The 55821-nt window shown below is 63.0% G+C and carries 56 protein-coding genes (2 of these 56 running past the window's edge); 26 read left to right on the top strand and 30 right to left on the bottom strand.

All coding sequences use genetic code 11. The features are described 5' to 3' along the window. The 3 genes in view from VSR68_RS12870 to VSR68_RS12860 are tightly spaced (at most 51 nt apart) and all read right to left on the bottom strand, a layout consistent with a single transcriptional unit that may run on beyond the window. Positions 1-327, bottom strand: partial view of an SRPBCC family protein gene (locus tag VSR68_RS12870; RefSeq protein WP_342940212.1) — the 5' portion only. The gene continues 210 nt to the left of window position 1, outside the view; 327 of the gene's 537 nt are visible here — the first part of the coding sequence; it begins with the start codon at positions 325-327; its stop codon lies beyond the left edge, outside the window. Positions 328-353: 26 nt separating this feature from the next. Continuing rightward, positions 354-674: a metalloregulator ArsR/SmtB family transcription factor gene (locus VSR68_RS12865; RefSeq protein WP_342940211.1), complete on the bottom strand. Its 321-nt coding sequence runs from the start codon at positions 672-674 to the stop codon at positions 354-356. Positions 675-725: 51 nt separating this feature from the next. Continuing rightward, on the bottom strand, positions 726-2216 hold the full coding sequence (locus VSR68_RS12860; protein ID WP_342940210.1) for a PLP-dependent aminotransferase family protein: 1491 nt from the start codon (positions 2214-2216) through the stop codon (positions 726-728). A 99-nt stretch (positions 2217-2315) separates the two neighbouring features. Between VSR68_RS12860 and VSR68_RS12855 the strand changes: the two genes are divergently transcribed. Beyond that, entirely contained in the window at positions 2316-2780 is a 465-nt protein-coding gene (locus VSR68_RS12855; RefSeq protein ID WP_342940209.1) for a GNAT family N-acetyltransferase, read from the top strand. Here VSR68_RS12855 and VSR68_RS12850 read toward each other — a convergent pair. From VSR68_RS12850 to VSR68_RS12840, 3 genes are all read right to left on the bottom strand, one after another. Then, positions 2777-3358 carry a DUF3501 family protein gene (locus VSR68_RS12850; protein ID WP_342940208.1) on the bottom strand — a complete coding sequence of 194 codons (582 nt, stop codon included), beginning with the start codon at positions 3356-3358 and terminating at the stop codon, positions 2777-2779. The genes VSR68_RS12855 and VSR68_RS12850 overlap by 4 nt on opposite strands. Before the next feature lie 22 nt (positions 3359-3380). After that, positions 3381-4718, bottom strand: a complete 1338-nt coding sequence (locus VSR68_RS12845) for a heterodisulfide reductase-related iron-sulfur binding cluster (protein WP_342940207.1) — start codon at positions 4716-4718, stop codon at positions 3381-3383. A 291-nt stretch (positions 4719-5009) separates the two neighbouring features. After that, complete coding sequence (locus VSR68_RS12840; RefSeq protein WP_342940206.1) at positions 5010-5432, bottom strand: rubrerythrin family protein; 423 nt, start codon at positions 5430-5432, stop codon at positions 5010-5012. Positions 5433-5662: 230 nt separating this feature from the next. On the opposite strand from VSR68_RS12840, the gene VSR68_RS12835 reads away from it, so the two are divergent. The 3 genes from VSR68_RS12835 (at position 5663) to VSR68_RS12825 (ending at position 7297) form a co-directional block, all read left to right on the top strand. Then, complete coding sequence (locus VSR68_RS12835) at positions 5663-6022, top strand: DUF3564 domain-containing protein (RefSeq protein WP_342940205.1); 360 nt, start codon at positions 5663-5665, stop codon at positions 6020-6022. A gap of 275 nt (positions 6023-6297) precedes the next feature. Next, positions 6298-7047, top strand: coding sequence for a DNA/RNA non-specific endonuclease (locus VSR68_RS12830; RefSeq protein ID WP_342940204.1), 750 nt, complete (start codon positions 6298-6300; stop codon positions 7045-7047). Next, positions 7040-7297 (top strand): hypothetical protein, encoded by a 258-nt coding sequence (locus VSR68_RS12825; protein ID WP_342940203.1) that lies wholly within the window; start codon positions 7040-7042, stop codon positions 7295-7297. The genes VSR68_RS12830 and VSR68_RS12825 overlap by 8 nt, the downstream gene beginning before the upstream one ends. On the opposite strand, the gene VSR68_RS12820 is transcribed toward VSR68_RS12825, so the two are convergent. Together VSR68_RS12820 and VSR68_RS12815 are read right to left on the bottom strand one after the other, a co-directional pair. After that, the gene (locus tag VSR68_RS12820; RefSeq protein WP_342940202.1) at positions 7294-9024 is read right to left on the bottom strand and encodes a tetratricopeptide repeat protein; all 1731 of its coding nucleotides are present in this window, start codon (positions 9022-9024) and stop codon (positions 7294-7296) included. The genes VSR68_RS12825 and VSR68_RS12820 overlap by 4 nt on opposite strands. A gap of 197 nt (positions 9025-9221) precedes the next feature. After that, positions 9222-9950 (bottom strand): Crp/Fnr family transcriptional regulator, encoded by a 729-nt coding sequence (locus VSR68_RS12815; protein WP_342940201.1) that lies wholly within the window; start codon positions 9948-9950, stop codon positions 9222-9224. A gap of 126 nt (positions 9951-10076) precedes the next feature. On the opposite strand from VSR68_RS12815, the gene VSR68_RS12810 reads away from it, so the two are divergent. Next, on the top strand, positions 10077-10610 hold the full coding sequence (locus tag VSR68_RS12810; RefSeq protein ID WP_342940200.1) for a DUF962 domain-containing protein: 534 nt from the start codon (positions 10077-10079) through the stop codon (positions 10608-10610). Between the two features lie 69 nt (positions 10611-10679). On the opposite strand, the gene rarD is transcribed toward VSR68_RS12810, so the two are convergent. Beyond that, a complete protein-coding gene (gene rarD / locus VSR68_RS12805) occupies positions 10680-11570 on the bottom strand; it encodes an EamA family transporter RarD (RefSeq protein WP_342940199.1) in 891 nt (296 codons plus the stop codon). 532 nt (positions 11571-12102) lie between these two features. Between rarD and egtD the strand changes: the two genes are divergently transcribed. Next, positions 12103-13083, top strand: a complete 981-nt coding sequence (gene egtD / locus VSR68_RS12800; protein ID WP_342940198.1) for an L-histidine N(alpha)-methyltransferase — start codon at positions 12103-12105, stop codon at positions 13081-13083. 82 nt (positions 13084-13165) lie between these two features. Here egtD and VSR68_RS12795 read toward each other — a convergent pair whose 3' ends face one another. Next, complete coding sequence (locus VSR68_RS12795) at positions 13166-13462, bottom strand: acylphosphatase (RefSeq protein ID WP_342940197.1); 297 nt, start codon at positions 13460-13462, stop codon at positions 13166-13168. Positions 13463-13668: 206 nt separating this feature from the next. Between VSR68_RS12795 and hpnA the strand changes: the two genes are divergently transcribed. Continuing rightward, positions 13669-14679 carry a hopanoid-associated sugar epimerase gene (gene hpnA / locus VSR68_RS12790; RefSeq protein ID WP_342940196.1) on the top strand — a complete coding sequence of 337 codons (1011 nt, stop codon included), beginning with the start codon at positions 13669-13671 and terminating at the stop codon, positions 14677-14679. A 108-nt stretch (positions 14680-14787) separates the two neighbouring features. Then, positions 14788-15318 carry a hypothetical protein gene (locus VSR68_RS12785; protein ID WP_342940195.1) on the top strand — a complete coding sequence of 177 codons (531 nt, stop codon included), beginning with the start codon at positions 14788-14790 and terminating at the stop codon, positions 15316-15318. Positions 15319-15375: 57 nt separating this feature from the next. Here VSR68_RS12785 and VSR68_RS12780 read toward each other — a convergent pair whose 3' ends face one another. Next, positions 15376-16047, bottom strand: a complete 672-nt coding sequence (locus VSR68_RS12780) for a lytic transglycosylase domain-containing protein (RefSeq protein WP_342940194.1) — start codon at positions 16045-16047, stop codon at positions 15376-15378. Further along, positions 16044-17222 carry a glycosyltransferase gene (locus tag VSR68_RS12775; RefSeq protein ID WP_342940193.1) on the bottom strand — a complete coding sequence of 393 codons (1179 nt, stop codon included), beginning with the start codon at positions 17220-17222 and terminating at the stop codon, positions 16044-16046. Before VSR68_RS12775 ends, VSR68_RS12780 begins: the two co-directional genes overlap by 4 nt. 456 nt (positions 17223-17678) lie before the next feature. Here VSR68_RS12775 and ispH point away from each other — a divergent pair, with 456 nt between their 5' ends. Beyond that, complete coding sequence (gene ispH / locus VSR68_RS12770; protein WP_342940192.1) at positions 17679-18623, top strand: 4-hydroxy-3-methylbut-2-enyl diphosphate reductase; 945 nt, start codon at positions 17679-17681, stop codon at positions 18621-18623. A gap of 10 nt (positions 18624-18633) precedes the next feature. Further along, positions 18634-19791 (top strand): adenosyl-hopene transferase HpnH, encoded by a 1158-nt coding sequence (gene hpnH, locus VSR68_RS12765; RefSeq protein ID WP_342940191.1) that lies wholly within the window; start codon positions 18634-18636, stop codon positions 19789-19791. 135 nt (positions 19792-19926) lie between these two features. Here the strand turns inward: hpnH and VSR68_RS12760 are convergent, their stop codons facing one another. Next, positions 19927-20532 (bottom strand): ABC transporter substrate-binding protein, encoded by a 606-nt coding sequence (locus VSR68_RS12760; protein WP_342940190.1) that lies wholly within the window; start codon positions 20530-20532, stop codon positions 19927-19929. Positions 20533-20716: 184 nt separating this feature from the next. On the opposite strand from VSR68_RS12760, the gene VSR68_RS12755 reads away from it, so the two are divergent. Together VSR68_RS12755 and VSR68_RS12750 are read left to right on the top strand one after the other, a co-directional pair. Next, complete coding sequence (locus VSR68_RS12755) at positions 20717-23335, top strand: MMPL family transporter (RefSeq protein ID WP_342940189.1); 2619 nt, start codon at positions 20717-20719, stop codon at positions 23333-23335. A gap of 4 nt (positions 23336-23339) precedes the next feature. Next, positions 23340-24434 carry an MlaA family lipoprotein gene (locus tag VSR68_RS12750; protein WP_342940188.1) on the top strand — a complete coding sequence of 365 codons (1095 nt, stop codon included), beginning with the start codon at positions 23340-23342 and terminating at the stop codon, positions 24432-24434. Positions 24435-24557: 123 nt separating this feature from the next. On the opposite strand, the gene VSR68_RS12745 is transcribed toward VSR68_RS12750, so the two are convergent. The 5 genes from VSR68_RS12745 to hpnD form a co-directional block, all read right to left on the bottom strand. Next, positions 24558-25052 (bottom strand): acyl-CoA thioesterase, encoded by a 495-nt coding sequence (locus VSR68_RS12745; RefSeq protein ID WP_342940187.1) that lies wholly within the window; start codon positions 25050-25052, stop codon positions 24558-24560. Positions 25053-25281: 229 nt separating this feature from the next. After that, a complete protein-coding gene (locus VSR68_RS12740) occupies positions 25282-25995 on the bottom strand; it encodes a phosphorylase (RefSeq protein ID WP_342940186.1) in 714 nt (237 codons plus the stop codon). Continuing rightward, positions 25995-28028, bottom strand: coding sequence for a squalene--hopene cyclase (gene shc, locus VSR68_RS12735; RefSeq protein WP_342940185.1), 2034 nt, complete (start codon positions 28026-28028; stop codon positions 25995-25997). Before shc ends, VSR68_RS12740 begins: the two co-directional genes overlap by 1 nt. Further along, positions 28025-29296, bottom strand: coding sequence for a hydroxysqualene dehydroxylase HpnE (gene hpnE / locus VSR68_RS12730; RefSeq protein ID WP_342940184.1), 1272 nt, complete (start codon positions 29294-29296; stop codon positions 28025-28027). Before hpnE ends, shc begins: the two co-directional genes overlap by 4 nt. After that, positions 29296-30144 carry a presqualene diphosphate synthase HpnD gene (gene hpnD, locus VSR68_RS12725; protein ID WP_342940183.1) on the bottom strand — a complete coding sequence of 283 codons (849 nt, stop codon included), beginning with the start codon at positions 30142-30144 and terminating at the stop codon, positions 29296-29298. Before hpnD ends, hpnE begins: the two co-directional genes overlap by 1 nt. 563 nt (positions 30145-30707) lie before the next feature. Between hpnD and VSR68_RS12720 the strand changes: the two genes are divergently transcribed. Continuing rightward, positions 30708-31130 carry a nuclear transport factor 2 family protein gene (locus tag VSR68_RS12720; protein WP_342940182.1) on the top strand — a complete coding sequence of 141 codons (423 nt, stop codon included), beginning with the start codon at positions 30708-30710 and terminating at the stop codon, positions 31128-31130. 73 nt (positions 31131-31203) lie between these two features. Here VSR68_RS12720 and VSR68_RS12715 read toward each other — a convergent pair whose 3' ends face one another. The 3 genes from VSR68_RS12715 to VSR68_RS12705 are packed head-to-tail and all read right to left on the bottom strand — an operon-like array spanning position 31204 to position 33123. Further along, on the bottom strand, positions 31204-32142 hold the full coding sequence (locus VSR68_RS12715; protein ID WP_342940181.1) for a diguanylate cyclase: 939 nt from the start codon (positions 32140-32142) through the stop codon (positions 31204-31206). Beyond that, the gene (locus VSR68_RS12710) at positions 32139-32762 is read right to left on the bottom strand and encodes a chemotaxis protein CheC (RefSeq protein ID WP_342940180.1); all 624 of its coding nucleotides are present in this window, start codon (positions 32760-32762) and stop codon (positions 32139-32141) included. Before VSR68_RS12710 ends, VSR68_RS12715 begins: the two co-directional genes overlap by 4 nt. Next, positions 32755-33123, bottom strand: a complete 369-nt coding sequence (locus VSR68_RS12705) for a response regulator (RefSeq protein WP_090863753.1) — start codon at positions 33121-33123, stop codon at positions 32755-32757. Before VSR68_RS12705 ends, VSR68_RS12710 begins: the two co-directional genes overlap by 8 nt. Positions 33124-33360: 237 nt before the next feature. Between VSR68_RS12705 and VSR68_RS12700 the strand changes: the two genes are divergently transcribed. The 3 genes from VSR68_RS12700 to VSR68_RS12690 all read left to right on the top strand — a co-directional run bounded on the left by VSR68_RS12700 (position 33361) and on the right by VSR68_RS12690 (position 37483). Next, positions 33361-33852 (top strand): hypothetical protein, encoded by a 492-nt coding sequence (locus VSR68_RS12700; RefSeq protein ID WP_342940179.1) that lies wholly within the window; start codon positions 33361-33363, stop codon positions 33850-33852. Continuing rightward, positions 33849-36161, top strand: coding sequence for a hybrid sensor histidine kinase/response regulator (locus VSR68_RS12695; protein ID WP_342940178.1), 2313 nt, complete (start codon positions 33849-33851; stop codon positions 36159-36161). The genes VSR68_RS12700 and VSR68_RS12695 overlap by 4 nt, the downstream gene beginning before the upstream one ends. Before the next feature lie 203 nt (positions 36162-36364). Then, entirely contained in the window at positions 36365-37483 is a 1119-nt protein-coding gene (locus tag VSR68_RS12690) for a hypothetical protein (protein ID WP_342940177.1), read from the top strand. Between the two features lie 92 nt (positions 37484-37575). On the opposite strand, the gene VSR68_RS12685 is transcribed toward VSR68_RS12690, so the two are convergent. Next, a complete protein-coding gene (locus VSR68_RS12685; RefSeq protein WP_342940176.1) occupies positions 37576-38127 on the bottom strand; it encodes an NAD(P)H-dependent oxidoreductase in 552 nt (183 codons plus the stop codon). Between the two features lie 389 nt (positions 38128-38516). Between VSR68_RS12685 and VSR68_RS12680 the strand changes: the two genes are divergently transcribed. Continuing rightward, a complete protein-coding gene (locus VSR68_RS12680; protein WP_342940175.1) occupies positions 38517-38723 on the top strand; it encodes a hypothetical protein in 207 nt (68 codons plus the stop codon). An 88-nt stretch (positions 38724-38811) separates the two neighbouring features. On the opposite strand, the gene VSR68_RS12675 is transcribed toward VSR68_RS12680, so the two are convergent. Both VSR68_RS12675 and arsC read right to left on the bottom strand, forming a co-directional pair. Further along, positions 38812-39102, bottom strand: a complete 291-nt coding sequence (locus VSR68_RS12675; protein ID WP_342940174.1) for a DUF1272 domain-containing protein — start codon at positions 39100-39102, stop codon at positions 38812-38814. A gap of 297 nt (positions 39103-39399) precedes the next feature. Continuing rightward, positions 39400-39771, bottom strand: coding sequence for an arsenate reductase (glutaredoxin) (gene arsC, locus VSR68_RS12670; RefSeq protein ID WP_342940173.1), 372 nt, complete (start codon positions 39769-39771; stop codon positions 39400-39402). A 973-nt stretch (positions 39772-40744) separates the two neighbouring features. Here arsC and parA point away from each other — a divergent pair. Together parA and VSR68_RS12660 are read left to right on the top strand one after the other, a co-directional pair. After that, positions 40745-41407, top strand: coding sequence for a ParA family partition ATPase (gene parA / locus VSR68_RS12665; protein ID WP_342931636.1), 663 nt, complete (start codon positions 40745-40747; stop codon positions 41405-41407). 24 nt (positions 41408-41431) lie between these two features. Then, positions 41432-42493, top strand: coding sequence for a ParB/RepB/Spo0J family partition protein (locus VSR68_RS12660; RefSeq protein WP_342940172.1), 1062 nt, complete (start codon positions 41432-41434; stop codon positions 42491-42493). Positions 42494-42534: 41 nt separating this feature from the next. Here the strand turns inward: VSR68_RS12660 and VSR68_RS12655 are convergent, their stop codons facing one another. Further along, a complete protein-coding gene (locus VSR68_RS12655) occupies positions 42535-43884 on the bottom strand; it encodes a replication initiation protein (RefSeq protein ID WP_342940171.1) in 1350 nt (449 codons plus the stop codon). Positions 43885-45882: 1998 nt separating this feature from the next. On the opposite strand from VSR68_RS12655, the gene VSR68_RS12650 reads away from it, so the two are divergent. Next, positions 45883-47088 (top strand): DNA-binding protein, encoded by a 1206-nt coding sequence (locus VSR68_RS12650; RefSeq protein WP_342940170.1) that lies wholly within the window; start codon positions 45883-45885, stop codon positions 47086-47088. A gap of 79 nt (positions 47089-47167) precedes the next feature. Here the strand turns inward: VSR68_RS12650 and VSR68_RS12645 are convergent, their stop codons facing one another. The 3 genes from VSR68_RS12645 to VSR68_RS12635 all read right to left on the bottom strand — a co-directional run bounded on the left by VSR68_RS12645 (position 47168) and on the right by VSR68_RS12635 (position 49429). Next, positions 47168-48226: a tyrosine-type recombinase/integrase gene (locus VSR68_RS12645; RefSeq protein ID WP_342940169.1), complete on the bottom strand. Its 1059-nt coding sequence runs from the start codon at positions 48224-48226 to the stop codon at positions 47168-47170. Positions 48227-48337: 111 nt separating this feature from the next. Beyond that, the gene (locus VSR68_RS12640) at positions 48338-48727 is read right to left on the bottom strand and encodes a DUF2471 family protein (RefSeq protein WP_342940168.1); all 390 of its coding nucleotides are present in this window, start codon (positions 48725-48727) and stop codon (positions 48338-48340) included. Between the two features lie 87 nt (positions 48728-48814). Further along, complete coding sequence (locus VSR68_RS12635) at positions 48815-49429, bottom strand: XRE family transcriptional regulator (protein ID WP_342940167.1); 615 nt, start codon at positions 49427-49429, stop codon at positions 48815-48817. Between the two features lie 161 nt (positions 49430-49590). Between VSR68_RS12635 and VSR68_RS12630 the strand changes: the two genes are divergently transcribed. Together VSR68_RS12630 and tdh are read left to right on the top strand one after the other, a co-directional pair. Then, positions 49591-50790 carry a glycine C-acetyltransferase gene (locus tag VSR68_RS12630; protein ID WP_342940166.1) on the top strand — a complete coding sequence of 400 codons (1200 nt, stop codon included), beginning with the start codon at positions 49591-49593 and terminating at the stop codon, positions 50788-50790. 18 nt (positions 50791-50808) lie between these two features. Continuing rightward, positions 50809-51837 (top strand): L-threonine 3-dehydrogenase, encoded by a 1029-nt coding sequence (gene tdh / locus VSR68_RS12625; protein ID WP_342940165.1) that lies wholly within the window; start codon positions 50809-50811, stop codon positions 51835-51837. Between the two features lie 13 nt (positions 51838-51850). Here tdh and VSR68_RS12620 read toward each other — a convergent pair whose 3' ends face one another. Then, positions 51851-52522, bottom strand: a complete 672-nt coding sequence (locus tag VSR68_RS12620; protein ID WP_342940164.1) for a YceI family protein — start codon at positions 52520-52522, stop codon at positions 51851-51853. Positions 52523-52650: 128 nt separating this feature from the next. On the opposite strand from VSR68_RS12620, the gene VSR68_RS12615 reads away from it, so the two are divergent. The 4 genes from VSR68_RS12615 to VSR68_RS12600 all read left to right on the top strand — a co-directional run bounded on the left by VSR68_RS12615 (position 52651) and on the right by VSR68_RS12600 (position 55748). Beyond that, positions 52651-53283 (top strand): TetR/AcrR family transcriptional regulator, encoded by a 633-nt coding sequence (locus tag VSR68_RS12615; protein WP_342940163.1) that lies wholly within the window; start codon positions 52651-52653, stop codon positions 53281-53283. 22 nt (positions 53284-53305) lie between these two features. Next, positions 53306-53782, top strand: a complete 477-nt coding sequence (locus VSR68_RS12610; RefSeq protein WP_342940162.1) for a nuclear transport factor 2 family protein — start codon at positions 53306-53308, stop codon at positions 53780-53782. 215 nt (positions 53783-53997) lie between these two features. Next, positions 53998-54525, top strand: coding sequence for a hypothetical protein (locus tag VSR68_RS12605; protein WP_342940161.1), 528 nt, complete (start codon positions 53998-54000; stop codon positions 54523-54525). A 353-nt stretch (positions 54526-54878) separates the two neighbouring features. Then, positions 54879-55748, top strand: coding sequence for a LysR family transcriptional regulator (locus tag VSR68_RS12600; RefSeq protein ID WP_342940160.1), 870 nt, complete (start codon positions 54879-54881; stop codon positions 55746-55748). 27 nt (positions 55749-55775) lie between these two features. Here the strand turns inward: VSR68_RS12600 and VSR68_RS12595 are convergent, their stop codons facing one another. After that, positions 55776-55821 carry the end of a zinc-dependent alcohol dehydrogenase family protein gene (locus VSR68_RS12595; protein WP_342940159.1) on the bottom strand. The gene runs 935 nt beyond the window's last position, so only the last 46 of its 981 coding nucleotides appear in the window; its start codon lies off the right edge, out of view; the stop codon is at positions 55776-55778.

Here is a 55821-nt window from a genome sequence, read left to right as displayed (position 1 = left end):
GAGATTGTCCTGAATGCTGCCCCACGTGAACGCGAGCACATGAGGCGGCTCGAAGCGCAGCAGCCGGTGATACGAATCGTGCCCGCCTGCGTACTGGCGATACGGTTCGGGCGGCAGTTCCGGCGTCGCGGCCAGCAGCGAGTGATCGAAGCGCATCACGAAGTCGCCGCCGGGCTGCGCCGGCATGGCGCCCGACGCGAGCCACTGGCTGCGCTTGTCGGACTCGGTCAGATACGCCCAGACGCGCTCGATCGGCCCGGGCAGCAGACGTTCGAAGCGCACGATCTGCGTGCCGTCGAAAGCGCCGAGTGGTTCGTTCAGGTTCATCGCTTGTCCCCCTGTCGACAAGATGCTTACGGTGGATTGCGCAGCAGGTCTTCGAGCGCGTCGAGCCGGCTGCTCCAGAAGCGTTCATAGAAGCGCAGCCACGCATCGGCAGCGGCGAGCGGCGCCGGTTCGATCCGGCAGATATGCGAGCGCCCCTCCACGCGGCGCTGGACCAGCCCTGCGCCCTCCAGCACCTTCACATGCTTCGATGCCGCCGCGAACGACATCGCGAACGGCGCAGCCAGTTCGCCGATATTGCGTTCGCCGACGGCAAGCTGCGCGAGCATTGCGCGCCGGGTGGGATCGGACAGCGCGTGGAACACGCCGTCGAGTGCGGACTCGTTCATGGACCCGAGTATAGACGTGGCATCGGCGTTATTCAACCATTTGGTTGAATATCAGTTACCGAGGGCCAGCGAGCGGATCGCCGTGCCGAGTTCGGCGACGAGCCTGTCGGCCTTGTCCGGATGCACGCCCGCATAGCCGAGCATGAAGCCGTTGTATCGCGCGGCGTCTTCGCCCTGATGGCAGTACGCGCTCAGCGGCGAGACGGCGATACCTTTCTCGCGCAACGCGATGCTCACGTCGCGGTCCTGCAACGGCGCGTCGAGGCGCATCGTCAGATGCATGCCGCTGCCATCGGACGAGACAGTCACGAGATCGCGCATGTGCCGATGAATCGCGCTGACCATCGCCTCGCGCCGCTGCTGGTAGATGCGCCGCATCCGTCGCAAATGGCGCGCGTACTTGCCGCTTTCGATGAAGTCCGCGAGCGCGATCTGATCCGCGATGCGCCCCTGGCGCGACATCTCGCCGATCACGCCGCCGATCTCCGGTGCGAGGTTGGCCGGCACGATCATGAAGCCGATGCGCAGCGCCGGGAACATCGTCTTGCTGAACGTGCCGAGATAGACGACGGGCGTCGCGGGCCGCAGCCCTTGCACCGACGGCAGCGGCGGGCCGCTGTGGCGCAGTTCGCTGTCGTAGTCGTCCTCGATGATCCAGGCGCCGCGCTCGACGACGTTGTCGATGATCGACCAGCGCCGCTCCAGGCCCAGCACGCTGCCGAGCGGATATTGATGCGATGGCGTGATGTAGACGAGGCGCGGCGGCGTGCGCCGCCAGTGCTCGTCGTTGGGCGCGATGCCGGCGGCGTCGACGGGAATCGGCACGACGTCCAGGCCCGCCGACTGAAACGCGATTCGCGCGCCGTGATAGCCGGGGTTCTCGAGCCACGCGGTGTCGCCCGGATCGGCGAGCATGCGCGCGCACAGGTCGAGACTCGTGTGCGTGCCCGACGTGATGAACACCTGATCGGCCGCGCAGCGCACGCTGCGCGACACACGCACGTATTCGGCAACGGCACGCCTGAGCGACGGATGACCCGCGTAGTAGCCGTAGCCGAGATCGCGTGTATCGACCGAGCGCCACGCGCGCTCCATCGATGCACGCCATTGCGCGACGGGAAACTCGTCGAGCGCGGGCACGCCCGCCTGAAACGGCGCATGCATGCCGGTCGCGCCGCCCGCGCCACGCGTGCTGCCACGATCGGCCGGCAGTGCCGCGACGCGCCGCGACAGCCGGCTGACAGGCGAAGCATCGAGTGCCTCCGCATTGGCCCCAGGAAGCGCGACGCAACTGACGATCGACCCGTGGCGGCTCGCCGCGATAAAGCCTTCTTCGGCAAGCCGTTCGTAGGCGTACAGCACGGAGTTGCGTGCGATGCCGAGCTGCTCGGCGAGTGAGCGCGTCGGCACGAGCTGGGTGCCGTGGCGGATGTCGCCGTTCAGGATTGCGTGACGCAGGCTTTCGTACAGCAGCATCTGCTGCGTGAGCTTGCGCCCGGCCGCCTCGCTCGCGAAGCTCGACATCAACAGACCGTAGTCCAATTGCGTGGCTCCAGATATTGTGTTCGACGTGGAGCTAACAATGGTGCCACAGAAACCCTATGCTTCGACGATACCTGCCGATTACAAGGAGCGCCGCCCGTGACGCAAGCCGTGAAGATCCGCCCTGTCGTTCCCGCCGATTACGAAGCATGGCTGCCGTTGTGGGACGGCTATAACCGCTTCTATGGACGCTTCGGCGAAACGGCGTTGCCTCGTGAAATCACGCAGCTGACATGGGCGCGCTTTTTCGACGGACTCGAACCGATGCACGCGATGGTCGCCGAGCGCGACGACGGCACGCTGGTCGGCCTCGTGCATTACCTGTATCACCGCAGCACGTTGATGGCGGGACCGACGTGCTATCTGCACGACCTGTTCACGCTCGATTCGGAGCGCGGCAAAGGCGTCGGGCGCGCGCTGATCGAAGCTGTCTACGCCGCCGCGAAGGCCGCGCGCGCCGAGCGCGTGTACTGGCTCACGCACGAGACGAACCGCACCGCGATGCAGCTCTACGACAAGGTCGCGGAGCTGTCGGGCTTCGTCGTCTATCGCAAGCCGCTCTAGGCGAGATCGCTGACGAGCGACGCTCGCACTTCGTCGGGGACCGTCTGCACGTCCACCGGATAGTTCGGATGATCGCAACCGATGTGCAGGCCCGCGCCGTCGCGCAGGCGCGCCTTCATCGACGGCGTCAGCTCGAAGCGCACGAAATGGACGGCTGAAGTCTTCTCGTTGGTCTCGCGTTCGAGGTCTTCGTCGGCGATCGCATAGACGGGCTCTTCGCCGTCCACCTTCAGGAACACGTGGTCCTCGATGCCGATCAGGCGTGCCAGCGCCGCGCGCCGTTCGACTTCGTTTACGTACTCGATCTGCATCGTCGCCTTGAAGTTGCTGCCGTCGGGCACGAGCGGCAGATACACTTCGAGTTCGCCCTGAATGCCGTCCTCGTCGAAGATCTTCTCGATGTGCAGCATCTCCTGGATCTGATAGCGGATCGTCAGTTCGTCTTCGAACAGGAACGTCACGTGATTGCCGAGCCTGACGAGGCGAAGCTTCTTGTGCTCGATGATCTGCTCGCGCATCGCCTTGCGCGCCTTCGCATAGTTTTCGAGCGACAACAGGGAGTTCCTTGCGATGCTCATCGATATCCTCGCTGATTGAAGATCAAAGGCCGTACGCCTTGCGCAGCAGTGTCAACGGGTGCGCGAGCTGCGTCTTCGGCAAGCCGTTTTCGTCGAAGCCCTGTTCGATGTGGTGGCCCGCAAGCTGGCAATCGGACGAGATAAAATCGGGCTGCGCCTGCGCCATCGCCTTGAAGACGGGCGTGCCGATCTTCATCGCCATCGCGTGAAATTCCTTCTTCACGCCGAACGTGCCCGCATGGCCCGAGCAGCGCTCGACGACCGTCACCTGCGTACCCGGCACGAGCGCGAAAGTCTCCGATGTCTTGCGTCCGATGTTCTGCACGCGCGCGTGGCACGGCACGTGATACGACACCTTGCCGAGCGGCGTGTTGAAGTCGGTCTTCAGCAGCCCATCGCGATGACGCGACACGAAGTATTCGAACGGGTCCCAGAATGCTTCGCTGACGGCGCGCACGTCGGGGTCGTCGGGAAACATCAGCGGCAGTTCGTGCTTGTACATCAGCACGCAGCTCGGAATCGCGCCGATGATCGCGTAGCCGTCGCGCGCATAACGCGCGAGCACGGGCATGTTCTTTTCCTTTTTCTCCGCGACGCCTTTGAGATTGCCCTGCTCGAGCAACGGCATGCCGCAGCACGCTTCGCTCGATACGAGTTCGTACGGAATGTCGTTGTGCGCGAGCACCGCCAGCAGGTCGTGACCGATGCCGGGCTCGTTGAAATTCACATAGCAGGTCGAGTAGATCGCCACCTTGCCGGGCGTCCGCTCGCCGTCCTTCACCTGCACCTGCGGCGATTTCCTCGCCGCGCTGCGGAATTTGCGCGACGCGAAATCGGGCAGCCATGCTGTCTTGTCGACGCCGAGTGCCTTTTCCATCAGGCCGCGCGCAGCGCCCGTGTGATTCACCGCGTTGACCGTCTGCGTGACGATGGGAATGCCCGCGAACGTGCCGAGCGCATCCGTGTTCGACAGAAACTTGTCGCGCAACTCGACCTCGCCGCGCTTGTATCTCGCTGCCTTCGCGCGCAGCATCAGATGCGGAAAATCGACGTTCCAGCTGTGCGGCGGCACATAAGGGCATTTCGTCATGTAGCACAGGTCGCACAGATAGCACTGGTCGACGACGGCGCCGAATTTCTTCTTGTCGACGTCGTGCGCTTCGCCCATGTCCGTTTCGTCGACGAGATCGAACAGCGTCGGGAACGTGCCGCACAACGACACGCAACGGCGGCATCCCGCGCAGATGTCGAACACGCGGGTCAGTTCCTGGTCGATCGCATCCTGATCGTAGAAAGCATCCGATTGCCAGTCGAGCGGATAGCGGATCGGCGCTTCGAGACTGCCTTCCTTGTGAGGCATCGCCTGCGTCTCCTTTGTCGACCGGAGTTGGCGCTTTAGAGCCTTACTCCGGTCCCATGCGTTCGTTCTTCTACTCGCAATCGATGGATGCGCAACCGCACGCGCAAGATCGCGATCGTCTCGCTTTCTCTTGCTTCATCCCGCGTCGGTGTTGTTGCGCCGCTTCGCGTTGCGCTTCGGCCCGCTGTCCTGCCGCCCGATTGCGTTCAGCCTGCCGTCCGCCAGCAAGGCGTTCGCACGCAAACGGGCCGCAATGGAGCGCGCCGGCCACGAATGCCGGCGCCTGCGGCGTCAGTCGACCAGTGCGTCCAGTGCCTTCGTATAGCGATTCGCGTGACTGCGCTCGGCCTTGGCGAGCGTTTCGAACCAGTTCGCGATTTCGTCGAAGCCTTCCTCGCGCGCGGTCTTCGCCATGCCCGGATACATGTCGGTGTATTCGTGTGTTTCGCCCGCGATCGCCGATTGCAGGTTCTGGCGCGACGAACCGAACGGCAGCCCCGTAGCCGGATCGCCGACGACTTCGAGGTATTCGAGGTGGCCATGCGCGTGGCCGGTTTCGCCTTCGGCTGTCGAGCGGAATAGCGCGGCGACGTCGTTCTGTCCCTCGACGTCCGCTTTCGCTGCAAAGTACAGATAGCGGCGATTAGCCTGCGATTCGCCGGCAAATGCGAACTTCAGATTCTCTTCAGTTTTCGAACCCTTGAGTTGCGACATCTGAGCCTCCATGCAAAGCCTGTATTGTGGGAGCGCGCGTACTTTTTCATGGTCGACCACCGGCCAGACGCGCGCACCTGTGCCGTTCATTTAATCTAGGTGCTCAGCGATGCGTTCCCAATTGGGTTTTTCAATCTTCGCGATAGCTGTTTGTCTTGCATAACGTTCGGCCCGGCATAGACTGAGAAACGCATCACCTGCATCACCTTTTTTCACCGGGGGACTGTCTAATGCGGCTGACGATACTGATCAACGGTTCGGACCCCACCGTCAATCACGATTACGCCGTGCTATGGCTCGACACCGACGAGCGTCGCTGGTCGAGAGAAGCACACGATGGGATCGACCTGCCCCCATGGGGCGAACTTCATGACGAAGACGGCGTCACCAAGCTCTGCGCGCCCAGCGCAGACGCACCCTTATGCACGTTGAACGGCCTGCACGTGGACCGGCGGCAGCAGGTCAGTTCAGCGCAAGGCAGCGCGGCGTGGTCGTGCGACCGCACGCGTTCGCCGATGAATGGCTTCTGGCGTCTGCAGGCCGTCGACCGCCTGCCTGTTCACGCCGAGCACAGCGTGTTCGGACGCTGAGTCCAGCTCGAACCGCTTCGCTCTTACCGCTTCCGATTCGCTTCCATCATGCGAGCACCGCCCCGCCGTCTCTCGGCGGGCGCGGATTTTCATTCGCTCTGCATTCTTTCTCCACGCGTTTCGCCTAGGCGAAATGAGCACAAATTGCCGCCTGTTGACGCGGTTGTTACGCTTTTGCCGATTGCATCGGCGCTGCGGTGCGAATCGCATGCAGTTGTTGCCTCGCACATAGCGCACGCGGCTATACTTGCGGCCCCTCATTCGCTTTCACATCCATGAAGAAGTGGTTAGTCAGTCTGTTGATCGTGGCCGCGAGCCATGTATCGGCGGCAGCGTCCTGCACGGATTTCACACCCGACGCCCAATGGCCCGTGCTGACGAACGCAAAGATGGCGCCGAAGACGCGCATGCTGTGCTATTCGGATTTCGCCGTCCTGCATTCCGGCATCACGCACGGCCCGTTGTGGTCCGCCGAGCATCTGACGCGCGACCATATCGAGGCCGCGAAGGACATGGTCCGCACGAACAGGTTTTTCGAAGACTCGCGCCTGCCCTATGGCGAAGGCGCGACGCTCGCCGACTACAAGCGCAGCGGCTTCGATCGCGGCCACATGAGTCCGGCGGGCAACCGCTGGAACGCGGAGGCGATGGCACAATCGTTTTCGCTCGCGAACGTCGTGCCGCAGAATCGTGTCAATAACCAGCACTTGTGGTCGCACATCGAGACGGCCGTGCGCACGCTGTCGAAGAAGTACGACGACACGTATGTCGTCACTGGGCCGCTGTTCACGGGCTCGCAGTTGCAGACCATCGGGCCGACGCGCGTATTCGTGCCGACACAACTGTTCAAGGTCGTCTACGTGCCATCGAGGAAGCTCGCGTTCGCGATCGTCGCGGACAACGTGGCGACCGACCGCTACGACGTGAAGACCGTTCACGAGCTCGAAGCGATGAGCGGCATCCGTTTTCCGGGCATTCCGGAAAAACTCAAGGACCAGCGTCCGGGAGGGCTGAAAGGTGTTTAAAGCGTATTCGAACGACGACGATGTGCTCAACATCCAGGGCGACGCGCTGACGGTGTCGAACGGCACCACGCGCGTCGTCGTGAACGGCACGCTCGACATCACGAAGGACAAGCGCGGCTTGAAGGCGGCGCTGGCGCTCAAGGAAGCGCTCGACAGCGTCGTCGCCGCGTTGCAGGCGGACGCGCACCTGCCCGAGCAGGTCAAGGATGAGCCCGACGCGAAGCCGGGCGTGATCGACAATCCGTTCTAGTGTTCGGCGTCGGCTAACGAGGTGGGCTTCGGCAGTTTCGCGAGCGCCTGCGCCGCACGGGCGACGACGCTTTCCCAGTCGCCCGGCGCCGTCTGCCGGAACAGCCGCGCGGTCGGATACCATGGCGAGTCGTCGCGGCCGCGCAACCAGCGCCAGCACGCGTCGTAGCGCGACAGAATCCAGACGGGCCGATTGAGCGCGCCGACCAGATGCGCCATCGACGTATCCACGGTAATCACGAGGTCCAGGTTCTCGACGATGGCTGCCGTATCGGCGAAATCGTGCACGTCGTCCATCGGGTCGAGCGGACGCAGCGCGGCAGGCAGACCGTCAAGCTGCGGGCGCGTCGCCGCGCCCTTCTGCAGGCTCACGAATGTCACACCCGGCACGCGCAGTAAAGGCTCGAACGATAGCGCATTCATCGACCGTCGCTGATCGATCGCATTCGAACTCGGGTCATGCGGACGCGGATCACCCGCCCACACGAGCCCGACCTTGAAGCCACCTTCGGGCAGTCTGCTGCGCCATTGCTCCGCGAGCGCGGCGGGCGCGCGCAGGTAGGGCATTGGCGCGGGAATTGTCGCAACGGTCGTGCCGAACAGCTCGGGCAGACTCAGCATGAAGCACCAGTAGTCATGCGCGGGTATTGCCGTTTTGCCGTCGAGCGCGTAGACGGCGTCCACAGCCGCGAGGCTCTCGAAAAGCCGCTGCAACGGCGGCTGGCAAGCGACGCTCACCCGAGCCGCACCACGCCCCTTGAGCATCGACACATAGCGGCAGAACTGCAGGCAGTCGCCAAAGCCCTGCTCAGGCCAGACGAGCAGCGAATGGCCGTCGAGCGGCTCGCCCTTCCACTGCGGATACGGCACGGGCGGCGGGACTACGCTACGCATGGTGATAGCGTCGTGATAGCGCGACTCATAGAGCGCCCAGCCCTGCTCGTATTCGCCGACGCACAACAGCGGCAGCGCGAGATTCGCTTTTGCACCTGCATAATCCGGCCGCAGCGCCAGCGCCTGCCGGTATGCGGCGATGGCTTCCTCGATACGGCCTTGCTGCCACAGCACGTTGCCAAGATTGTTGTGCGCCTCGGGCACGTTGGAATCGAGCACGAGCGCATCGCGGCACGCCGCTTCCGCTTCGGGCAGACGGTTCAGTTCCAGCAGCAGAAGCCCGAGATTGTTGTGCGCGCTGACGTTGCCCGGCTGACGGCTGACGACGTCGCGATAGGCCGCTTCCGCCTCTGCCAGGCGCTTGAGTTGCCATAGCAGCACGCCGAGGTTGTTGCGCGCCGTCACGTAGTCCGGCGCAATGGCGAGCGCATGCAGAAACGCGGCCTCCGCCTCGGACTCACGCTTCAGGTCGCGTAGCACGAGACCGAGATTGTTGAGCGCCTTCGTCAGATCGGGGCTGATCGAGAGCGCCCGACGATACGCATGTTCCGCCTGCGTCAGCTGCCTGCGGCCAAAGAACCAGCTACCCAGATCGTTGTGCGCCTCGGCCAGATCGATGTGATTCGGGACTGGCTTGCCCGCTTTCGCGTCCGCTTCGTCATAGAGGCCGCTCAAGCAGACGGCGGCGAGCTTCAGCGCGTCTGCATGCGCGGGATCAGCCTGCAATATCCGATCGAGCAATGCGAGCGCTTCCGCAAGACGCCCTGTCGAATGAAGGGAAACGCACGCCTGATAGCGCTCGGCAGGCGACAGCACAGGATCTGACGGATTCATTGCGATGTTGTGAAATTCTGAGGAGTGCAGCGCCCACAGCCAGGGCCTTGTCGCGCGATGTCGACGCGACGCGGCCCGCATGGCCCGCGGGAACGCATGCCTTATGGGGGAGCAATCGAGCGGGCGATCGTACCCTGGCCGCCCGATGGTCTATCTCCTAAAGACCATCCGGTCACAGAGCATGGGGCAGCAACCGCTCAGCTACGCGCCGCCCCGCTAACCGTCGACGCAGCGAACGCACCCAGCTTCTGCGCGTCGACGATCTCGATCTCCGCATAGCGCAGCGCGAGCGCGCCTTGCGTTTCGAGCTGCCGCAAGATCTGGTTCGTGGTTTGACGCGACAGCGCGAGCATCATCGCGAGATCTTCCTGCGGCACTTTCAGCACGCGCCGCTGCGTGCCCGCGTCGCCATATCCGCCCGCCATCAGCAATAGCCGCCGCGCGACGCGTTGCGCGGCGGGCAGCAGCGCGGCCTCTTCGATCGCATCGAATGCGAGGCGCAGCTTGTGCGTCAGCAGCAGACCGAACGGATGCCAGAACGCGGGGTTGCGTTCGAGCATCGACGAAAGCGCCGCGCGCGGCACATGGAACAGCAGCGTATCGCGCTCCGCATAGGCGTCGTGCGTGCGCGGCTGGCCGTCGAACAGCGCGATCTCGCCGAACCAGTTCACCGGCTCGATCACGGCGAGCAGCGCTTCCTTGCCGGCCGCGCTTGCCGCGCCGATCCGCATCAGGCCGTCGAGGACGCAATAGAAGCCGTCGTCGGCATCGCCTCGACTAAAGAGCCGCTGGCCCGCCGACAGCCGACGCATGCGGCCGAGTTCGAGCAATTGCGCACGCAGCGCATCGGGCGCGCCGCGAAACCACGCGCTGCCGTCGAGCAGCGCGACAAGCTCGGGCGGATTCGATGGAATGTCGGGCGTCATCGGTTCGAAGCGCGGTCCGTCGGTTTGTCGGTTTGGTCGGTATGAACAGGCGGGATTGTCGGCTAGCCGAATGTGTCGCGGCCCGCCGACCGCGATTATGATGACTTTCAACGAGGACGGGCATCCATGAGAACGCTCACTGACCAGCTTGCGCAATACGCGGCCTATCACCGTGACCGCCGCAACATCGCGACGCACTTCGTCGGCATTCCGATGATCGTGCTGGCCCTCGCCGTGTTGTTGAGCCGGCCCGCGTGGACGTTTGCAGCGCTGCCGTTTCCGGCGTCGCCGGCGTTGCTGCTGGTCGTGCTGAGCGTCGCCTACTACCTCGCGCTCGACGTGCCGCTCGGCCTGATGATGGCCGTCCTTTACGCGATGTGCATCGCGTGCGGCACGTGGCTCGCCGCGCAGCCGACGCTTTCATGGCTCGCGTCGGGCGCCGGTCTCTTCGTCGTGGGCTGGATCATCCAGTTCGTGGGACACGCCGTGTATGAGCACCGCAAGCCCGCGTTCGTCGACGATCTGATCGGTCTCGTGATCGGGCCGCTGTTCGTGCTGGCCGAAGCGCTGTTCGCGTTCGGATGGCGTCTGGCATTGCGCGACGCAATCGAAGCAAAAGCCGGTCCGACGCGCATCGACGACGCGCGTGGCCACGCATGATGGCCACGATCGGGTGATATCGCGCGGCGCGTGAGCACGGCGCAACGGTGCTGGTGCAGGCGCAGCGATTCAACCCGGCGCGAGCACACGCACGCTATGCAGCGCCGTCAATCCGACGGCGATCCAGATCGGCACATAGGTCCCAAGCTGTTGAGCCGTCATCGTCTCGCCGAGCAGCGTCACCGACACGATCACGAGCAACACGGGCTCCACATAGCCGAGGATGCCGAAGAGCGCCATCGGCAACAGACGGCTCGCCTTCAGATACGACGCGAGCGCGACCGTGCTCAGCGCGCCGAGTCCCGGCAGCAGCAACAGCCACATGTCGATGCGCCCCGACAGCAATGCGAGCGAGCCGCCGTTGAGCGCCATCGCGAGCGCGAACGGCAGCATCAACGACACTTCGAGCGCGAAGGCCGTCAGCGAATCGGCGTTGATCTTGCGACGCAGCACGAAATACGGCGGATAACCGAGCGCGACGAGCAGCGTCGGCCATGAGAACGCGCGCGTCACCCATAGCTCATGCAGCACGCCGAGCGCCGCGCAAGCGACGGCAAGCCATTGCAACGGCTCCAGCCGCTCGTGATAGTAGAAGCGGCCGACGAGCACCATCGTCAACGGCAAGAGGAAATAGCCGAGCGACACTTCGAGCATCCGTCCGTGCAGCGGCGCCCACAGAAACACCCATAGCTGCACGCCGAGCAATGCAGCGCTGACGGCCAGCGCGAGCGCCGTGCGCGGCTCGCTGAGCGCGCGCTGCACGAGCGCGCGCAGCTGCGGCAGCCGCGAGCGCACGACAATCAATATGAGAGCGCCGGGCACGGTCCAGATCACGCGCCACGCGAAGATATCGAGTCCTGTCAGCGGTGTCAGCAGCTTCGCGTAGACGGACAGCAGCGCAAAGAGCGCCGATGCCGTCACGGACAACGCGATGCCGCGCCCCGGTTGATATGCGTTCATCGGCGCGTCCGCTTCGAAAGGCGATGCGTGCAAGACGCGGGGCGGGGCGCGATAGCGCGAATGATGTCGTCCATTGTTTAAGTCTTGTTTTAACTGCGCGGCGCGTCCGCCCCGAATGCGGAGCGCGGCCATCGCGTGAAGCGCGCATTCTAGACGGCTTGCACGCGCCACGGCGTGTTTTGGGCCAAAATGCCTGCGTGCATATTCACGCACGATGGGCTATAAAATCTAACTCCATCTCTGCGCTGCGCTGCGCCGCGTGGCGTCGGCGAATCTTCGGTGGAATGATGACGGGCGCGCTTGTGTCGAGCGCTCGCGCCGCTCGTGCCCGGTTCTTGCTTGACCGTGACGTTCAACGCCGCACGCACGCGGCTTTCAGTCTGCTTCACAGACGTGTGAACGCAGACACGCCCCGGTCATCGAACGCGCTCACGCTAGCCTCGCATGAACGCAGGCCGGTTCACTCACTCCAACGTATCTGCTTTCCGCAGTCCTCAAGTCATCACTGGAAACGAGCCAACACGGAGCCAACATGACTCAGCCAGCCGTATCGCACCATCTGTCGCACGACGTATCGCCGGAGTTTGCCGCCGCCGTCCGCGCTGGCCTCAGCAAGCAGCCTCAGAAGGAATTGCCGTCGAAGTATCTGTACGATGAAGTGGGATCGGCGCTCTTCGAAGTGATCACAGCGCTGCCCGAATACGGCGTCACGCGCGCCGAAGAACGCCTGCTCGCGCAGCACGCGACGGATATCGTCGCGCAGTTGCCGCACGATGCGATCGTCGCGGAACTGGGCAGCGGCAGCGGCCGCAAGACGCGCCGCATCCTCGAAGCGCTGTGTAAAAAGCGTCCCACTTCTTACTGCCCGATTGAAATTTCGCGCACCGCTTTGCAATTATGTCGCCGCGAACTCGGCGATATCGAACGCATTTCGATCGTCGGCTATGAGCGCGACTATCTCGCGGGGCTCGCCGAAGTGAGCAAGCGCCGCGCCAAGGACGAGCCGTTGCTCGTGCTGTTTCTCGGCAGCACGATCGGCAATTTCGGCCGGCTTGCCGCCACGCGTTTTCTGCGCGACATCCGCAACATGCTCGCGCCCGGCGATGCGCTGCTGCTCGGCACCGACCTCGAAAAGCCGGTGCCCGTGCTGATCTCTGCGTATGACGATCCCATCGGCGTGACAGCCGCGTTCAATCTGAATCTGCTTGCGCGGATCAACCGCGAACTGGACGGCGACTTTCCACTCGACGCGTTCGAGCACGTCGCGCGCTTCAACCCGGACGTGCGCAGCGTCGAAATGCATCTGCGCGCGAAACGGCATGTGAGCGCGCAGGTGCGCGCGGCAAAGCTGTCGGTCGAGCTAAAAGAAGGCGAGACGATCTGGACGGAAAGCAGCCACAAGTACCGCGAGGAAGAACTGCATGCGATCGCCGACGACGCGGGCTTCGTGTGCAGCCATCAATGGATCGAGCGCGACTGGGGGTTTGCGGAGAGCCTGCTGGTGGCGCGCTGATTCGTCAGCACGGGAAAAGCGCGCGGTGTCGCGCGCTTTTTTCTGCTTCGTTCATTCAAGAGATTCGTGTGCTTCTTCCGCTTCAGTGCTGCTCGAAGCGTTCGAAACGCTTGTCGCTGACGCGCTCTTCGCCTGTCACTTCCGTGACGCGCGCCGCCGGCGGCCCGTGACGCAGCCACGACAGCATCCGGTCGACCTGATTCGCCGGCCCTTGCAGCATCGCTTCGACGGAACCGTCCTCCAGGTTCGCCACCCATCCCCGGATACCCAGCGCATGCGCCTGGCGCACGGTCGCGTGACGAAAACCGACGCCCTGCACCATGCCGCGCACGCGCACGTAATACGTTTCGATCCGCGAATCGAGATCCGTGCCGGACATGCTCTCACCTCCTTATGCGTTTCCATGCGTTCACGCGGGCATTCTAGTCGCGCCTCGCGGGCTTTGCTTGCTGACGGGCACGCGAGCACGGCGCGCGCCATCGACAGTCGTTCAAGCGCAACACGTACAATCCGACCTCTGCGATACGCCATTCGCGCAGCCATTCGCGCAACAACCGAGAAACGGCAAAAGGGAACCAGCAGGCAATGACCGATCAGACTCGCGATCTCGTACTCGTCACCGGCGCATCCGGTTTCGTCGGCTCGGCAGTCGCGCGCATCGCGCAGCAAAAGGGCTTCGCGGTGCGCGTGCTCGTGCGTCCGACGAGTCCGCGCCGCAACGTCGAATCGCTCGAAGCGGAGATCGCCGTGGGCGACATGCGCGACGAAGCGTCGATGCGCGCGGCGCTGCGCGGCGCGCGCTATCTGCTGCACGTCGCGGCGGATTATCGGCTGTGGGCGCCCGACCCGAACGAAATCGAACGCTCGAATCTGGAAGGCACGGAAGCGACGATGCGTGCCGCGCTGAAAGAAGGCGTCGAGCGCATCGTGTACACGAGCAGCGTCGCGACGCTGAAGGTGACGAGCTCGGGCCAGTCGGTCGACGAAACATCGCCGATGACGCCGCAGCAGGCCATCGGCGTGTACAAGCGCAGCAAGGTGCTCGCGGAGCGCGCGGTGGAAAGGATGATCGCGAACGACGGGCTGCCCGCCGTCATCGTCAATCCATCGACGCCCATCGGTCCGCGCGACGTGAAGCCGACGCCGACGGGCCGCATCATCGTCGAGGCGGCGCTCGGCAAGATTCCCGCTTTCGTCGATACGGGGCTGAATCTCGTGCATGTCGATGACGTCGCGATGGGCCATTTCCTTGCGCTCGAACGCGGCAAGATCGGCGAGCGCTATATCCTCGGCGGCGAGAATCTGCCGCTGCAACAGATGCTCGCCGATATCGCCGGCATCGTCGGGCGCAAGCCGCCGACCATCGCGTTGCCGCGCTGGCCGCTGTATCCGCTCGCGATGGGCGCGGAAGCCGTCGCGAAGTTCACGAAGCGCGAGCCGTTCGTGACCGTCGACGGATTGAAGATGTCGAAGAACAAGATGTACTTCACGTCCGCAAAAGCGGAGCGCGAACTCGGCTATCGCGCGCGGGCGTATCGCGAAGGACTGCGCGATGCGCTCGACTGGTTCCGCGACGCGGGTTATCTGAAGACGTGACTCGGACGCGGCGATCCGCGCGTACGCTTTGTTACAACTCGGTGCCGACACGAAGTTTAACGTCGGCGCACAGAAGGTAAAATCGCGGGTCTTACCAGAGAACTACGCATGAACCTTCACGAACAGATTGGCGCGCTCGAAACGGGCGTCGATCAGCTGATTCAGGCTTTCACGACGTCCCGGCAACAGGTCGAGGCCGCCTCTTCCGCTGTCGAAGCAGCGGCGGCCGCTGTCGAAGCGCCCATCGAAACGGCGGGAACTGCGGCTGAAGCACGAGTCGAGCCGCAGGAAACCGATGCGGCGGCGGCCGAAGAAAAGCCGACGCTGCACATCGAACGCCCGAGCCAGAACGAAATCACGATGACGATCGGCGGCAAGTCGGTCACGCTGCATCCATCGCAGGTCGGTCAGCTGGTCGAGGAACTGGCGAACGCGCGCGCGTCGATGGAGCCCGAAGTCCCGCCGAATCTGCCTGCCGGCTGGCGTTTCGTCTCGACGAAGAACCCGATGATGGCCGTGCAGAAGCAATCGAACGGCGACCGTCTGCTGGTGCTGCGTCACACGGGTCACGGCTGGGTGCCGTTCCAGTTCTCGCCGGACATGGTCATCCAGATGTACATGATGCTCACGCAGAAGTGATGCGCGCGGCGGCTCGCCGATCCGTCGAGCCGCGCGCTTCGTGTTCGTCGCGCCAGTTCAGTGCGAATGCGGCAGCAGTGAATTGAGCAGGCTGGACGCGCGCTGCGAAACGGTGGGTTTGTCGGCGGCATCGTCCGCGGGACTCGCGTAGACAACGGGCCCGATACACAGCGAAGTCCAGCGCGCATCACAGCCGCCGTCGCGCGACGGCAGCGGCTGGTCCGCGCCCGACGCAGCGGCCGCCTCGGCGTCCAGCACTTCCGCGAACGTTTTCACGCGGCCGTTGACCCTCTCCGCATACGCCTGCGACCCGCCATAGCTCTTCAACGCGGCATTCATGTCGCCGCCCGCCGATTTCATGTAGCCGTACAGAATCGCCGAGCCGACTTCGATGTTGGTCTCCGGATCGGTCAGATCCTTCACGTCTTTCAGCATCCGCTTGTGCGCGCCGGGCACGACCTGCATCAGCCCCGTCGCGCCGTTGCCGCCCCTGGCCTTTTCCTTGAAGCGCGATTCGATCGAGATGATCGCCAGAATCAGCGCGGGCGGCAGCGCGTACTTCTCAGATGCGGCGCGCACCGCGTTCGAGATCTGTTCGGCCTTCTCCTTTGCGACGCCGAATTTCTGACGCAGATATGCGGACATATGGTCGTGGCTGGTCTGATCGTCCGCCAGCGCGGCCTGCATCAGGCCCAGCGACAGTACGATCAGACAGACGAGCCGTCTCATTGATTCGACCCGGCGGGCGCCTGCACGCGCGCCTTCCACTGGCCGCCCTTACCGCGCCAGTAGCGCACGGCGGAGCCGAACGTCGCGCTGACGTAGAACAGCGCGACGAGCGGCAGGAACGGCGCCCATAGCGGGGAGCGGTTGTAGTAGCGCAGCATCGGCGCATACGCGCAGCACATCGCCGCCCACGCGAGCCACGCGGGCCAGCCCTTCGGGCCGAGCACGATGGCGACGACGGGCGGCACGAGATAAATGATGGTCATGCCGAGCAGCGTGCCCGCGAGCAGCCACGCCGAATAGCGCAGCTGCGTGAACGCCGTGCGCGCGATCATGTTCCAGATCTCGCGCCAGCTGTCGTAAGGACGCAGCGACACGCTGCGCGCCGCGACGTCCAGACGGATCGGGTGACGTCCTTCGCCGCGATGCTTGATGCGCGCAGCGAGACTGCAATCGTCGATCAGTTCCGCGCGAATCGATTCGATGCCGCCCGCTTCTTCCAGCGCCGTGCGGCGCACCAGCATGCAGCCGCCCGCGGCTCCGGCCGTGCGGTTGCGCGGATTGTTGACCCACGAGAACGGGTAGAGCTTCGCGAAGAAGAACACGAAGGCGGGAATCAGCGCCTTTTCCCAGAACGAATCGCAGCGCAGGCGGACCATCAGCGAGACGAGATCGCGCTTTTCCGCGTCGGCGCGCAATACGAGCTGCGTGAGCGCGTCGTCGGGATGGCCGATGTCGGCGTCGGTGAGCAGCAGGTACTCGGGCACGTAGCCGAGCGCGCGCACGGCCTCGATGCCCTGCGACTGCGCCCATACCTTCCCCGACCAGCCCGTCGGCAGCGGCTTCGCGCCGATCACCGTCAGCCGGTTCGGACACTTGAGCGCGAGCGCGGCGGCACGGGCGGCGTCGGCGGTGCCGTCGGTGCTGTGGTCGTCGACGACGATCACGTGAAATTCGCCCGGATAGTCCTGCGCGAGCAGCGACGTGACGGCCCGCGCGATCACGTCCGCCTCGTTGCGCGCCGGCACCACGGCGGCGACGCCGGGCCACGTATCGCGCGTGCCGGCCGCGAGCGGAGCCGCGGGATGCGCGCGCCAGAAGCCGCCGCGCGCGAACAGCAGCACACACCAGATCAGGAGCGACAGACACGCCAACAGAAACAGAACCGCCGCAATCATGCATTGCCCTCTTTGGAAGCCGCGCTGCGATGCGCGGTTGCGCGCGCGAGCGGCCACACCGCCGCGACGCCGCGCCAATCGTGGAAAACGACCGCTGCCCGACCATCGAATATGTGATAGACGGCCCTTTCGATACGTTCAAGAATGCGTCGTCCGTCCAAGACGTCGCAGAAAATTCAACGCCTGCGCGCAAACGTTGCGCGGCCTGCGCACGCGCGGCGAGGCCCGCTAGTTTAAGGGTTCCCGTCACACGGCGCAGCGAGTCATTTTTGCCGCGCGAAACACCACAGTCCATTGCGTCATAAAAGCAAACAGACAGCGATAGCGTTAGAATGCGCGTTTGGTCTCGAGTATCGACTTTCGTCGGATTTAAGACAATTAACTATACAGACGCGGCGAACAGGTCCTTTTTACCGATCTGGCCGGAAACCCGCGTCAGTCGGAGTTCGCCAGCCTATGCGAGTCATCCTTGCCCAACCCCGCGGCTTTTGTGCGGGAGTCGTGAGGGCGATCGAAATTGTCGATCGCGCTTTGCAGCAACATGGCGCACCTGTTTATGTGCGTCACGAGATCGTCCACAACAGGCACGTGGTCGATAACCTTCGCCGCAAAGGCGCGCGTTTCGTCGAAGAGCTCGATGAAGTGCCGCAGGGCGCAGTTGCGATTTTCAGTGCCCACGGAGTTGCTCAAAGCGTCGAACGCGACGCGCAGGCGCGCGGTCTGGATGTGCTGGACGCGACCTGTCCGCTCGTGACCAAGGTGCATGTGCAAGGACGGCAGTACGTCGCTGCGGGCCGCACGCTAATTCTGATCGGCCACGCGGGCCATCCCGAAGTGGAAGGCACGATCGGGCAGATTCCGGGGCCCGTGCTGCTCGTGCAAAGCGAAGCCGACGTCGCAAAGCTGGAACTGTCCATCGACACACCGCTTGCTTACGTCACGCAGACGACGCTTTCGGTGGACGACACGCGCGGCATCATCGATGCGCTGAAGCGCCGTTTCCCGGATATCGTCGGCCCCGATACGCGCGATATCTGCTACGCGACGCAAAACCGCCAGGCCGCTGTGCGCGAGCTCAGCTCGCAGGTGGACGTGCTGCTGGTGGTGGGCGCGACGAACAGCTCGAATTCGAATCGCCTGCGTGAAATCGGCAGCGAATCAGGCGTGCCGAGCTACCTGGTCGCCGACGGCTCCGAACTCAAGCCGGAATGGTTCGCAGGCGTCGGAACGGTCGGCCTGACGGCGGGCGCATCGGCGCCTGAAGAAATGGTCGAGAACGTCATTGATGCGCTTCGCGCACTGGGCCCCGTCGACGTTACGACGATGGCGGGACGTGAAGAAAAAGTTGAATTCAAGTTGCCGTCGAAACTGACGCAACCACTCGCTGCACGCGAAGTTTAAGGAGGACGATTTGTCTATTCCGATGCTACAAAAGGTCCGGGTTGGCGCATACATCATGCGTCAGCACCTGAAGGGCAACAAGCGCTATCCGCTCGCGCTGATGCTCGAGCCGCTGTTCCGCTGCAACCTCGCTTGCAACGGCTGCGGCAAGATCGATTACCCCGATCCCATCCTCAACCAGCGTCTATCGCTGGCCGAATGCCTCGAAGCCGTCGACGAATGCGGCGCGCCCGTCGTCTCGATTGCGGGCGGCGAGCCGCTCCTGCACAAGGAGATGCCGGAGATCGTCAAGGGCATCATGGCGCGCAAGAAGTTCGTGTACCTGTGCACGAACGCGCTGCTGATGGAAAAGAAGATGGACGACTACGAGCCGAATCCGTACTTCGTCTGGTCGGTGCACCTGGATGGCGACCGCGAAATGCACGACCACTCGGTCTCGCAGGACGGCACGTATGACAAGGCCGTCGCGGCCATCAAGGAAGCCAAGCGCCGCGGCTTCCGCGTGAACATCAACTGCACGCTGTTCAACGACGCCGTGCCGGAACGCGTCGCCGCGTTCTTCGACACGGTCGGCCCGATGGGTGTCGACGGCATCACGGTGTCGCCGGGCTATGCGTATGAGCGCGCGCCCGACCAGCAGCACTTCCTGAACCGCGAAAAGACCAAGCAGCTGTTCCGCGAAATCTTCAAGCGCGGCGACAACGGCAAGAAGTGGTCGTTCAGCCAGTCGAGCCTGTTCCTCGACTTCCTCGCCGGCAACCAGACGTACGAATGCACGCCGTGGGGCAACCCGGCGCGCACCGTGTTCGGCTGGCAGAAGCCGTGCTATCTGGTCGGCGAAGGTTACGTGAAGACCTTCAAGGAGCTGATGGAAACCACCGACTGGGACAAGTACGGCACGGGCAACTACGAGAAGTGCGCGGACTGCATGGTCCACTGCGGCTTCGAAGCGACGGCCGTCATGGACACTGTCTCGCATCCGCTGAAGGCGTTCAAGGTCAGCCTGACGGGCGCGCGGACGACGGGCGAATTCGCGAAGGATATCCCGCTCGACAGGCAGCGTCCCGCCGAATACGTGTTCTCGCGTCACGTCGAGATCAAGCTCGACGAAATCAAGCGCACGGGCACGGGCAAGAAGGTGCAGACCTCGGCAGCCGCGTTGAACTGAAGCTGATCGACGCCGCATGAAAAAAGAGCGCAACGGTTCGAACCGTTGCGCTCTTTCTGTTTATGCCTCGATGCGAGTGCTAGCTGCATGCGCCTCGTTATGTGGCGCGCGAAGCTATGCCGATCAAGGCAGTTGTCAGCCGGCGCTGCGCGCGTTGTGCTGCGTGAGGAACTTGATCAGACCGTCGATGCCGCCCTTCGACAACTGCTCCTGGAACTGCGTCTGATACACCTGGATCAGCCACGCGCCCATCATGTTGATGTCGTAAATCTTCCAGCCGTTCGCCGTTTTTTCCAGGCGATAGTCGATCGCATCGTCGCCTCCGTTGCTCAGCACGTGGGACTGAACGACGGTGTCTTTCGCATCCGCCGACGCGTTCGCAGGCTGGAAGCGGAACTTCACATCCTGATCGCGCAGTTGCGACAGCGATGCGGCATAAGTACCGACGAGCAGTTTCGTGAATTGCTCATACAGTTGTTTTTGCTGTTCGGGCGTCGCGGTGCTCCATGCTTTACCGACTGCGATGCGCGTCGTGCGCTGGAAGTTCGTCGCGGGGACGAAATGCGACTCGACCACTTGCGTGATCTTCTTCATGTCGCCGCCGCGCGCTTGCGGGTCGGCCTTCATCGCACTGACCGTGCCTTCGACCGCGCTCTTCACGATCGCATCAGGCGCGCTTTGTGCGAAAGCCGCGGTGGAAACCACGGCGGCTGCCAGAAAAGCAGAGATATAACGTTTCATACGCTCATCGGGACAGTTGAGAATGACCCGCGCGGAACAGGCCGCTTCCGTCGCGGGGGTACGGGCCAGTATACCGGCTTTGAAGGGCCGCACCGCGTTCGGTTACGCGACCTTGCGCCGGCCGCGTCGGTATACTTGTGCCCTCAGCCAATAACACCAATCTGACTAGGTCCCGCTCGCGTACATGCTGAAGTCCTCAATCGTTCGCCTCGTTGTCTGGTCGGTGCGCCGTCCGCTGCAGGTCATCGGGCTGTCGCTCGTACTCGCCGTGCTGAGCGCCATCTATGTCGTTCATCACTTCAAGATCAATACCGACACCAGCCGTCTCGTCGAGAACGATGCGCAATGGTCCGCGCTGGAAAAGCAGATCGACAAGGCCTTCCCCGATCGCGGACAAACGCTGCTCGTCGTCGTCGAGGCCGGCGCGCCCGAATACGCGAATGCCGCCGCCAACACGCTCGCCACGGAACTGCAAAAGGAAACGAAGGAGTTCGTCTCGGTATCGCAACCGGGCAGCGGGCCGTTCTTCGAAAAGAACGGCTTGCTGTTTCCTTCCGTCAGCGAAGTGCAATCGACAACCGGACAACTGGTCAAGGCGCGTCCCCTCATCAACTCGCTCGCGCACGATCCGAGTCTGACGGGTCTCGCGGGCACGCTGACCACGAGTCTGCTGTTGCCGCTGCAGATCGGCCAGGTGAAGCTCGCCGACATGAGCAACCTGCTGTCGCGCAGCGCGACCGTGATCGACCACGTGCTCGCCAACGAGCCCGCCGTGTTCTCGTGGCGCGCGCTCGTCGACAAGGACGCGGCAAAGGTGCCCGCGCGCGCGTTCATCGTGGTGCAACCCGTCGTCAACTACGCGGCGCTGCAAGCGGGCGCGCACGCGTCGGAAGAGATTCGCAAGACGGCTGCATCGCTCGATCTCGATGCGCAGTACGGCGCACGCATCCGCCTGACGGGCGAACAGCCGCTCGCCGATGAAGAGTTCGCATCGGTGCAGGACGGCGCGGAGATCAACGGCATCGCGACGTTCTTCGTCGTGCTTGGCATTCTGTGGCTCGCGCTGCGCTCGGGGCGCCTGATCTTCGCCGTGTTCGTGACGCTGTTCGTGGGCCTCGTGATAACGGCCGCGCTCGGCTTGATGATGGTCGACGCGCTGAACATGATTTCCGTCGCTTTCATGGTGCTGTTCGTCGGGCTCGGCGTCGACTTCGGCGTGCAGTTCGGCGTGAAGTATCGCGAGGAGCGCAATCGCGACGACCGGCTCGCGGCCGCGCTCATTCACACCGCTTACAGCATCGGCGTGCCGTTGACGCTCGCCGCCGTCGCCGTTGCCGAGAGCTTCTTTTCGTTCCTGCCGACGGCCTATCGCGGTGTGTCGGAGCTGGGCAAGATCGCGGGCGTCGGCATGTTCGTCGCGTACGTGACCAACATGACGCTGCTGCCCGCGCTCATCAAGGTGCTCAATCCGCCGGGCGAGCCCGAGTCGCCGGGCTTCAAGTTCCTCGCGCCCGTCGACGACTTTCTCGACCGCAACCGCACGCCCGTATTGATCGCGACGGCCGTGGCGATCATCGGTGCATCGCCGCTGCTGCTGCATCTGCGCTTCGACTTCAATCCGCTGCATCTGAAGGACCCGAACACGGAGTCGATGGCGACGCTGATCTCGCTCAACGACGCGCCCGAAGCCGCCGTCAACAACGTGCGCGCGCTCGCGCCTTCGCTGGCGGCCGCCGACGCAATCGCCGCGCGGCTCTCGAAGCTGCCGCAAGTCGGCCGCACGACGACGCTCTCCACGTACATTCCGCCCGACCAGCCGCAAAAGCTCGCGCTGATTGCGGCCGCCGCCCAGCAGTTGTTGCCCGCGCTCACGCAAAAGCCCGCGCCGCCCACCACGGATGCCGTGCGCGTCGCCGCGTTGAAGCGCTGCGCGAACCAGCTCGCGCTCGCCTCCGAGGATCACCCCGGCCCCGGCGCGGCCGAAGCGAAGCATCTGTCGGATACGCTGACCAAGCTCGCGAACGCCGATGTCTCGACGCGCGACCGCGCCGAGCGCGCGATGTCGGTCCCGTTGAAGATCTCGCTGAACCAGCTGACGACCTTGCTGCAGCCGTCCGAAATCACACGCGAGAACGTGCCGAAGGACATCGCGGACAGCTGGGTATCGAAGACGGGCCAGGCGCTCGTCGAGATTTCGCCGAAGGTGCCGCCCGGCACCGATCCCGGCGACGACGTGATGCTGCGCAACTTCGCGAAGGCCGTGAAGACGGCGGAGCCGGGCGCAATCGGCGGGCCGATCTCGATCCTGCATTCGGCGAACGTGATCATCGCGGCGTTCCTGCAGGCAGCCGCGTGGGCCATCCTGTCGATCACAGTGCTGCTATGGCTCACGCTGCGCCGGTTCGGCGACGTGCTGCGCACGCTCGTGCCGCTGCTGGTGTCGGCTATCGTCACGCTGGAGTTGTGCGTCGCGTTCGACATGCCGCTGAACTTCGCGAATATCATCGCGTTGCCGCTGATGCTCGGCGTTGGCGTGGCGTTCAAGATCTACTTCGTGATGGCATGGCGCCGGGGACAGACGGGCCTGCTGCAATCGAGTCTCACGCACGCCGTGCTGTTCAGCGCGGCGACCACGGCCACGGCATTCGGCAGCCTGTGGCTGTCGCACCATCCGGGTACATCGAGCATGGGACGACTGCTGGCGCTGTCCCTTGTCTGCACGCTGACGGGCGCTGTGGTATTTCAGCCGGTATTGATGGGCAAACCGCGCGCTCGCCGCGCATCGAAGAAACAACAAGGATAGCCGCATGAAGATGCGAACAGCCGCGCTGGCATTGGCCGCCGCGAGTCTTGCGACGGGGTGTGCAACGGGACCGGACCGGAAGCCCGGAGACCCGCTCGAACCGATGAACCGCGCGATTTTCACGTTCAACGATGCACTCGATCGCACCGTCGCCGTGCCGATCGCAAAGGGCTATCAGAAGGTCACGCCGCAGCCGCTGCGCCAGGCGATCAGCAACTTCTTCTCGAACCTCGGCGATCTGGACAACTTCGCCAACAGCCTTTTGCAATTGCACATCAAGGACGCAACGGAAAGCCTGATGCGCTTTGCGATGAACTCGACCTTCGGCATCGGCGGGCTGATCGATTTCGCGACGCCCGCCGGTCTGCCGAAGCACAAGCAGGACTTCGGCCTGACGCTCGGACGCTGGGGCGTGCCGTCGGGTCCGTATCTGGTGCTGCCGCTCTTCGGGCCGAGTTCGTTCCGCGACGGCCTCGGCTATTTCGTCGATTTCCGCGCGAATCCGATGACGTATCTCGACGCGGAGTACAAGTACCCGCTGTACTTCCTGCAGTTCGTCAGCGTGCGTTCGGATCTGCTCGGCGCGACGACGCTGCTGGAACAGGCCGCGCTCGACAAGTACTCGTTCGTCCGCGACGCGTATACGCAGCAGCGCCGCTCGCTGCTGCGCAGCGCGGGTGCGCCCGCCTCGAATCTGCCGAACTATAGCGAGCCGGAGGATTCGGGTGCGGAAGCGCCTTCGGGGGCATCGGGCGTGGCGCCGTCGACGGTTCCGGGCGCGGCGCCCACCGGCTTGCCGAACTACGAAAATCCGGGCGAAGCCGCGCCGCCGGAAGGCGCGTCGGGCGCAGGCGGAGCAAAGCGGAAGCCGCCCGCCAATGACGACGGCCTGCCGAACTACGAAGATCCTGGCGACACGTCCGCGCCGCCGCCCGCCTCGACGACGGCGCCCACCGGCGGCACGCCCGCGCCTTCGATGTCGAATCCGTCGGGCGAAGCGCCGGGACAAGGCGCGGCACCGGCAGCAAAGCAGCCGAACGCGTCGCCCTCGCCCTCGCCCTCGCCCTCGTCCTCGCCCGACAAGTCGCCTTCGCAATAAGCCACTTTTTTGCGCCTGTAGATGTGAAAAAATCCCCGGCTGGTTGCGTGACCAGCCGGGGATTTTTCGTGCAGCCGGCTCAGCTAGCCGGAGGATCATGACGATGAACTGCCGCGCCGCGCGTCAGTGCGCGGCGTCTGCTTCCTGATCGACGTCTTCGAACGCTGCGACCTCTTCCGAGGACGCGAGCATCGCCGGTTGCTGCTGCATCGCGCGAAGCTTTTCGCTGTAGCGCTCGAACGCCTCGTCGGCATAGCGGATCTTCGTGTGGCCGTGCGGCGCCGGATTGCCGTTTTCGTCGAGGTTCACGAACACCATCTTTTCGACGGTCAGAATGCTCTTGCGCGTGATCTTGTTGCGCACTTCGCAGCGCAGCGTGATCGACGTCGTGCCGAAATGGGTCGCCTTCATGCCGAGCTCGATGATGTCGCCCTGTCGAGCCGAGCTGACGAAGTTGATCTCGGACATGAACTTGGTCACGACGCGCTGGTTGTCGAGCTGGCAGATCGCATAAATGGCGGCTTCTTCGTCGATCCAGCGCAGCAGGCTGCCGCCGAACAGCGTGCCGTTGGGATTCAGGTCTTCGGGCTTGACCCATTTGCGTGTGTGGAAATTCATTCGATCCCTCTTCGGAATAGCGCGGCCGCACTCATCGGTGCGACCTAGGGTTAACACCTAGCACTATGTCGAATATGAGGGTTTTCCCTAGATTCTCAAGACCAACGCACTGTTTCGTTTTTGCGCCGCACGGTTTACGGGTTGGGGGGCTGGCGGGCTCGCAGACTGGCGGGCTGGCGGGCTGGCGGGCTGGCGGGCTCGCGGACTGGCCGACTCGCGACCGGATGCGTCAGGGAAAGACGAGCGCGCCCGCGCGTTCCAAGGCGTGCCGCGCCGCGACGAGCGTGCTGCGGGCAGCGCGGGCGTCGGCGGCAACCTGCAGCAGTCCGCCGATTTGCGACGGCTGGCGCGCCAGTTCGCGCAGGATCGGGCCGATGGCCGTCGTGCCGTCGTCGCGCAAACCCGCCGTCGCGGCGGACGGCAGCGTGCGCCACGCCGGATCGACAACGGCGCGGCAGACGGCGAACGGCAAGCCGTTGGCCTCGGCGATCGCGCCCGCGAGATGGGATTCCATGTCGACGGCGAGCGCGCCCGTCGACGCATGCAGCGCCGCCTTGTCCGCCGCGCCGACGAGCGGCGCGCCGACGCCCGCGATCGGTCCACGCCACAGCTTTGTATTCAGCGGCGTCGCGCCGAGCGCGGTGACGATGCGCGCGGACCAGTGCAAATCGGTATGCACCTGTCCGAGCGGACTATGCACGCTGCTCGCGACGATCAGCGCCCCGGGCGCCAGATCGGGCGCCAGCCCGCCCGCCGTGCCGAAGCTGACGATGCCCGCGCAGCCGCGCGCGACAGCTTCGTTGAGCGCGCGTTCGAGCAGATCCGCGCGCGCCGCGAACACGGCATCGACACCCTTGCCGCGCGCGATGCGCGCCTCGAACGCCATCCCCGTGACGGCGATGACGGGCAAGCTCGCGTTCATGCGATCGGGCCGAGCCGCCATCACATGCCGACGGCGACGCGCTTCTCGCCCGCGCGCGTCATGTTGCGGTAGCGCGCGAGCGCCCACAGCGGGAAGAATTTGCGATAGCCGTGGTAGCGCAGATAGAACACGCGCGGGAAGCCCGTCGCGGAGAAGCGCTCTTCGTCCCACAGGCCGTGGTCGCGCTGCTCGCTCTTCAGGTATTCGACGCCGCGCGCGACAGCGGGATGATCGACGTAACCGGCCGCCATCATCCCGAGCAGCGCCCACGCCGTCTGCGACGGAATGCTTGGCGCCTTTTCGTAGCCTCGATAGTCGAGCTTGTAGCTGGTGCCGTCTTCGCCCCAGCCGCCGTCCGGGTTCTGGATCGACACGAGCCATTGCGCGGCGCGTTTGATGCGCGCGTCTTCGAGCGAGATGCCCGCCGCGTTGAGCGCGCACAGCGCCGTCCACGTGCCGTAGATGTAGTTCATGCCCCAGCGGCCGTACCAGCTGCCGTCGTCTTCCTGCTCCTTCAGCAGATAGTCGTACGCGCGGCGCGCCGGCTCGCTCGTCGCGGGCATTTCGCCGAGTTGCGCGAGCATCGACAGGCAGCGGCCCGACACGTCCGCTGTCGGTGGATCGAGCAATGCGCCGTGATCGGAGAACGGAATGTTGTTCAGGTAGTACTGCGTGTTCTCCGGCTCGAACGCGCCCCAGCCGCCGTCGCTGCTCTGCATGCCGACCACCCACTCGCGGGCGCGCGCAATCGCGTTGCTGTCGACATCCGATTTCGTCAGCAACGCCGCGCGATGCATCGCCATTGCGACCACAGCCGTATCGTCGACGTCCGGGTAATGGGCGTTGTTGTACTGGAACGCCCAGCCGCCGGGCCGCGTATCCGGACGACGCGAGATCCAGTCACCGCGCACGTCGAGAATCTGCAGCGGACGCAGCCATTCGAGGCCGCGCAGCACGGCCTCCTCGGCGCGCTCATCGCCCGTTTCGAGCAGCGCATGCGCCGCGAGCGACGTGTCCCACACAGGCGACAGGCACGGCTGGCAATACGCTTCGTCTTCGTGGACGATAAGCAGCTTGTCGATCGACTTGCGGGCGATCGCGCGATTCGGGTGATCGGCGGGATAGCCAAGCACGTCGTACATCATCACCGAGTTCGCCATCGCCGGGAAAATCGCGCCGAGGCCGTCTTCGCCGTTCAGGCGCTCATCGACGAACGCGACGGCCGCCTTGATCGCGCGCTCGCGCGACGCCTTCGGGAACAGCCCGTCCGTCACGCGCAGCACGCTGTCGACGGTGCGGAAAAAGCCGAACCAGCCCTTGCTCTGGTGGCCCGCGCGCGGCAGCAGGCCCGTCGTGACGGGCGCGCCGCGGAACAGTTCGTCGATGCGCACGCCGCGCGGATTGCGCGCGACGGGGCGTTTCGCGTTCAGCACGAGCAGCGGCACGATCACCGTGCGCGCCCAGTACGACACCTTCGACAGATGGAACGGGAACCACTTGGGCAGCAGCATGATTTCGACGGGCATCATCGGCACCGCGTACCACGTCACCACGCCGAAGAGCGCCAGCAGAACTCGCGTGAACACGTTCGACGCCTCGGCGCCGCCGTTCGCGAGAATGGCCTCGCGCGCGCGAACCATGTGCTCGGCATCTTCCGGATCACCGATCATCTTCAGCGCGAAATAGGCCTTCACGCTCGCGCTGACGTCGAGCGCGCCATCGGTGAAGAGCGGCCAGCCGCCGTCTGGCAACTGGATGCGGCGCAAATAGCGCGCGATTTTCTGTTCAAGCTCGATGTCGGGCGTCTCGCCGAGGTAATGGACGAGCAGCACGTATTCGGCGGGAATCGTCGCGTCGGCTTCGAGTTCGTAGACCCAGTGACCGTCGTCCTTTTGCGCGGCGAGGATCGCGTCCGTGGCGCGCGTGACGGCGGCGTCGAGCGCGTCGACGGGCGCTGCGCCCGTCGCCAGCGCGGCGGCGACGGGGGCGTGATCGTCGATCAGCGTTTGAGGCAGTGCATCGCCCAGCGTCTGGGTCATGGATAGGTCGTTCATCGGCGTTCCATCAGTTCATTCAACAGCGTATCCGCGGCCTTACGGCCCGAGCGGATCGCTCCTTCGATGCCCGCTGGCAGGCCGGTTGACGTCCAGTCGCCTGCAAGCATCAGATTGTTCCAGCGAGTGCGCGTAGCGGGACGGCGCATCTCGTCTTCAGGCCGCGCGGCGATCGTCGCGCGCGGCTCGACCGTCAACTGCCACTTCAGCGGCAGATCGTCCGACAGCCCTGTCGCTCGCGCGACGTCCTTCCACAGCATGCGCGCAAGCTCGTCGCGCGGCGTATCGACGAGACTTGTGGCGTCATACGCCGTCACCGACAGACGCCCGTCGGACGCAATCAGCCAGTCCGCGGTTGCGTTGACGAGGCCCGTCAGCGGCGGATGGCCGAGCGGCGGCTCGACGGCGTAATGCGCGGTCACGACGGCGGAAAACCGGTCCGGCGCCGGCACGCCCGGCAGCAGCGCTTGCGCGACGTCCGGCGTGACGGCCAGCACGACAGCCTCGTTCGCGCCTATTTCGATGCGCTCGTCGCCGAAGCGCAGCGCGCTCACGCGGCTTTCCGACGCGTGCGCAAGCTCCAGCGCGTCGAGCCGCGTGCCGAGCCGGATCGCCGCGCCGCCGTGCTGCAAAAGGCGCAGCGCCGGTTCGACGAAGGCCGAGCCCAGCCCGTTGCGCGCGATCAGCGGCCGGCTCGCCGCCCCACCTGCCGCGAGCGTGTCGCGCAACGCGGCGCCCGCGAGTTCGGCTGTCGCGTGGCGCGGCTCGATGTTCGTCATCGCGAGCAGCAGCGGCCGCAGCATGCGGTCCCACAGCACGCCGTTGCTGCGTATCGTCTGCGCGACGGTCCGGCCGGGCTTCGCGAACAGCAGCGGCACGATGGACAGATAGTCCGACCACACGGTCTCCGGCACGCGCGCGCCGGCCTCGAAAATCCACGCAGGGAAACGTCCGGGCGACATCCGGACGGTCCAGCGCCGGTTCGTCGCGAGATCGACGAACGGGTATTCGGGCTCGATCGGCCCGACGAGTTCGTCGGCGGAACCGATTGCGCGCAAGTAGTTCAGCGTCGCCTGCTGGCCCGACAGCATCAGGTGATTGCCGCTGTCGACGGTTCCCGCGAGCACGCGGTCGTAGTACGAACGGCAGCGGCCGCCCGCCTGTTCGGCCGCTTCGTACAGGATCACCTGCGCGCCGCGACGCTGCAACTGCACGCCAGCCGCCAGACCGGCCAGCCCCGCGCCGATCACGTGGACCAGCTTGCGCATCAAAAGAAAGCGTAACGCGCGACGATGGCCAGCATCCGCAGCTTCGGCTTGCTGACCTTCGTGCGCGGAATGTCGAAGCCGCGATCCAGCGTGCGATCGAGCAGCACGCGATAGACGCCCGACATGATGCGCGGCGCGCGAACCTGTGCGCGCGGCTGCGCATCCATGATCGCGTCGGCGGCGGCGAAATGCTGCTTCGCGCGCTCGGCGAGTGTCGCGCAGACGCGCGGCAGCGACGGATCGTCGGCGACCGTGAGCGGATTCGACGTCGCGATGCCTTCCCGCGCCAGCAGTTCGTACGGCAGATAGCAGCGGTTGATCGCGGCGTCTTCGTCGATATCGCGCAGGATGTTCGTCAGTTGCAGCGCGCGTCCGAGATGATGCGCCAGCTCGATGCCGGGCTGCTCTTCCATCCCGAAAATTCTCACCGACAGCCGGCCCGCCGCGCTCGCGACGCGATCGCAGTACAGGTCGAGCGTCGCTTCGTCGGGCGCGCAGATGTCGGCGGCGGCGTCCATCGCCATGCCGTCGATCATCGCGTGGAAGTCTTCGCGCTGCAGGTGAAACGTGTGGATGTGCCGGGTCAGCTCGCGCAGCGACGCGCGCGGCGAGCCCGCGTAGCACGCGTCGATGTCCGCCCGCCAGCGCTCGAGACCCGCGGCGCGTTCGGCGCGCGGCAGGTCGCTGTCGGCGATGTCGTCGACGGCGCGGCAGAAAGCGTAGACCTGGTACATCGCGTCGCGCTGCCCCGGCGGCAGGATGCGCATCGCGAGATAAAACGAGCTGCCCGAACTTGCGGCGGCTGCGTCAGTTTGTGTGTCGTCCACGACGAGGTTGGAAACGGCCAAGACGATCTCCGCTGAGACACCCACGACGGGGCGATCAAGAAGTCATGCCTACCCGCAGGGCAAGCCGCCCGCGCGCGCGGACACGCGCGAAACTCCGGCCGCAAAGGCCAGAAAACGCCGAAAAGTATACCAACCTTTGACAGGCGCCGCAGAAACAGCGAGCAATCGCGCGAGTGCGGCAAGTCCGCGGACTGCAAGGTTATTCGTGATGGATGTCGGTCGGATAATGCGGGCGGCATTTGACACAATGGCAATAAAAATCTTCTGTCGCCATCTGTATATGACTTGGATTCACGGGTTATTCGCGAGTTATCTCAAATTAAGACTTGTCTGAGATATCGCGGCGCAGATTGCGACTACCATTTGTCGTCGCTATGAGCGCCGAAGGACATGCCCCAAGCCAGGCCGCTATCCGTCTGCAAATGGCGGACATCAAATAATCGATATTTCCCTGAAGTCGATTTTCATGTCGATTGTATCCGCCATTAATTGGCTAATTATTTTCGCGTTCGAAGCCAATTAATTTGAATAACCCGGCAATTCCGCCTTATTGAAGGAATATCATGAAATCCCATATGTTTTTTGCCGTGCCTCTTCTCGCCGCTTTTGCGTTTTCGGCACCCGTCTTCGCTGCGCAAAACGACGAAGCCGTGATCCGCCAGATGGAGGAAACGTGGCTGCAGGCAAGCATGCATCGCGATAGCGACACGCTCAAAGCGCTGCTCGACGACTCATATCGCGAAATCACGCCGGCAGGCGCGGCGCGTACCAAAACCGACGTGCTGAGTGCGCCGCCCTTGCCCGCGGGCTCGACGCAGACCCTGCAGAACGTGGAGGTTCATGTGGACGGCGATCGGGCCATCGCAGTCGGCGAGGATCACTTCATGGCGCCGAACGGTCAGTCGGCCGTGTTCGCATTCAAGGACGACTTTGCGCGTCGCGACGGCCAGTGGCGCATCGTCGGCTCGTGGATGAGCCGCAAGTGAATCAGCGCTGCGGGCGTCGAACACGCGCGTTTTGGGCCGGCGGGACGTCCGGCCCCTTCGCCGCGAAAACCGCTCAGATGAACGCCACCGAGCGGTTCCGTCCCTGCCGCTTCGCGCTATAGAGCGCGGCGTCCGCCTCGTTGATGAGCGCCTCGTAGGCCGGCACGCCCGCCCGCGCCGCCGCGCCGCCGACGCTCGCCGTCACCGGCACGTCCACGCCTTGCACATCGACGGCCGATTCGCCGATCGTGTTCCGGATCTTCTCCGCGACCTGCATCGCATCTTCGAGCGGCGTGCACGGCAGCAGCAACGCGAACTCCTCGCCGCCGAAACGCCCGAACGTATCCTGCGCACGCACGACGTGCGACACGCGACGCGCCATCTCGCGCAGCACGGTGTCGCCGACCATATGGCCGAACTGGTCGTTGATCTTCTTGAAGTGATCGAGATCGAATAGCAGGATCGACAGATTGCCGCCGTAGCGCTGCCAGCGCGTGTATTCGTCGCGCAGGCGCGCTTCGAAGAAACGGCGGTTCGCGATACCCGTCAGACCGTCGCGGTCCGCGTATTCCTGCAGCTTCGCGACAGCCTCTTCGCGCTCGCGCTGCACGATGCTCACGTGCGTCACGTCGCACACCGTCACGCAGACGGCTTCTACCTCGCGCTCGCGCATGATCGGCATGAACGTGCAGTCCTGCTGCATGTAATCGACGCCGCCCGTGATCGGCCGGTCATGATCGAACCTGAACAGATACGGGCGCTGCTCCCACGAACTGAACGCAAAGCTGCCGAGCTGGAAAACGCTCTCGACCTTGCGCGTGAGCCACACGCGCGGCAATTCCGGAAAGCTCGCGAAAATCGACTTGCCGACGACCTGCTGCGCCGGCAGTCCGCTGTGATCGTGCATGAAGCGGTTCCACATCAGCACGTTCATCTGACGGTCGAGCACGAAAATGCCGAAGCCGACCCGTTCGACGACCAGATCGCTCAGCGTTGGAAGCGGGGCATTCATAGACTGGAAAGCAATGCGTCCAGCGCGGTGCTCAGATGACGGATCGAATCCTCCGCCATCAGCATCACGAGGTGGGCGCGAAAACTCTGATCCTCCAGCGCGAAGTTCACCTCGACCAGCAGCGCGCCTTCCCAGGCGAGCATTTTGGGCTGGAAGACGTCGTCGAGCGACATCGCCGAACCGAGCAGGCCCGGCGGCGAAAACACCGGCGTGCGCCCGAGCTGGTCGAGGATGCACGACACGCACGCGCCCGTCAGGATGTTCGCGACGTCGAATATGAGTTCTTCCTGCGACGTCGCCTCGTACGCGGACTTCGCATAAGGGTCGCTCACGAGCGCGCACAACTGCTCGATGCTGCCCGTGCGGCAGATCACGAGCGCCTCGCCCTTGATGTCGGACCGGAAGCCCTGCCGGACGGCGCTGACCGGCTCGTTGATGCCCGTCATGTCGCGCAGCGCCTGCGCCGCCTCGCGCACGGCGACCACGCGCACGCGCGGCACGGAAAGTTCGATGAACGCATCGAGCAGGAGCGCGAGGCGCGTCGCGGCCTGGCCCATCGCCAGATTGGCGATCTCCTGCAGCGCGTCGCGCTGGTCTTCGTTTAGGACTGGCTCAGACATACAACCCGTACTCCTTGAGGATGGGAAGCAGCGCCTCCGGGGTCACGGGCTTGGCGATGAAGGCTATCGCACCAAGCGCGCGCACGCGTTCCCTTGCCATCGGCTGGACATCGGCGGACACGACGATCACAAACGTATTGAGGTCCTCGTGCTGCAGAGCCTCAAGAACCTGATAGCCCGTCATGTCGGGCATCGTCAGATCGAGAAACATCACCGATGCGCGGCCCTTGCGATAATGCTCAAGCGCTTCGCGGCCGTTCGACGCATAGGTAATGTCGACTTTCCAATCCTCCGGCAATGCCTTGGTGAGCACCTTGCGGGCAAGCAGCGAATCATCGGCGATCACAATGGGCAAAGACATGGCAGTGGATGGGAAACGGAGTGGGCTCGTACGTGTTAACGGCGGCGTGAATTCAATCTTTAGTGGCCGCTCGCGCAGTTGCGCAACGGAACCGCACGGACGAGGAGCAAGCGGCAAGAAGAAGCGCTCGGCACGAGCGATGCTCGACACCGATGGCGGCCCGACGGACGCGCCGTGCGGCGCGTGCTGCACGGGCGGCGCGCGGCCGATGCAGTGTGCACGCAATGGACAACGTCAATGACCGGCATTTTCGAAGCCTACCCCGTTGATCATGCTGCGGCGGCAAGACGGCGTTCATGGCTCCGTGGTGCCCCGCTGGTCTCCGCGAGGGTTTGGCGGGATTTGCACGGCATGCAATGCCCGGGCCCTCGCGCGGATTTCGCCCGATCATGGCGGGCTGAGTATTTATCGTTGCGCAATTTTCGAAGCAAATCGGCGAAAAGGCAACTCGCCAACCCGCATTCGTCGAATAAAATTCACTCAGCGCGGCTGCGTGAGAGTATGAACATAGCAATTAGTCAGACAAAAGATCGTCTTTTTACTTTTGTGTACGTTTGCGCTTCCGGATTCGTCGCTGAATTGCAAACGCAGCGGGCTGACGCGTTCAAGCTTCTTTGGGGTGCGAACGTCGCCCGCATGGTTGCATTGCGCGCGAATAAAGCCGCGCACCGAACCTATGATGAGAGTTCTTCCGCTTGCCACCCGCCGCCTGCGCGGCCTGCGCCATGACGAAACCTGACCGGCCCGATTCCGTCGACGTCAAAGCATCGGACGGGCGCACGCGCGCCGCGCGGCCGGACGAGGCGCTGTTTCCCGCCGTGCCCGAGCACAACTTCGCCGTGCGCCGCATGACGCTGATCGCGCTGCTGGTGGCGGCCGTCGTGCTGCCGTGCGTGTTCGTCGCCGCGATGGCGTTCAGTGACCTGCGCTCGCGCGAAGCCGATGCGACCGATGCGACGCTGCGCACCGTGCGCGTCGCCGAAGAGCATGCGCTGAAGGTGTTCGACATGAACGAGGCGCTCGATGCGCGCGTCGTCGATCTCGTCCAGGGGCTCGACGACGACGGCATCCGCCAGCGCGAAATCTCGATCCACGACAAGCTGCAAACGATGGGCGGCGGCTATCCGCAGATTGCGGCCATGTCGATCTTCGGCCGGGACGGGACACCGCTCGCAAGCAGCCGTTTCTATCCGGCGCCTTCCGCGTCGATCAGCCAGCGCGAAGATTTCGTCGGCATTCGCGACGGCCAGGTGCTCGAGCAGGTGTCGAAGGTGATGGTCGGACATGTCGCGGGGGAAACCGTGTTCAACACGGGCGTCGCGCGGCGCGCGGACGACGGCTCGTTCGCCGGTATCGTGTCCGTCGCGTTGCGGCCCAGCTATTTCAATGCGTTCTATCGCGAGCTGCTCGGCGGCAACGATTCGCCGATGACGATGGCGCTGACGCGCGCCGACGCCTCGCTGCTTGCGCACTACCCCGTCACCCCGCTGTCGAAAGTCGAAGCGCCGACGCGCCACAACGCCTATACCGATGCGCTCGCCGAAGGCCGTCGCGCGGGCGTCGTGCGCGTGCGTTCGACGCTCGACGGCGAGGGCCTGATCGTCGCGTTTCGCCGCGTCGGCTCGTACCCCGTCTACGTGACGTGCGGCTATCGCACGTCGGCGATCTGGGCCGCGTGGTATCGCCATCTGAGCGTGCTGATCCTGTCGATGTTCGTGCCGTCGATCGTGCTGTGGTTCGTGATCTGGCTGTCGCTCAAGCGGCTGGCTGCCGAGGAAGAAGCGTGGGAGCGCTGGCAGGCGGAAGCGTCGATGCGCCGCTCGATCGAATCGGCGTACCGGCAGTCGCGCAAGATGGAAGCGCTCGGCAATCTGGTCGGCAGCGTCGCGCACGATTTCAACAATCTGCTGATGATCGTCTCGGCCAACGCGCAGATCGTGCGACGGCGCGGCGCGGCCACGTTCGACCGCGAGCTGTGCGCGATCGAACGCGCATTGAAAAGCGGCCAGTCGCTCACGCGGCAGTTGCTCGGCGTCGCGCGCAAGCAGCCGTTGCGCAGCGAAACGCTCGACGTCGCGCGCTGGTTGCCCGGCTGCCAGGATCTGCTGCGCGCGTCGCTCGGCGCGAAGGTCGCGCTGGTGATGGACGTCGGCGTCGACGTGTGGCCGATGCACGTCGACGTCGCCGAACTCGAGCTGGCGCTGATCAATGTCGCCGTCAATGCGCGCGATGCAATGCCGAACGGCGGCCGCTTCACCGTGCGCACGAGCAACGTGAGTTTTCGTCATGAAGACGGCTTTCCGATCACGGGCGATTTCGTGCAGCTGTCACTGGAAGATACGGGCGTCGGCATGCCGCCCGACGTGCTGTCGCGCGCGTTCGAGCCGCTCTTCACGACCAAGCCGAAGGGCATGGGCACGGGCCTCGGCTTGCCGCAGGTGTTCGCGTTCTGCGAGCGCTCGGGCGGCCTCGCGGCGATCGACAGCGCGATCGGCGCGGGCACGTCGGTGCGGCTCTATCTGCCGCGCGCGACGCAGGCGCCGGAAGTCGAGCGCCCCGCCGAACCCGTCGCCGAGCAACGGGACGCGCCGCACGGCCTGCGCATTCTGCTCGTCGAGGATAACGACGAAGTCGCCGCGGGCACGGAAGCGCTGCTGCAGTTGATGGGCCACGAAGTCACGTGCACATTCAACGCCGACGTCGCGGTCGAAGCGCTCGACGCCGCGCGCGCGGCGCAGAAGCGCACGGGCGAGCCGCTGCCGTTCGATCTCGTGATCTCCGACATCCACATGCCGGGCAAGCTGAACGGCATCGACCTCGCCGAGCATATCCAGACCTTCGAGACCAAGCTCCCGGTGATCCTCGTCACGGGCTATGCGGAAGAACTGGAGCGAGCGCGCCACGTCGACGCGCGCATGCTGTCGAAGCCCTTCGATATCGCGCTGCTCGACAAATTCCTGCAGACGCTGCAGCGCGAAATCGCGCAATCGCCGACGCACCCAGCCGGTTCGAACGCCGTGCCGGGGATTACCAGCTAGTTGTAAAAGCGCGCCACGCAACGTGGCGCGCGCCGATTGACGACGGTTTCGACGCTGTGTCGCGGTCTGTGCCCTTCCTTCGTCGTTCCGGCTGACTGCTCGACCGTGCAATCCGGCATGAACGTTGCGCGTTTCACGGCATCGACGAACGAGCGGCCTCGGCGGCACTGCGGGGTCCGTTCAGAAAGCCGCGGGAGACAGACATGCGACACACCGTGATTGGTCTTTTCGACAGCTACGCGCAAGCGGAGAGCGCGCGCAACATGCTCGTGCAGAGCGGCTTCACCTCCACCGACATCGAATTGCAGGCGAACCCCGAAACGCCCGCCGATGCCGCCACCGCTCATACGCCTGGCGTGATCGCCAATATCGAACGATTTCTGTCGAGCCTCTTCGAGACTTCGGGCACGACGGCGCCCGAAGCCGAGCGCTACACGGAAGCCGTGCGTCGCGGCGCGGTGCTGGTGGCCGTGAACGCGGCGAGCGAGTCGCATGCGGAACTCGCGCGCAATTCGCTGGCGCGGCTGGGCGCGGTCGAAGTCAATGAACGTCCGGCGGAGAGCACGCACACACAGGCGACGCGCGACGATGCGGCGCAAGCACGTCGCGAGCATTCGGTGATGGATGAACTCGGCATCGGCACGCCGGCCGCGGTGCCGACGGCGGCCCAGCCGTCAAGCGATGCGCTGCTCGCCGAAGAAGAAGCGCGCAAGCGTGCCCGCTTGGACGCGCTGCACGGCGTGCCGCCCGTCGACGATCCGTCGGCGCAGGCGCTCGCCGCAGCGAGCGCGCCGGGTGCCGGCGCGGTGATGCGGCCCGAACCTCCGCCGCCGGAACAGCCGGGCGCGACGCCGTCACACGCGGCGGCACAGCAGGAGACACGATCGGGCCAGTACCCGGACTACGCAGCGCCGACCAGCACGCGACCCGTCACGCCGCCGGGCGAAACGCCAGGGGCGGCGGCCGTTGCATCGGCGGGCGTCGCCGGCTCAGGCGCCGTGATGACGCCCGATACGGCCGAGCCCGCGCGCGCGATGCCTCAACAGGTGCCCGACGAATTCCTCGAATACGAGGAAGATTTTCGCGCCCACTACGACGCACAGTACGCGGACGAAGGCTTGCGCTTCGACGAGTACGTACCCGCCTATCATCACGGCGCGTCGATGGCGCGCGAAACCCGCTACCACGACCGACAGTGGGAAGAAATCGAGCCAGAGGTCCGCGAGCACTGGGAGCGGGACAGGCCGGAGGGCAACTGGGAGCGGTTCAAAGCAGCCGTGCGGCACGGCTGGGATCGCGTGACGGGGCACCGTCACACGTAGCGTGCGTGCTCCGCATGCTCTGACAATCGCGTTCGGAAAGCGAGGCGGCGCCCGGGGCCGGGCGCCGCTGCGCGGTGTGTCAGTGCGTGGCGTTAGCCGACGTGGCGCTTCACCCAATCGACATAGCGATCGACAAACTTTTGCAGGAACTTGCGTGTGTCGTCGCTTGCGATATTGCCGTTTTCGTCGATCTGGCCAGCCGTGTGTTTGATGAACATTTCCGGCTGGCCGAGCGTCGCCACGTCGAGATAGGCCAGCACGTTGCGCAAGTGCTGTTGCGACAACGCTGTGCCCGTCGCAGCCGGCGACGTGCCGATCACCGCGCCCGGCTTGCCGGCCCATGCGCTGTGTCCCCACGGGCGCGAGCCCCAGTCGAGCGCGTTCTTCAGCACGCCGGGTATCGACCGGTTGTATTCGGGCGTCACGAACAGTAATGCGTTGGCATCGTGGATCCGCTGCTTAAAGTTGCGAGCCGCCTCTGGGAAATCGTGATCGTAGTCCTGGCTGTAAAGCGGAAGCGAGCTGATGTCCAGAAACTCAAAAGAAAAGTCTGAGGGCGCGAGCGAAATTAACGCCTTCGCCAGATGACGGTTGGTCGAGTCGCGGCGCAAGCTGCCGACGACGACTGCAATGTGATAGGCCATGTCTTCCTTCCTCGGTTGGCGCGGGTTGCGCGAAAAAAGGGGATGCGGCCGGTCAATCATAGTGGCCGATGAGTGAACATGAGAGTGAACCATAGCGCCGAATTCGGCACGCGATATGACACGCCAATCGCTCGCAGTGGATAAATCGAGGGACGCACAAGTTATCCACAGTTTTTCTGGATAACCCTGTGGATAGGTGGAATGTTTGCCTTATCAATCAAGCGGGTTGTCGGGCGGCCGCAAAGCGCAACAAACGGCTTGCGACGATGCCTGCTGTTACAGCTTCAAACTGAACTTGTGGACAAGCGTTTTTTCGAACTTTAAGAGGCGTCCGGGAGCGGTCTGTGCTCGGATGATATTTCTAGAGCGTTTATTCGGAGGACGACACCATGAGCTTGGATCATTCTGGAAAAGCCCATGACGAGGCGATCGCCGCGAAAAAGCAGAAGAAGCCTCGCTCGCTTGAACAACCGGGGGGCGACATGGCCGTCGACGGTACGCAAGCCGACGAGACGCATAGCTGCGGTGAGTTGTCCGAACGCGGGAAGCAGGTCTGGCGCACGGGGAGCGGTCTCGATGGAGGCGGGAAAGTGTGAAGTCGCCGGGCCTATGCGGGATGAAAGAAGGCGCCTTGCTTCTTCTTGTAAGGCGCCTTTTTTGCGCTCTTCGGCCGAAGCTTGATTTCTAGCGCTGTGACGGCGGCGTATCGCGATAACGCGCAAGAAATGCGCTATGTGACGTCTCGTCGATATTGACAGCGTGCTCTTTCGTCGATGCGGGGTGTTTCGCGAGCATTGCAGCGGGACGGATCGGACGATGTTGGAAATTCCCGCCGCAATTCGGACAGACGTTGCGCAACTTCGTCAGCGCACAGACCTCGCAAAATGTGCATTCGAAGCTGCAAATCATCGCGTCGGTGGCGCATGGTGGAAGCGCCTTGCCACATCCTTCACATGACGGTCTAAGTTCCAGCATATCGATTCTCCCGGACAGGATTGAGATTCGAGCGCCGCGCGATGATGCTTTGCGCGGCTTTTGCCGAAGTCTATTTGGACCTGCGCCAGCAAGAGTGTCAGCGATGCGTCAACTACTGCCATGCTTCGGTCTGCGCTAGCGATGAGCGCGGAGATGGGATCGACATCGCTTGCTAGCAATGGAGATTGCTGGTCCGGTTGTCGTGCTCGGTATCGCTCCTGCGTGATGATGAAGCGGCACGCGTGGATTACTCAATAAGGTGTCGCGATACGGATAGCTCGCTTGATGCGCGTCGGCCTACTTCGCGAATTCGGGAAAAAGCGCTTTCACATTCTCTGGCGGCCGACCGATGACGGCACGTCCGTTGCGAACCACGATTGGACGTTGAAGAAGGATCGGATGAGCGGCGATTGCTTCGTATAACTGAGCGTCGCTCAACGATGAGTCGGCGAGCCCCAGTTCTTTATAGGCCGGTTCCGAATCGCGGATCATTTCGCGTACAGGGCAGCCCAGCAACTGATTCAGCTGCCTCAACTGCGTTACGGATAGCGGAGTACGAAGGTACTCGACGATCTCGACGGGTTCGTTCGACGGATTGTAGACGTCGCTAATAAGGTCACACGCGCCACGTGATTTCGAGCAGCGAGCGTTGTGATAGATGGTGATCATGGTGCTTTAGGCAGGGTCGGGATAAAACCCAGAATTTTACGACTATGCCGTGGGGATCGCTCGGGCGTAACTGATTGAGCGGCGAATCTTGAGTGGGATCGTTCGTGAGGCTAAGTCGTATAGCGCTGGGGAGTGCGGTCCGTCCAATCGTGGCTGGACCCTCGGGGTTATGTCGCTTGTGACGTCGATAAGGAACCCTCCGCTCGATTTATTTGGCCTCGGCTTGGCGTGCTATCTCGGTTCTGTCCGCCATAACGTCCAACCCATCGATTTGCGGACAAGAGTTGCGGTGCAAGCGCAGTTGGTAACGGGGCTGCCACCCCGCCCATCCATAAGGAGCCAGCTTCTCGGCGCGCGCGGTACGTGAACGGCAGCGTGGCTGTTGCATTCGAGCGGGGTTGTTCATGCACCGGGCGACGATTGCGCGTTCGCGTGGGCTCGTTTTATCGGTCCGCCGCGAGTCCTTCACTGCCTGCGCCGCAGTCTTACGAGCGCAACCCACGTATCTCTAAAGTTTGGTTCGCGTGCAGGAGCTGCGCGATTGCTTCATCTCGCTAGGAGTGCCACCAAGCGCTCCCCCGGTTTATGCGCATAAACGAGCCAGGCTTCGCACCGCAAACAGGTTGTCGCACCGTTTTACCCGAGAGTGCCTCTTCGCGATCTCAATTGCCTTTATGCGCATAAACCGGCGGAGCACATGAACGTGGTCAACATTCGTCGCCCTTTCGCATTCGTAGTGACGCAGTCAGTATCGCCGCCTCGCAAACCGACGTCTGCAAAACCTGACGCTACAGTCCAACCAACCAATCCTGGCCATACGCGATATACGGACTGCATGCCAGCTTAGTCACCCGTCCTTTATGCGCATAAACCCATACCAAACGGCCTATAACCGTTGGATCTGGGCAAAATTGATTGAATTACAAATTCAACAAGGTAAAATTCAGCGGCGTACAAAAAGAGGAGGTGAACGTTGGCAGCTGAAATCATCGCGGTTACACAGCAGAAGGGCGGCGTCGGTAAGAGCACAATTGCGATGCACATCGGCGCGGCTTTTCACGAGCGAGGCAAGCGCGTTCTTGTTGTCGACGCTGACGGTCAAAACACCCTCATCCATTGGGCCAGCGCATCCTCCGATAGCGAGTCCGGTATCCCGTTTCCCGTCGTCAATCTCTCCGAAGCCGGTGCGCAGATCCATCGTGAGATCAAGAAGTTCGTTGCCGACTACGACCTGATCGTCGTCGATTGTCCACCGTCCATTACAGAGAAAGTTTCCGGCGTCGTCCTGCTAGCTGCGACCGTTGCCATCATTCCCACGTCCTCGTCTCCAGCGGATTACTGGTCGAGCGTCGGCCTCGTGAAACTGGTACAGCAGGCGCAGGTCATGAACGAAGATCTGCGAGCAGTCTTTCTTCTCAATAAGACCGAAGAGAAGCGAATGCTGACGCGCGAGCTCAAGCGCGCTTTGGAAGAACTCGGCTTCCCACTTTTGCGAACCCAGATTCCGACGCGCGAGGCCTACAAGCAGGCAATGGCGCTCGGCCAGACGGTCCTGCAGATGAACGATCGTGGCGCCAAGCTTGCCAGCATCGAAATCCGCGCATGCGCCGATGAGATCGCCGCTCTGCTTCCCTGAATTTATGCGCATAAAGGTACCTGAATGAAACCGTCCCAATTCGCCAAAGGCTTCCAGGCACGCCCCGATACCACGAGCAGCGAAAAGCGCACTGCGCTCGATCGACTCAATGCGATCGACGGACTCGTGCAGAGCGCGCCCAAGACCGCGAACATCGCGGCTTTCACAAGTGCGCCCGCATCGTCGTCCACCATCAGCGATGCCGAGCGAGCAGAAGCGGCAAACGAGTCGGTCGACTACCGCAACTGGCGAGCCGAGCACGGCTACCGCCCGGGCCAGATCATTGAACTTCCGCTGAAGGCGATCAAACCGAGTCCGTTCAATCCGCGGTACTTCTATCTGAAATCGTCGATTGCCGAACTTGCCGTCAACCTCGCGAAGCAAGGACAGCAGCAGGCCATCCACGTCATTCCTGATTACGGCAATCCCGGCAGTTACTTCGTCAGCGACGGTGGGCGACGTGTTCGCGCATTGAAGGAGGCGAACAACGAGACGGTAAAGGCGATCGTGATCGATCTGCCGATCGGCATCCAGAGCTACAAGCTCGGCTACGATCTCAACGTCCAGCGCGACTCACAGACGGTGTTCGACAACGCCGTCGTTTGGCGCCGCTTCCTGGACGATAAGCACTTCCAGAGTCAAAAAGAACTAGCCGAACATCTCGGTCTGGACGAGTCGACGATCGCTGTCACACTGTCGATTTCCAAGCTGCCGGAAGCCGTGATGCAGGAGATGGTGGCGCGGCCGGATCGATTTGGTTCGAACATGGCGTACCAGGTTGGCCGGTATCATTCGGCGCGCGGAACCGATTCAACGCTGCGCCTGATCAACAAGATTCTTTCGGATGACCTGAGCACGCGACAAGTCGCGGACATCGTCAAGGGAAGGGCGTCTGCGCAGGAGAGTGCGAAACCGGCTGGCCGTCAGCGTTACGCACAACGGCTCGATATCAAGCTTGGTGGCGTGTCCGTCGGCGATCTGAAGTCGTATGGCGATGATCGGCTCGAACTGAAATTGCGCGGACTCACGCGTGAGAAACGCGACGAGATACTCCGGCAAATCGAACAGATGTTGTCGGAGCAGTAAAGGAAAGCAACGGGCGCGCGAGAGCGCGCGCCAGATTGCTGTCAGGCGGCGCGCGACTGACTCAATGTGAACGCAAGCAGATCGCCATCCGTCGGCTCGCCCCAGGTTCTGCGCGCGAGCCAGTCGAAGAACGCCGTTTCCGTCAGCTTCGACTCAAGCCCGCGTCGACGCCAATCGTCGCGCATATGGGCACCCAGACCCGGCAGTTCGTCTTCCTCGAACGAGTGACGCGCCAGTTCACGCTCCGCTTCACCTTGTTCGTCGTACAGCGCCTGCGCCTCCTTGCGCCGATACGCCATGTATTCGCCGAGCAGACGCGCCTTCAGATCGTCCGCGGGTGCCGCTGCGGCACCTTTGCCGGCGGGCGTCGAAGGCAATGCGTCGACGGGCGGAGCGTAACCCTTTTTCAAAGCGTCCTTGAACAGCGCCGGCGCGCTGCGCACGGGCGGCAGCGTCGTGCTGCGCATCCGCTGCTCCGTCATTTGCAATGCGGCGCGGATGCGATTTTCCTCGCTGTCGGCGTACAGCGTCTGCGCTTCCTTGAGCGGGATGCCGATCTTCACCATGCGATCGACAAGCGTACTGTCGAAGACGTTCGGATGCTCGTCGAGCGCCAGCATCGGCTGCTTGCGCTCCGTCACGCGAAACTGGATTTCCGCGACCCGGCGGCCTTCGCGATGTTCGATCAGTTCGACAAAGATATTCGTAACAGCATTGACTTCCGCAATCGCCGGACGCAGATAGTCGCGCTTGAAATACTTGTACTCGCGCTTGGCTTCGTCGCCGGCTTCCATGTCGGGCGTGCCGGACAGGATCGGCCGCCACCACTCCCACGCCTCACGCATCGTCAGATGGCTGGGATTGGTCAGGTAGCGCACGCAGATTTCGTACAGCGCCAACCCCGCGCTGCTGCGCAACTGGCTCTGGAACTGGAGGCTCAGCCGTGCGTATTGCACGGGATCGAGCAGTTTCTTCTTGATTTTCGGCGCGAATGAGAATTCCACCCAGACGCGCCGCGTCGCCGGATCCTCGAGAATTTCGGCGTCGGCGATCAGCGTCGAGATGCCCCACTTGCGCCCCGGCTTCTGGCTCGATGTGCCTTGGCTCCACTCGACCTGCACCGACACCATCCGGCGCAGATGCTCCTTGACGAGTGCGGTATCGTTGGAATCGAAGGCGGAGTTGGCGACGATGTCGGACAGCAGCGCGCGATAGGTGTCGCCCGATTCATCCGCCTGCTGGGCGACCGCGAGCAACACGTTGAACAGCTTGCGGGTCAGCAGCGTGATCTTGCCGCTTTTCGGCTGAATGGCAATCGCCTCGACGGCCTTACGCAATTCGGCGGAGCTGGGGCTCACCACATCGGTTTTTTTCGCGCGCTTCGTGGCCATGCGTCGAGTCGAGAAGAGATTTTGCGAAAGGATACCGGCTGTGGTGATGCACGTCTATAGCGGTTATCTCACCGACTTGGGGTGAAACGCGTTTACGGCCGCCGACTCACCCAGAGCCACTCCCGAAAAACCTCACCTTTCGATTTCAGGCGCATTTTGTCATGGCATTGATGGTCGTGGGATTGCCTGACATAAGCTCGCTTCACACGCGCGGCGACCGCCCAAACGGCTTCCCGTAACGACTCACGTTTGAGGAAGTCGCAAATAAACGACGCGTGCAGATGTTGCTGCGGTTCGTCGTATCGATAGGACAGCGACCGACCACTTCGCGGACGCAGCTAGCCGATCGGCCAGCCATCCAGGTCTCGCGTGTCAATCCCTGTATGGAGCGCGGCCGTCCAGGAGCGGTATCGAGGGGCGCTACTACGATCAAGTCAGTCGGTCAGTAAAGGGCCGGCGGATCCAACGAAGAGCCGCGCCTTCACCGGCTGACCAGTCCGCCGAAACAGGGAAATTCACTGGGCAGAACCGGCGTAGACACAAACTCGGAGATGTACACACGTGGACTCCTGGCTTTCGGTCGGCGGTGGGCCCCAGACAACCGCGAACACATTCCCCCGAATATTCTCACCTTTGGGAATGCCCGATCCGGTACCGGACGGGCTTCCTGGCCCCGTGCGCAAATCGGGTGCGCAAAAGACCTCCTGAAAACACTCACCTATGGCCGGTCCAGACCCAGCTTTTGTCTCGCCGCGAATCGACAGCCCAACGTCCCGAAGAAGCTCACCTTTGGTATGCGACGAAGTGAAAACCCCGCAAATTTAGATACTTAGATATGCGCCGCCCTGCCTGGATCCATCGTGCAACTCCCGGAAACCCTCACGTCAGCCCGAATCAGTAACGCCGCGATGCCTAAAATCCGATCGCGCAAGTCTCCCGAAAATCTTCACCTTCCCACAATCAACCAGATTGTGGCGCCGTTGTCCAACCCGCGCTAATACGACACCTCAGCGCGATTGCGGCTTCAATGCTCCTGCATTTCCTCACCTTTGAGCGCAAACCGGCCGCGCACGACTCCCGTAAAATCTCACCGTCGCGATTTACGAGCGCAAAAACTGGCGCAAGATATGCATGGGGCCTTCTCTCCTGAATCCGCTCACCTTCGAGGCTTATGCTCACAACAATCGCTCATTTTGTGTGCCTGCCGATGGAAACTCACGGCGACCAGCTCCCGAAAATCCTCACTTATCGAGATTGCGCGGCCCAAACACGAGCGCAAAAGCTCTCCGGGTCCCGAAAATTCTCACCTTGATGTCCGATTTTCTCCCGCGAGTGCTCACCGAGCATCTGAGACACCTACGAAATCAGCTCAATACCTATTGGAATTGCCGTCCTGAATCCGCTCACCTGCTTCTGCCACCGACGGAACAGCGTTAGTCAGCATTGACGGACGATTGATCTGGCTAAGCTCCCGAAAACGCTCACCTCCAGCCGATTGGCCGATTCGCGACGTTCCCGAAGCCACTCACGACCCTTCCCGAGCCGGCTCACCCGTGTTCCCGAACCCCATCACTGGATGATCCCGCGAAATCTCACCACGTCTCCTGTAAAGCTTCACCCAATCCCGCGCACCGCCTTATCCGATAAGGCTTTCAGCGGGCGTTAACGTTTTTAATTAAGGTTCAAAGGTGTTTACTTTTATTACTCTCAACGCGTGCCCCGCGAGTTTTCCAATACCGCACAGCATTCCGCTAATCCCGAAGCGCTCCGTGAAACAGTGCCAAAACACCCGTCGATATACTAAAATGCCGTCATAACAAAGACTTACCCGCCACTCTTCGATTTGTTTCACGAACTCGAAAGCCAAATCCGGTTCACAACGCCGAATTCCGCAGCTATCGGGGCTTCGTGGCGCTAAAGCCGCATGTCGAACGAAATTCGTAACAAGCACTACGTAAATTGTTATGATTCTTCGACTTTCGTGACCTTGAGGCAGCCATGAATCTGGACGACGAGCGCCAGGCCATCCGAAAAGAACTCGACACGCTGCGCGCGAATGGCGCACGTCGTCAGGAATTATCACTTCACGCGTGTAAGCGACTCTTTTTCGACCTTGGTATCCGGCCATCGATGGCCGCCGTGCGCGAACTTACGCAAACGGGCAGCGCGAGCGACATACCAAAAGACATAGACAGCTTCTGGGAGCGCATCCGTTCCGCATCGCGCGTGCGAATTGGCGGTGGCGCCATTCCGAAGGCGCTCGAGGAACGCGCGGGCGAGCTGCTTGGCGCGTTATTCGAAGACGCATTGGCGCATGCAAGGGCTTCGCTCGATGAGGAACGCGAAGAACTGAGAACGATACTCGCGGCCGCCGAGCGTCACTCACACGAGGGCAAGATCCGACGGGAAGTTTCCCAAGAAGCCATTCAGCGCAGCGAGGCCCGTGCCGACGCTGCGTGGGAACGCGTACGCGTGCTTGAGAGTCAACTCGCCGCAGCCAGCACCAATGGATCCGCCCACCAGGAAGGGCTGAAAGCGTCCGTTCGCCGGCTCGAAGCCGAAAACGAGTCGTTACACAGGCGCCTGGACGTCGAGCAATCGACGAATGCAGGATTGCGCGATCGTTTCGACGGCCTGCAGACAGAAATGCGCCAGAACACCGAACACTATGCGCAACAGATCAAGGACGCGGTAGCCGAAGCCGAACGCCGGGTCAAGCCGATGCTTGTGGAACTCGATTCGCTGCGCGCGATGGCCGCGACCTATCAGGCGGGTGTGCGTGACGCGAGCCGAAAGGAATTCGATTTCATCCAACAACTTGCGGCCGCGAAAGCACGCGGTGATCGGCTTGACGCGCAGTTGCGCGAGCAGTCGGAGGAACTCGATCTTTTGACGCGCCAGATGGCTGCGCTGCGCGCCCAGCAGGGCGTCAGCCCCGCCATCGCGGAATTGCTGTGTCAGCTGGCGGGTGCGGGAAGGTTGAGTAGCAATGAACTCGAGTCGATCGGCACAGCCGTCGACGGGCATGTCGCAATCCCGCACCGTTGTCCGAAATGCGCTGAAGGTGAACCCGAACTGTCTCAGGTCGACGGCCGTTATGAGCTGCTTTGTCCCGAATGCGAGCATTCATCGGGGACGGGTAGCTCGCGGCTGACGGCAGTGACGCGCTTCATGTCACCGGCACAAAGCGCCTCCTTGTCATGATCGGTTTGCTTTCAGCGTTCTCAAGGCGGTCAAGGTGAGTTTTTGCGGGACCGCCAAGGTGAAGGTTTACAGGATACGTCTAGCCGTTGTCCCGCATGTCGTCGGCATTCGCGGGAGACGCGGCGGACGCCGCGAGCTGTCTTTCTTCTTCGAATTTCTGCTGTTCAGCCCAGTTTTTCCACGCGCGATGCAGCCGATTCGCGGATACGGCCTGGGCGAATCCTAGCCATTGCCCGACGACCTCGACTTCCATCCCACTTTCGAACAGGTCCGCTGCGAATGAGTTGCGCAGCGTATGTGGGCTTGCGCGAGCATCTCGGGACTGGCCGATTCCCGACGCTTCCGTCAACGCGTCAACGGCTCGCAGCATGGTCGCCTTGTGCATCGGCCGTCCGGATGGCGATGCCGGGAAAACCAGATCACCTGGCAATTCTGCGTGCTTACGTTCTTCGAGCCAGGTGTTGAGGATCGACACGGCGAACGGCGCCAGGCGCGTCCGGTGCGTAAAAAGCGGGTTCGCCGCTTCGATCACGATCCACGGCGAGCCGGCCGTCACACATCCGAGCGGAAGTGTTCGCGCTTCCCCTGTCTTGATGCCGCCGCCGAGAAATACGGCGATCAACGCGCGATCCCGACGCTCGCGCCAGCGTTGTGCCGGTGACAGATGCGCGACGGACGAAGCGAGATGCGCGATCAATGCGGACCGTTCCGTGCTCGTGAGAAAACCCGTCGGCTCGTTGTCGCGCGCGTTGCGCCACTCCGCTTCGCCATCCTGAGCGATGAAGCGCGCCGGGTTCGTGGCGGCGAGTTCAATTTCGCGCACATGATCGAGCACACGTTCGATCAACCGCAGATAGCGGGCGCGCTGCGGTTTGCGTATCGAGAGTCCGGCAACGAATTCGGCAATCGAGCGTATGTCGACCGTCACGAGGTTTTTGTGCCGAGCCTGCAGCCATTCGAGGAAAAGACCCCACTGAGCGCGATAGACCTCCGCCGACGACTCGCGGAAATTCTGACTCACGAGCCAGGCGTCGAATGCGGTGCGCGGGTCGAGGAGCCAGTCTTGACGTTGCTGGTCGAATAGGTCCGTTGCCCCGGGCGACGGGCCAACGGACCCAACAGGATCGTCTGAGGTCATCGTCTATGCTTCCGTTAGTTGCGTGAAACGATTGTAGCCGGTGACTTTACGCGCATAAACTCGAAGCGCGCTGTCCCTCCGCAAATGTCGAAGCCAATATCGAACAAGGCTTTATCCACCCCAAGCCCGCCGGACACTTCCAATCGCCGCCCGCCGCCTCGGCGTCTTGCTGTTCGACTTTTGCGCTTCATCGTATGCCGCGACCGCGAACGCAAACACAGCAGGCAACGCATTCGACTGCCCAAAGTCGACGGGATCGTCCGTCTCGGGGAATTGAAAATCGGTTGGCCGTTGAAATAGCGCGAGCATGAATGGATCGTGCCGGCTGGCAAAACCGAGATCGGCGAGCGCTTCCGCTTCGATCGCATGCAGAAGACGCCAGGTCAGCGGCACCTGCTGCACGATGTAACGCGCAGCGATATGCCGGACGATATGTTCGAGGTCGCGCGCGGCCGACTTGAAGCGCAGCGCCGCCAGATCCTGTTCTTGGTTGATGTTCATTCTTCGGCTCCGTCAGTCGCGTATACTGTACAAACATACAGTATCGGCCGCAACCTGGCGTATTGCCGAAGAACGGATCGTGCGGGTTTAACCGTGGATCACGACCAGCAAGGCCTTCGCTTCGCCCTTACCGGCGTTACGGATCGCATGTGGTTCGTCGGCGACGTAGCGCGCCGTATCCGCGGCCTTCAGACGCTTCGTGGTTCCCGCCGCGTCGATATCGATGACGCCATGCAAAACCGTCAAATGTTCGCGCGTACCCGGCTCGTGAGCATTCGACACCAGTGCGCCGCCCGCCTGGAGCGTCAATTCATACCATTCAAACTTGCCAGCCAGCTCGATCGGCCCCCACACGCGCAACTGATATCTGGCTTCGTGGCCGCTCAGCGTCGGAATGTCGTGGGGACCGGAGACAGCAATCGGCTCCGGCGCTTTTTGCGGCGCGAATAACGAATCCAGACTGACGCCGAGCGCATTCGTCAGTCGCCACGCGACGGCAATCGTCGGATTCGCCTTGTCGCGTTCGATTTCCGACAACATCGATTTCGACACGCCCGCCGCGCGCGACAGATCGTCAAGCGTCATCTTGCGTTCACTGCGCAACCGTTGAATCTGCTCGCCGACGCGCGGCGGCGCAGCCGCCCCTGGCGCCGCGGCGACGGCCGTACCCGACGCCCCCCGGCGCGTTCCCGAACTTGCCATTTCCAGACCTATCGTTTAGAGTTGTTCGACATATCGAACTTTAGTTCGAAAAAACGAAAATTTCCGATAAAAACCGATCGCCGACTATAACAGGCCGCCGCGTTGCCGCACATCGCGCGTTGGCGTAGCGTTGAAAAGTCGGCCATTCAAGGAGCCCTTTCATGCGAGACCCTTTCCTCGCGCATCTGCGCGATACGCTCGACCAGATCCGCGCCGATGGTTTTCATAAGACCGAACGCGTGATCGCGAGCCCGCAATCGTCGGACATTCGTCTCGACAGCGGCGCCGATGTGCTGAACTTCTGCGCGAACAATTATCTCGGCCTCGCGAACGATGCGCGCCTGATCGCTGCTGCCAAAGAAGGGCTCGACAAGGACGGTTTCGGCATGGCGTCGGTGCGTTTCATTTGCGGCACGCAGACCGTTCACAAGGAACTCGAACGTGCGTTATCCGCGTTCCTGAAAACGGACGACTGCATTCTCTACTCGAGCTGCTTCGATGCAAACGGCGGCCTGTTCGAAACATTGCTCGACGACAACGACGCCATCATCAGCGACGAACTCAATCACGCGAGCATCATCGACGGCGTGCGGCTGTCGAAAGCGAAGCGCTACCGCTACAAGAACAACGACCTCGTGGATCTCGAAGCGAGGCTGCGCGAAGCCGATGCGGCGGGCGCGCGCTTCAAGCTGATCGCGACGGACGGCGTCTTTTCGATGGACGGCATCATCGCCGACCTCGCAGGCATTTGCGATCTCGCGGACCGCTACGGCGCGCTCGTGATGGTCGACGATTCGCACGCTGTCGGCTTTATCGGCGAACACGGACGCGGCACGCCCGAGCATTGCGGCGTGACCGATCGCATCGACATCATCACGGGCACGCTGGGCAAGGCACTTGGCGGCGCTTCAGGCGGCTACGTCGCGGCGCGTCAGGAAATCGTCGATCTGCTGCGTCAGCGTTCGCGTCCGTATCTGTTTTCGAACACGCTCACGCCGAGCATCGCGGCTGCATCGCTGAAAGTGCTCGAACTGCTCGCGAGCGATGAAGGCAGGCAGTTGCGCGAACGCGTCCGTGCAAACGGCGCACACTTCCGTCAGGCGATGAGCGCGCATGGCTTCACGCTCGTGCCGGGCGAGCATCCGATCATTCCCGTGATGCTCGGCGACGCGCAACTCGCGTCGAACATGGCCGATGCGCTGCTGAAAGAAGGCGTGTACGTGATCGGCTTTTCGTATCCCGTCGTGCCGAAGGGCCGCGCGCGCATTCGCACGCAGATGAGCGCCGCGCACACGGCGGAACAGATTGATCGGGCCGTCGATGCGTTTGCGCGCGTAGGCCGTTCGCTTGGCGTGATCTGAAACGGGACATCAATAGCAATGAAAGCACTGGCAAAACTCGAACGCGCACCGGGCCTCACATTGACCCGCGTGAAGAAGCCCGAAGTGGGTCACAACGACGTGATGATCCGCATCACGCGCACCGCGATCTGCGGCACCGATATTCACATCTGGAAGTGGGACGACTGGGCACAAAAAACGATTCCTGTGCCGATGCATGTCGGTCACGAGTACGTCGGCGAAATCGTCGAAATGGGCCAGGAAGTGCGCGGCTTTTCGATCGGCGATCGCGTCTCGGGCGAAGGGCATATCACGTGCGGCTTCTGCCGTAACTGTCGCGCGGGGCGCCGGCATCTGTGCCGCAACACAGTCGGCGTCGGCGTGAATCGCGAGGGCGCGTTTGCCGAATATCTCGTGATTCCCGCGTTCAACGCATTCAAGATTCCGCCTGAAATCTCCGACGATCTCGCCGCGATCTTCGATCCGTTCGGCAACGCGACGCACACGGCGCTCTCGTTCAATCTCGTCGGCGAAGACGTGCTCATTACAGGTGCGGGCCCGATCGGCATCATGGCCGTGGCGATTGCGAAGCATGTCGGCGCGCGCAACGTCGTGATCACCGACATCAACGATTACCGGCTCGACCTCGCGCGCAAGATGGGCGCGACGCGCGCGGTGAACGTGTCGCGCGACTCGCTGCGTGACGTGATGAGCGATCTGCGCATGACGGAGGGCTTCGACGTCGGCCTTGAAATGTCGGGTGTGCCGAGCGCGTTCACGTCGATGCTCGAAGCGATGAACCACGGCGGCAAGATCGCGCTGCTCGGCATTCCGCCTGCGCAAACGGCCATCGACTGGACGCAGGTCATCTTTAAAGGCCTCGAAATCAAGGGCATTTACGGCCGCGAGATGTTCGAGACCTGGTACAAGATGGTCGCGATGCTGCAAAGCGGACTCGATCTCTCGCCGATTCTCACGCATCGCTTTGCCGTCGACGATTACGAAGAAGCGTTCGCGACAATGCTCTCCGGCGAAAGCGGCAAAGTCATCCTCGACTGGACGGCATGATGAGCGCGCGCGTTCAGCCTGCGGGCGGACGCGCGGCCTCTGCCTGAATGACGACGTGAATGTCATCGCCCACGGCGGGATACCACGTCGTCAGACCAAACTTCGAACGGCTGAACCGGCCGTCCGCGGAAAAGCCGAGCGTATCGGCTTTCGTCAGCGGATCGCGTCCATACCCGTTGAACGTCACATCGAGCGTGACCGGCTGCGTCACGCCGCGTATCGTCAGATCGCCCGTCAGCTTGCCGCGCGCGTCGCCCGTGCGTTCGAAACGCGTGCTGACAAAACGGATCTGCGGATTGCGCTCGGCATCGAGCATGTCCGGACCCTTCACCATCTTGTCCAGTAGCGCGACATTCGTATCGATGCTCGCCGCGTCGATCGTCACCGTCACCTGGCTCTTGTCGAGCCCGCCTTCCTTCCAGTCGAGCTGACCCGCCACGCGATCGAACCGCATCGTGAAGCGCGTGTACTTGAGGTGATCGACGTCGAACGTGACGCTCGTGTGATGCTGATCGAGCTTGTACTGACCGACGGGCACTCGCGCTTCCGTCGCCGTGACGGTATGCGTGACGACCTGCAGCGGCGTGCAGGCGCCCAACGTCGCGGCAAAGATAGCGGAAAACGCAGCGGCACGGAAAGGGCCAAGCAGGGCCGCAAGCGCAGGACGGCGAAAAACGATGCTCATGACACTCATCCTTTTGAACAATTACCCAACACGATAATGCAAGCCGCGCGAACGCGCCGATAGCGAACTGGACATTCCACATCGCACAAAAACTTGACGAGGTAGAATGATCGTTCTACCCTTCACACATGACTACCTCCGATGACACTACCTCCAACGCGCGCGAACGTCTGCTCGATGCAACGGAAGCCCTGATCTACGCGGGCGGCATTCACGCAACGGGCGTCGATGCGATCGTCCGGCAGTCGGGCACCGCGCGCAAAAGCTTCTACACGCACTTCGAATCGAAAGATGCGCTGGTGGCGGCTGCGCTCGAAAGGCGCGACGAACGCTGGATGACGTGGTTCAGCGAAAGCACGCTGCGCCGTGGCAAGCATCCGCGTGCGCGTCTGCTCGCGATGTTCGATGTATTGCGCGAATGGTTTGCGTCGGAATCGTTTCATGGCTGCGCGTTTCTCAATGCGTCGGGCGAGATCGCGTCGGCTGACGATCCGATTCGCGTCGTCGCGCGCGAACACAAGGAGCGTCTGCTTGAATTCGTGCGCGCGCAATGCGACGAATACGTCGCGTCGACGGGCGGCGACGGCCGGCGCGCGGCGCGTCTGTCGCGTCAATGGCTGATCCTGATCGACGGCGCGATTGGCGTCGCGCTCGTAAGCGGCGACGCCGATGCCGCACTCGATGCGCGCGCGGCCGCCACGCATCTGCTCGATGCCGCAAGTGAAAGCACCCGTTCGCCGAACGGGCGAAGGTCCACCTGACGCAATTCAACGAGGAAACATCATGGCCGAAATCGAAAGACGTCCGCCCGTCCCGCCGTTCACGCGCGAGACGGCCATCCAGAAAGTACGCGCCGCGGAAGATGCATGGAATACGCGTGAGCCGGAACGCGTGTCGCTCGCTTACACGCCGCAAAGCAAATGGCGCAACCGTTCGGAGTTCCCGACAGGGCGTGCGGAGATCGTCGCGTTCTTGCAGCGCAAGTGGGCGAGGGAACTCGACTACCGGCTGATCAAGGAGCTGTGGGCGTTCACCGATAACCGCATCGCCGTGCGCTTCGCCTATGAGTGGCACGACGATTCGGGCAACTGGTACCGTTCGTATGGCAACGAGAACTGGGAGTTCGACGAGAACGGACTGATGGCGTATCGGCACGCGAGCATCAACGACAAGCCGATCCGCGAAGAAGAACGACTGTATCGCTGGCCGCTCGGCCGTCGTCCGGACGATCATCCGGGGCTGTCGGATCTCGGCCTTTAAGTCTCACGCATGTCGTCCGGGTGATTGCGCGCTCAACGCATTCACCTGGCTGTCATCGTTCTTTCGCTATCGTTGCCGTCTGCGAGCGCGTTGTCGTTCCGAGCGCACACTCCACATCGACATCATCGTTGTGGGGTACAGTGCGCGACGGGAAAGCAATTCGACACTCATTGCGACATCGATGACGCCGGCGCGCGACCGGTTGCGGAGAGCACATGCCGTTTGGAAAGATCAAGAACAAGATACGTCGTGCATGCGTGGCGGGGGTGATAGCAGGCATCGGTTTGATGGGGGCATCGGGCGCGCGTGCAGCCGACTGGTGCAGCGGAGGCGTGTGGGTCGATGCGATGCTCGCCTCATATCACATCAATCCAGACCCGGGCACCGACTTCGAGCAGTTCAATCCAGGACTCGGCGTCGAATGCTGGCTCAACGGGCAATGGGCGCTGACAGGGGGCGGTTTTCGCAATTCGTTGCGCCGTCCGTCGTGGTATGGCGGCGCCGTCTGGGCGCCCGAGTTCGTGCACTGGGGCATCATCCGCCTGGCTGCGATCGGCGGCATCATTTCCGGCTACAACTACGGCAGCTGGGGCCTGGGCCACGATCACACGATCGGTCCCGTCGTCGCGCCCATCGTGATGGTCGAATACAAACGCGTCGGCGCGAACTTCATCGTCGTTCCGCCGATTCCTTCCGATAACCTCCCGTTCACGATCGGCTTCCAGGTGAAGGTGAAGTTCTGAGCGTGCTTCACTGAACGCGCGACTTGCGTTCGTGCGGCTGAGGTGAGGCTTTTCGGGAGTAGCGTCGATGGTGATCGACAGACATAACACGCGATTCACCTCAAGCGCAAAAAACACGCTAAAACAAGGCGTAAATCGTTCGGCACGCATGCGCGAGCACCTGTGAAAAAGCCGCGCGTCGCTTCAAAGGTGAGCTTTTTCGGGTATTGAATCGCAAGGCGCCGTACTCCCGAAAGCGCTCACCTTTGCGACCCGACCGCGCGCGATCGACACACGCGACGATCACCGCAAGCGTGCCGTCGCCCGTCATAATCGCAGGCAACGTGGGCGATCGCATGGAGCGAAGAGCGTCTATGAACGATTCGAAACTGGACTGGAGCGACGTGAGAATCTTCCTTGCGATCGCTCGTTGCGGCACGCTGGGCGCGGCTGCGCGCCAGCTCGGACAGACGCAGCCGACGATGGGCCGACGCTTGCGCGCGCTCGAAGAAGCCGTTGGCCACTCGCTCTTTCAACGCACGGCCGATGGCTTCGTGCTCACCGACGAAGGCCATGCCGTGCTCGTCTACGCCGAGCGCATGGAAGAAGAAGCGCACGCGTTCATGCGATCGCTCGCGGGCAGCGAGCAGCAACTGTCGGGCGGACTGCGCGTCTCGTCATCGGACTGGTACGGCATTCATGTGCTCACGCCTGTGTTCGCGGCGTTTCTTGCGCGTCATCCGCAGATGTCGATCGAGCTGATCACCGATTCGCGCCGCTACAATCTCGCGCGCCGCGAAGCCGATCTGGTGTTTCGCATCACGCCGTTCGACGAACCCGACATCATCCAGCGCAAGCTGATGCATATGGATTACGCGCTCTACGGACGCATGGATCTCGTCGCGCCCGTGCGCGGCGACGGCAAGGGCCAGTCGCTGATCACGATGGATACCGCGTTCGGCGAGTTGCCCGACGTCGCATGGATCAGGCAGATGCTGCCGAACGCGCACGTCGCCTACGCAAGCAACAACCGCGGCGCGCAGGCGCACATGTGTGCCGAAGGCGGCGGCTTCGCGGTGCTGCCGTGTCCGCTCGGCGACAACACGCCGGGCCTGCGGCGCATCGATCTCGGCGAAGCGCCGCCGGGCCGCGATGTATGGCTCGGCTATCATCGCGACCTGAAGCGTCTTGCACGTTTGCGCGCACTGCTCGATCACGTGATCGAACGGCTCGCGAACGTGTGAACGGCCAGCCGCCCATCAATCCAGTCATCAATCGATTTCGACGACGATCTTGCCGCGCGCGGTGCGCTGCGTG

Origin of the sequence: Paraburkholderia phymatum, assembly GCF_038900715.1 — a bacterium.
Classification (GTDB): domain Bacteria; phylum Pseudomonadota; class Gammaproteobacteria; order Burkholderiales; family Burkholderiaceae; genus Paraburkholderia; species Paraburkholderia phymatum_A.
Note: the sequence above shows the minus strand (reverse complement) of the source record. Positions and strands in the feature narration are given on the sequence as shown.

Coding starts and splice junctions, on each gene's coding strand:
- VSR68_RS12865 (WP_342940211.1), bottom strand. CDS start 674: ATGAACGAGTCCGCACTCGACGGCGTGTTCCACGCGCTGTCCGATCCC.
- VSR68_RS12850 (WP_342940208.1), bottom strand. CDS start 3,358: ATGAGCATCGCAAGGAACTCCCTGTTGTCGCTCGAAAACTATGCGAAG.
- VSR68_RS12845 (WP_342940207.1), bottom strand. CDS start 4,718: ATGCCTCACAAGGAAGGCAGTCTCGAAGCGCCGATCCGCTATCCGCTC.
- VSR68_RS12840 (WP_342940206.1), bottom strand. CDS start 5,432: ATGTCGCAACTCAAGGGTTCGAAAACTGAAGAGAATCTGAAGTTCGCA.
- VSR68_RS12835 (WP_342940205.1), top strand. CDS start 5,663: ATGCGGCTGACGATACTGATCAACGGTTCGGACCCCACCGTCAATCAC.
- VSR68_RS12830 (WP_342940204.1), top strand. CDS start 6,298: ATGAAGAAGTGGTTAGTCAGTCTGTTGATCGTGGCCGCGAGCCATGTA.
- VSR68_RS12820 (WP_342940202.1), bottom strand. CDS start 9,024: ATGAATCCGTCAGATCCTGTGCTGTCGCCTGCCGAGCGCTATCAGGCG.
- VSR68_RS12815 (WP_342940201.1), bottom strand. CDS start 9,950: ATGACGCCCGACATTCCATCGAATCCGCCCGAGCTTGTCGCGCTGCTC.
- VSR68_RS12810 (WP_342940200.1), top strand. CDS start 10,077: ATGAGAACGCTCACTGACCAGCTTGCGCAATACGCGGCCTATCACCGT.
- rarD (WP_342940199.1), bottom strand. CDS start 11,570: ATGAACGCATATCAACCGGGGCGCGGCATCGCGTTGTCCGTGACGGCA.
- egtD (WP_342940198.1), top strand. CDS start 12,103: ATGACTCAGCCAGCCGTATCGCACCATCTGTCGCACGACGTATCGCCG.
- VSR68_RS12795 (WP_342940197.1), bottom strand. CDS start 13,462: ATGTCCGGCACGGATCTCGATTCGCGGATCGAAACGTATTACGTGCGC.
- hpnA (WP_342940196.1), top strand. CDS start 13,669: ATGACCGATCAGACTCGCGATCTCGTACTCGTCACCGGCGCATCCGGT.
- VSR68_RS12785 (WP_342940195.1), top strand. CDS start 14,788: ATGAACCTTCACGAACAGATTGGCGCGCTCGAAACGGGCGTCGATCAG.
- VSR68_RS12780 (WP_342940194.1), bottom strand. CDS start 16,047: ATGAGACGGCTCGTCTGTCTGATCGTACTGTCGCTGGGCCTGATGCAG.
- VSR68_RS12775 (WP_342940193.1), bottom strand. CDS start 17,222: ATGATTGCGGCGGTTCTGTTTCTGTTGGCGTGTCTGTCGCTCCTGATC.
- ispH (WP_342940192.1), top strand. CDS start 17,679: ATGCGAGTCATCCTTGCCCAACCCCGCGGCTTTTGTGCGGGAGTCGTG.
- VSR68_RS12760 (WP_342940190.1), bottom strand. CDS start 20,532: ATGAAACGTTATATCTCTGCTTTTCTGGCAGCCGCCGTGGTTTCCACC.
- VSR68_RS12755 (WP_342940189.1), top strand. CDS start 20,717: ATGCTGAAGTCCTCAATCGTTCGCCTCGTTGTCTGGTCGGTGCGCCGT.
- VSR68_RS12750 (WP_342940188.1), top strand. CDS start 23,340: ATGAAGATGCGAACAGCCGCGCTGGCATTGGCCGCCGCGAGTCTTGCG.
- VSR68_RS12745 (WP_342940187.1), bottom strand. CDS start 25,052: ATGAATTTCCACACACGCAAATGGGTCAAGCCCGAAGACCTGAATCCC.
- VSR68_RS12740 (WP_342940186.1), bottom strand. CDS start 25,995: ATGGCGGCTCGGCCCGATCGCATGAACGCGAGCTTGCCCGTCATCGCC.
- shc (WP_342940185.1), bottom strand. CDS start 28,028: ATGAACGACCTATCCATGACCCAGACGCTGGGCGATGCACTGCCTCAA.
- hpnE (WP_342940184.1), bottom strand. CDS start 29,296: ATGCGCAAGCTGGTCCACGTGATCGGCGCGGGGCTGGCCGGTCTGGCG.
- VSR68_RS12720 (WP_342940182.1), top strand. CDS start 30,708: ATGAAATCCCATATGTTTTTTGCCGTGCCTCTTCTCGCCGCTTTTGCG.
- VSR68_RS12715 (WP_342940181.1), bottom strand. CDS start 32,142: ATGAATGCCCCGCTTCCAACGCTGAGCGATCTGGTCGTCGAACGGGTC.
- VSR68_RS12710 (WP_342940180.1), bottom strand. CDS start 32,762: ATGTCTGAGCCAGTCCTAAACGAAGACCAGCGCGACGCGCTGCAGGAG.
- VSR68_RS12705 (WP_090863753.1), bottom strand. CDS start 33,123: ATGTCTTTGCCCATTGTGATCGCCGATGATTCGCTGCTTGCCCGCAAG.
- VSR68_RS12700 (WP_342940179.1), top strand. CDS start 33,361: ATGACCGGCATTTTCGAAGCCTACCCCGTTGATCATGCTGCGGCGGCA.
- VSR68_RS12695 (WP_342940178.1), top strand. CDS start 33,849: ATGACGAAACCTGACCGGCCCGATTCCGTCGACGTCAAAGCATCGGAC.
- VSR68_RS12690 (WP_342940177.1), top strand. CDS start 36,365: ATGCGACACACCGTGATTGGTCTTTTCGACAGCTACGCGCAAGCGGAG.
- VSR68_RS12685 (WP_342940176.1), bottom strand. CDS start 38,127: ATGGCCTATCACATTGCAGTCGTCGTCGGCAGCTTGCGCCGCGACTCG.
- VSR68_RS12680 (WP_342940175.1), top strand. CDS start 38,517: ATGAGCTTGGATCATTCTGGAAAAGCCCATGACGAGGCGATCGCCGCG.
- VSR68_RS12675 (WP_342940174.1), bottom strand. CDS start 39,102: ATGCTGGAACTTAGACCGTCATGTGAAGGATGTGGCAAGGCGCTTCCA.
- arsC (WP_342940173.1), bottom strand. CDS start 39,771: ATGATCACCATCTATCACAACGCTCGCTGCTCGAAATCACGTGGCGCG.
- VSR68_RS12660 (WP_342940172.1), top strand. CDS start 41,432: ATGAAACCGTCCCAATTCGCCAAAGGCTTCCAGGCACGCCCCGATACC.
- VSR68_RS12655 (WP_342940171.1), bottom strand. CDS start 43,884: ATGGCCACGAAGCGCGCGAAAAAAACCGATGTGGTGAGCCCCAGCTCC.
- VSR68_RS12650 (WP_342940170.1), top strand. CDS start 45,883: ATGAATCTGGACGACGAGCGCCAGGCCATCCGAAAAGAACTCGACACG.
- VSR68_RS12645 (WP_342940169.1), bottom strand. CDS start 48,226: ATGACCTCAGACGATCCTGTTGGGTCCGTTGGCCCGTCGCCCGGGGCA.
- VSR68_RS12640 (WP_342940168.1), bottom strand. CDS start 48,727: ATGAACATCAACCAAGAACAGGATCTGGCGGCGCTGCGCTTCAAGTCG.
- VSR68_RS12635 (WP_342940167.1), bottom strand. CDS start 49,429: ATGGCAAGTTCGGGAACGCGCCGGGGGGCGTCGGGTACGGCCGTCGCC.
- VSR68_RS12630 (WP_342940166.1), top strand. CDS start 49,591: ATGCGAGACCCTTTCCTCGCGCATCTGCGCGATACGCTCGACCAGATC.
- tdh (WP_342940165.1), top strand. CDS start 50,809: ATGAAAGCACTGGCAAAACTCGAACGCGCACCGGGCCTCACATTGACC.
- VSR68_RS12620 (WP_342940164.1), bottom strand. CDS start 52,522: ATGAGCATCGTTTTTCGCCGTCCTGCGCTTGCGGCCCTGCTTGGCCCT.
- VSR68_RS12615 (WP_342940163.1), top strand. CDS start 52,651: ATGACTACCTCCGATGACACTACCTCCAACGCGCGCGAACGTCTGCTC.
- VSR68_RS12610 (WP_342940162.1), top strand. CDS start 53,306: ATGGCCGAAATCGAAAGACGTCCGCCCGTCCCGCCGTTCACGCGCGAG.
- VSR68_RS12605 (WP_342940161.1), top strand. CDS start 53,998: ATGCCGTTTGGAAAGATCAAGAACAAGATACGTCGTGCATGCGTGGCG.
- VSR68_RS12600 (WP_342940160.1), top strand. CDS start 54,879: ATGAACGATTCGAAACTGGACTGGAGCGACGTGAGAATCTTCCTTGCG.